Source organism: Actinomadura fibrosa (genome assembly GCF_900659615.1).
In the GTDB taxonomy this organism is placed as follows: Bacteria; Actinomycetota; Actinomycetes; order Streptosporangiales; family Streptosporangiaceae; genus Spirillospora; species Spirillospora fibrosa.
The window spans coordinates 1-45929 of sequence record NZ_CAACUY010000058.1 but is presented as its reverse complement, the minus strand read 5'-3'; the positions used below and the strand labels follow the sequence as shown (position 1 = coordinate 45929).

Here is a 45929-nt window from a genome sequence, read left to right as displayed (position 1 = left end):
CTCGGGCCGGTCGCATTCGGGCCCGCCATGCTCGGACCGGCCGCGCTGGGGGCCGTCGCCTCATGCGGCGGCGGCGCGGGCGGCGGGGGCGGCGCGGGCGACTCGGACACGGCCGCGGCGGGTGCCGCGTTCGTCATCGTGGCCGGGTCCGGCGGCGGCGTCCGGAACTCGATGTGGGACGGCGACGGTGGCGCGGACCCCAGCGAAGGCGGAGACTGCACGGGTGCCGGGGACTGCGACGGGGTCGGCAGCAGGTCCGGGTACGGGGGCAACTCGGGCGATGCCTGGTCGGCGCCGAACTGGGCCGTCCATGGGAGGTCGTCGGGTGCGACAGCGGGCGCCGTCCCGGGATCCGGTGAGGTCTGGAGTTCGGCGGCCAGGTCGGTGACGGTCGCGGGCGGGTCGTCGACCTCGGCGGGGACGTCCTGGAGCGTCGCGGGCGGGTCGTCGACCGGCACGTCCTGCCAGGTCGCCGGGGGGTCGTCGGCGGGAGCGTCCTGGAGCGTGGCGTTCGGGTCGATCGGTTCGTCGACGGCGGTCGCTCCAGGGCCCGTGGCAGCGGGACCGGCGACGCCGGGGTTCGTCGCGGCGGGGCTCGTCGCGGCGGGGCCCGGCTCCGGCCCGTCGTCGTCCGGCCGGGTGTCCTCGCCGGGCCGGCCGGGGACGCGGAACTCGGCGGTGGTCTTGTGATCCGGGGGGACGTACCCGGTCTCCTCGCCGCTCAACTCGTCACCCTCCACTGTCGTCGATCTCAGTGAGTCCGACGACGGGCGGGGCGGATCGGTTCGTACGGGGCAGGCGCCTGTACGGATATATGCGGACGAGACGGACGGCCGACGAGGCCCCCGGGCCGGACCCTCAGGCGCTGCCGGCGGGCTCCAGGCCGCGCCGCGCCGCCTGGCGCTGGTGCCGGTTGAGCATGTCGGTGATCAGCTCGATGGCGTCCGGGGTCGTGGTGTCCTGGGCGCCGCTGAGCCAGCGGGTGGCCTCGGCGAGGAGGTCCTCGGCGGACTCGTCGGCCCGGCGGGCGTCGGCCATCCGGCCCAGGACGGCGCCGAGGCGCAGGGCGGCGTCGGCGCGGTCGGACTCCGCGGCGCGCCGGTACCAGCCGGCGGCCGACTCCAGGTCGCCCGCGCGCTCGTACACCTCGCCCAGGCCGAAGGCCACGTCCGCCCAGGACCCGTCCGTGGGACGCCCAAGGTCCTCGGGGCTCCAGGGGCGGACAGACATACGATCACTCCGGCGGGTCGGGAGAACGGGAGGCGGCGCGCGGGAACGTCACACGGGCCGTGCTGCACACCATGGTGGCCTCCGCGGCGGGAATCCGCCACCGGTTTCGGTGGGTTTGGCGAAATTTCTGCGCGCCGATGCCAGTACCACCGGAAACACGCCGTTCCATCCCCCATGGGGCGCGGACGCCCGCACCGCCCCTCGCGTCCCGTGCGCCGCCGTGCCGTCCGGAGTCCCGGAGGTCGCAGCCGGTACGGTGGCCTCGTCGAGACCACAGGAGGGGCGGCGTGTCCGTAGTCAAGATCAACGTGCTGACCGTGCGGCCGGAGATGCGCGCGGAGGTCGAGCGGCGCTTCGCGGGCCGGGCCGGGCTCGTCGAGTCCGCCGAGGGCTTCGAGGGCTTCGAGCTGCTGCGCCCGGTGGAGGGCTCGGACCGCTACCTGGTCTACACCCGCTGGCGGAGCGAGGAGGACTTCCGCCGCTGGACGGAGAGCCAGGCGTTCCAGCGCGGCCACGCCGAGGCCGCCAAGGACGCCGAGGCCCGCTCCGACGGCGCGGGCCACGGGCACGGGCATGGGCACGGCGGGCCCGCCGCGAGCGGCTCCGAGCTCTGGAGCTTCGAGGTCGTCGAGAGCGCCTCCCCCGAGCCCGCCGAGAGCTGACCCGACCGGACTTCGGCGGCCGCGGGACGGGTTCGTCCCGCGGCCGTCGCCTGTCTCGGGCCCCTCAGGACGCGACGAGGTCCTTGTAGTCGGGGTGCTTCTCGATCCACTTCGCGATGAACGGGCAGCGCGGGACCACCGAGAGGCCCTTGGCGCGGACGTCGTCCAGGGCGCCCCTGGCGAGGGAGCTGCCCACGCCCTTGCCCTCGAAGGCGGAGTCCACCTCGGTGTGGGTGAAGACGAGGCGGTCCGGCTGCGCGGTGTACTCCACGAATCCGGCGAGCTCGCCGTCCAGGCGGATCTCGTAGCGGTTCTGCTCGGCGTTGTCGGTGATCTCGGTGCTCATGCCCCGGTTAATGCCCGTCAGGGGGCGGACATTCCCGTCCCGGACCGCCGGCCTGGTCAGCCCGCCTCGTAGCCGGCGTGAAGCAGGCAGTACGTGACGGCCTCCTCCAGGGCCTGCCAGGAGGCGGCGATGACGTTGTCCTCGACGCCGACCGTGCCCCACTCGCGCTCGCCGTCGCTGGACTCGACGAGGACGCGGGTGCGGGCGTCGGTGCCGTGCGCGCCTTCGAGGATGCGCACCTTGTAGTCGACGAGCTCCAGCCGGGCCAGCTCCGGGTAGAGGCGGCCGAGAGCGATGCGCAGCGCGTTGTCGAGGGCGTTGACGGGGCCGTTGCCCTCGCCGGTGGCGATGATCCGCTCGCCCTTGGCGTGCAGCTTGACGGTGGCCTCGCTGACCATGGAGCCGTCGGGGCGGCGCTCCACGATCGACCGCCACGACTCGACCTCGAAGTGCCGCTGCCGGACGCCGGTCAGCTCCTCGCGCAGCAGCAGCTCGAACGAGGCGTCGGCGGCCTCGAAGGTGTAGCCGTTCGACTCCAGCTCCTTGACCCGGTCGACGACGGTCCTGGCCTTCTCGCCGGACAGGTCGTAGCCGAGCTCGCGGCCCTTCAGCTCGACGGAGGCGCGCCCGGCCATGCTGGAGACCAGCATCCGCATGTCGTTGCCCACGGTGGCCGGGTCGATGTGCTGGTAGAGGTTGGGGTCGACCTTGACGGCGGAGGCGTGCAGCCCGGCCTTGTGCGCGAACGCCGAGAGCCCCACGTAGGGCTGCTGGGAGCTCGGCGCCACGTTGGTGACCTCCGAGACGGCGTGCGCGATCCGCGTCATCTCGGCGAGCTGGTCGTCGCTGACGAGCCTCATCCCGCGCTTGAGCTGGAGGTTCCCGATGACGGTGAACAGGTTGGCATTGCCGCTGCGCTCGCCGTAGCCGTTCGCGCAGCCCTGGACGTGGGTGGCGCCGGCCTTCACGGCGGCGAGCGAGTTGGCGACCGCGCACCCGGAGTCGTCGTGGCAGTGGATGCCGACCCGGACGCCGAGCGAGACGACCTCGTGGACGACGTCGGCGAGCTCGTCCGGCAGCATGCCGCCGTTGGTGTCGCAGAGCGCGACGACGTCCGCGCCGGCCTCGGCGGCGGTGCGGACGGCCTCCAGCGCGTAGGCGCGGTCGGCCTTGTAGCCGTCGAAGAAGTGCTCGGCGTCCAGGAAGACCCGCTGGCCCTCCGCGCGCAGGTGGGAGACCGTGTCGCGGATCATCGCGAGGTTCTCCGCCAGGGTCGTGCGGAGGGCCAGTTCGACGTGCCTGTCGTGGCTCTTGGCGACCAGGGTCACGACGGACGCGCCGGAGTCGCGCAGGGCGGCCACCTGGGGGTCGTCGGCGGCCCGCACACCGGCCCGGCGGGTCGCGCCGAACGCGGTGAGCTGCGCGTGCCTCAGGTCGAGCTCGGTCCGGGCCCGCCTGAAGAACTCGGTGTCCTTGGGGTTGGCGCCCGGCCAACCGCCCTCGATGAAGCCGACGCCCAGGTCGTCGAGGTGGCGCGCGACGGCGAGCTTGTCGGGCACGGAGAGGTTCAGGCCCTCCTGCTGCGAGCCGTCGCGGAGCGTGGTGTCGTAGACGTGGAACGCGTCGCCTTGCATGATGTGAAACCCCCAGAAGTGGGCGATCAGCGCCAGGACACAAAAAAGACCCCTCACGGACGTGAGAGGTCTGCGCGCCGGCGTTGTCCTGTCAGATGCCGACGCGCCAGCCGATAATCACGAGGCTGCGGCGCATGATGCCGCCCAGTCTGCCACACCCGTCCCGGGAATGGGACATCCGTCCCGCATGGTGAGATGCGCGAGGGTCGGGCGGCCCCGTGGAGGCGCCCCCATCCACGAAGCTCCGAACATGCGAGCTTCACCCTCGTTTCGCGCTGGAAAAAGGGGGACAAGCATCCGCCAGTCGCCCCCGGCCGCCTCCGCCGGGCGCGCGGTCCGGGACCTGGCGGGGCCCGCGGGAAATAATTCCGACCAGCGAGTTCGCCGGTCGGGGGCCCGGTGCGCGGGGCCGGCGACCGGTCCCGCCGTCGCATCGACCTCGCTCGTCCGGCGGATCCGTCATGTCGCCCGCGGGGAACCCGGGCGACCGGACCTCCGAAGGGATCGTCGACATGCGCATGCGTGAAATCGGGCCGAAGGCCCTCGTCTCCGGCGCCGCCGTGGCCCTGGCGCTCGGCACGGCCGCCGCCGCGAACGCCGTCCCGGCGGGCGCCGCGACCGCGCGGCCGGCCGCCGCGCCGCCGGCGGTGCAGAAGTTCGTCTTCAGCAAGGAGCACCCGCGATTCGACTACAAGAACTCGATCGGCCGCTTCCACGCCCATGTCGCCCTGACCGGCAGGCACGCGAAGGGGTACCCGCTGTCGTGGCGGTTCGTCGTCAACGGCAGGAAGATGCGGGCCAAGCCCGGCACGAAGGCGATGTGCGAGGCCACCGGGCAGGACGGCAGGTACCGGGCCAAGGAGACCATCCGCCTCGGCCGCACCTGGCACGGCACGGTCCGGGGCCACGAGGCGGGCAAGCCCTACAAGATCGCGGGCGCCTGCGCGTTCCGCGTGGACGCGAACGGCAAGCCCGCGACCGCGGTCGCCACGTTCGCGCTGGAGTACACGATCAACCCGGACGCCAAGGAGGGCCACGGCCACGGGCACTGACGCCGTGACGTCCTGAGCCCCGGAAACACCGGACGGCGCGCTCCCCGATGTCGGGGGCGCGCCGTCCGGACGCGCACGATCAGACGATCTTGTGGACCCAGCCGTACGGGTCGGGGCGGGTGCCGTACTGGATGCCGATCAGCTCCTCGCGCAGCCGCATGGAGACCTCGCCCGGCTCGCCGTCGCCGATCGTCCACTCCCGGTCGGCGCCCTTCACGTGCCCGACCGGGCTGATGATCGCGGCGGTGCCGCAGCCGAACACCTCGGTGATCTCGCCCGAGGCGCAGCCGGCCTGCCACTCGTCGATGTTGATCCGGCCCTCCGCGGCGGGGATGCCGAGGTCGGGGGCCAGCTTGAGCATCGAGTCGCGGGTCACCCCGGCGAGCAGCGTCCCGGTGAGCGCGGGGGTGAGCAGCCGGGCCTCGGCGCCGGAGCCGTAGACGAACATGAGGTTCATCGAGCCGACCTCCTCGACCCAGCGGTGCTCCACCGCGTCGAGCCAGACGACCTGGTCGCAGCCCTGCGCGACGGCCTCGGCCTGGCCCGCGAACGAGGCCGCGTAGTTGCCGCCGAACTTGGCCTCGCCGGTGCCGCCGGGCGCGGCCCGCGTGTAGTCCTGGGAGAGCCACACCGAGACGGGCTTGACGCCGCGCGGGTAGTACAGGCCGGACGGCGACGCGATGACCATGAACAGGAACTCGTTCGCCGGGCTGTTCACGCCGAGGGCGCGGGTGGTGGCGAACATGAACGGCCGCAGGTAGAGGCTGTGGCCCTCCGCGTCGGGCACCCAGTCCCGGTCGGTGCGGACGAGGAGTTCGACGGCGTCCACGAAGAGCTGCTCGGGGATCTCGGGCATCGCCATCCGCGCGGCGGAGCGGTTCATCCGGGCGGCGTTCATGTAGGGGCGGAAGGTGACGATCGAGCCGTCGGGCTGCCGGTAGGCCTTGAGGCCCTCGAAGAGCTCCTGGGCGTAGTGGAACACCTGGCTGGCCGGGTCCATGGGGATGGGGCCGTAGGGCTCCAGCTTCGCGTCATGCCAGCCCCGGTCAGCGGCGTACCTGATCGTGATCATGTGGTCGGTGAAGTGCCGGCCGAAGCCCGGATCGGCCAGCACGCGGGCCCGCTCGTCGGCCGTCGCGGGCCGTTCGCAGGGCGTGATCTCGAAGTCCAGGGTGTCGCTCATCGCGGATGTCCTCTCGCGGATCGCCGGTGCCGCCCCGTTGCCGCTCCGGCTTCCATAATCCTTATTGTCGTACTTCGTCTAGACCTACTCCTCGGTCGCGGCGCACACGGAAACCGGGCGCGCCGTCGGCGCGCCCGGAGTGATCCCTGTTCAGGCCAGGAGGCGCGCCCCTAGCCGGATACTCGCTTGGCGATCGCGTCGCCGATCTGCGCGGTGGACCGGGCGCCGAGGGCGGCGCGCTCGGCCAGGTCGTCGGAGACGGCGGCCTCGACGCGGCGGGCCGCGTCGGCGGCGCCGACGTGGTCGAGCAGCATCGCGACCGACAGGATCGTGGCGGTCGGGTCGGCCTTGCCCTGGCCCGCGATGTCGGGCGCGCTGCCGTGCACCGGCTCGAACATCGATGGCGCGGTGCGGTCGGGGTTGACGTTGCCGGACGCGGCGAGGCCGATGCCGCCGGCGATCGCCGCGCCGATGTCGGTGATGATGTCGCCGAACAGGTTGTCGGTGACGACCACGTCGAACCGGCCCGGCTGGTTCACGAAGAACATCGTGGCCGCGTCGACGTGGCAGTAGTCTGTCGTGACCTGCGGGTACTCCTCACCGACCCGCTTGACGACCCGCTGGTACAGGTCGCCCGCGAACGTGAGGACGTTGTCCTTGTGGACGAGCGTCAGCTTCTTGCGCGGGCGGGACGCGGCGACCTCGAACGCGTACCGGACGACCCGCTCGACGCCGAAGGCGGTGTTCACGCTCTCCTGCGTGGCGACCTCCTGCGGGGTGCCCTTGCGCACGACACCGCCGACGCCGGTGTACGGCCCCTCGGTGCCCTCGCGGACGACGACCATGTCGATGTCGCCGGGCGTCACCCCCGCGAGCGGCGTCGCGACGCCCGGGAACAGCTTGACCGGGCGCAGGTTGACGTAGTGGTCGAGCTCGAAGCGGGCCCGCAGCAGCAGCCCCCGCTCCAGCGTCCCGCTCGGCACGCTGGGGTCGCCGACGGCGCCGAGGAGGATGACGTCCTGCCCGCGCAGCTCGTCCAGGACCGAGTCGGGCAGCGTCTCCCCCGTCCGGTGCCAGCGGGCGGCGCCGAGGTCGTAGGAGGTGCGCTCGAACGCGAGGCCGCTGGACGGGGCGACGGCGTCGAGGACCTTCAGCCCCTCGGCGACCACCTCGGGGCCGATCCCGTCACCCGGGATGATCGCCAGACGAATGCTGCGGGAAGCCATGGGCGCACTCTACTGCAAACGTCTCAGTGCTTGGGCTGAGGTCTCACATGGCGGGACACCGGTCTCGTCGCCGCAGGGCACCGCCCGGGAGCGGACTTGACGCGCACACCACCCAAAGGGGACGCTCTGGGCGACAAGTTCAGATACGAGGCGACGGTGCGCAGGAACTCTGGTGCGATTCCAGGACGGTCCCGCCACTGTGACCAGGGAGTCTCCCCCGCTCGCGACCACGGCCGGACATACCGGCTGGAAGGTCGGAGGGAGGCGCGGATCTGGGAGTCAGGACACTGACCCGTCGTCCTCCCGCTACCGGGGCGAGTGAACCCCGTGAGGAGACCCGACATGGCCCAGTCCGCCGTTCCGCCCGCCGGCACGTCCCCGCAGGCCCGGCCGGCCCCCGCGCCGCTGCGCGTGCCGATCCGCGAGATCCTCCCCTGGGCGGTCTTCGCCGTGGTCCTGGGCGCGGTCCTCATCTACTTCGTCGGCGCCGAGCAGGGCGCGACGTCCCTGTTCGGCGGCACGTGGGTGCACGAGTTCACCCACGACGGCCGGCACCTGCTCGGCTTCCCCTGCCACTGAGCCGCCGCCGATGATGAGATCACTGCTGGTCCGCGGCATGCTCGTCGGGCTCGCCGCGGCCGCGCTCGCCCTGGTCGTCGCCTGGATCTACGGCGAGCCCCAGGTCGGCCACGCCATCGCCTTCGAGGAGGCCCACGCCGCCCACGAGGGGCACGAGCCCGAGGTCGTCAGCCGCACCGTCCAGAAGACCGCCGGGCTGATCACGGCCATGGCCGTGTACGGGGTGGCGCTCGGCGGCCTGTTCTCGATCGCGTTCGCGTTCGCCCACGGCAGGCTCGGACGGCTCGGCGCGCGCGCCACGGCCGCCCTGGTCGCCCTCGCCGGGTTCGTCGCGATCGAGCTCGTCCCGTTCCTGAAGTACCCGGCGACCCCGCCGGCCGTCGGCGACCCCGAGACCATCGGGAGCCGGACGGCGCTGTACTTCGGCATGGTCGCGCTCGGCGTCCTCGCCACCACCGCGGCGGTGATCGTCTGCCGCCGGCTCGTCCCGAGGCTCGGCGCCTGGAACGCGGTCATCGCGTCCACCGCCGGGTTCGCGGTGGTCATCGGGCTCGTCTACCGGCTCACGCCCAAGCCGAACGCCATCCCCGAGCACTTCCCGGCCACCGTCCTGTGGGACTTCCGGATCGCCTCCCTGGGCGTCCAGCTCGTCCTGTGGGCGACGATCGGCCTCCTCTTCGGCTATCTCACCGAAAGGGCGCTCGCCCACCATCCGGCGCGTACCGCGGTTCCAGCGGGCACGTGACGCGTGCGCCCCGCCGCCTTTCGCTAGCGGCGGGGCAGCAGGGCGCAGTCGCCGCACATCTCGCCGCCCGGCGGCACCCGGTAGTACAGGCAGCAGCTCCGCCGGACGAAGCCGCGCGGCCCGAACGCCCCCGTGCCCGCCAGCGGCTCCAGCGCGAGCAGCTCGCGGACGACGGCGGCGCGGTCCGGATCGGGCGGGCCGACGTTGAGGCTTCCCGCGAGGGCGGAGGCGGCGTTCCCCCAGAGCAGTCCGTCCGCGAGGCGGACGAACCCGAGCATCGCCTCGCGCAGGGGGCGGAGCTGCCCGTCCACCACCGCGTCGCGGACGAGCGCGGCGGCCTCGCGCGCGCTCCCGGCCCGCCTGCCGGACGGCTCGGCCAGCCACAGCGCGACCGGGGCACCGGGCGCCCACCGCCAGTGCAGACCGGACAGATGCGGGACGACGCCGCGCGCGGCGGCCGCGACCATGGGCGACCACAGCCGCGACGCGAGCCCCTGGAAGAGGATGGACGCGGCGACGCGCCGCTCGTCCGTCCCGAGGCGCCGCGCGTACTGCCCGGTCAGGCCGATGAGCCGCTCCCGATCAGTCTCCGGAAACGGCCGCCACGTCGGATCGACCGACTCGTCCGGATCCGTGACGATCTCGAAGTAGGCCCCAAGCCGAGCGACGTCCCGCAGAACCGCAACGACCTCGTCGGCGCCGACGAAACTGTCGGCGGAGACGGCGTCAGCAGGCACCGCCCCATCTTAGGACCGTGGACGGCGACCTCAGGTTTCACGCGAGCGCGTTAACGACGCGGGGAGGCGAGGCCGAAGGCGAGCCTCCCCGCGGAGATCGCGAAGCGATGCAGCGCTCGCCCAAGCACGGTCAGGGGGCGAGCCGCCAGGCGAGCCCCCTGGGCCGGGATTGAAAAATCTACCGCCCGCCGTTGTCGCGGCGGTCGAGGGCCGTTTGCAGGGCGCGGGCGGCCTCTTCCTCGGCGTTCTCGGCGGGCGCGTTGGTCGGGATGGCGTCGTTCATGTGGGTGCTCCGAATCGCTGTGCTGTGGCGGGGAGGCCGCCGGGGAACCGTGGTTCGCACGGTCCGGCGCCGCGTCGAGGGCCGGCGGGTGCCCCGCGGCGGGGTGCCGGCCTGTCGATGGTTCAGGCCCCGGTGCGGCAGCGAAGGATCACTACGAAACGCCGCATGACTCCTGTCACGGTAACCCGCCGTCCCGCCGGGTGTCCCGGTCCGTGGCTTAAAATCCCGGTATGTGAGACGGCGGACACCGCCTCCCCGCGTCCTGGAAACGCGTCGGGCGGGCGTCCGGCGCGCTGCCGGACGCCCGCCCGTGGCGGTGCTGAGTGTCAGTTCTCCAGGTCCACCCGGCGGCCCATGTCGGCGCCGACCTCGGCGGAGATGGCGTCGACGAGCTGCGGCGCGATGGCCGAGTCGACGGTCAGCGCGATCAGCGCCTTGCCGCCCTTGGCGTCCCGGCCGACCTGCATGCCCGCGATGTTGACCTGGGCGTCGCCGAGCAGCTTGCCGACCGCGCCGACGATGCCGGGCCGGTCGACGTAGGAGAAGAACGCCATGTGCGCGGTCGGGACCAGCTCCATGTTGTAGCCGTTGATCTCGATGATCCGCTCGGCGTGCTTCGGGCCGGTGAGCGTGCCGGACACCGACACGACGGCGCCGTCGGCCATGGTGCCGCGCACCTGCACGACGTTGCGCCAGTCGGGGCTGTCCTCGCTGGTGGTGAGGGTGACCTCGACGCCGCGGTCGCGGGCCAGCAGCGGCGCGTTGACGAACGTCACGGCCTCCTCGGTCACGTCCACGAAGACGCCCTTGAGCGCGGCCAGCTCCAGCACCTTGACGTCGTGCTCGGCGATCTCGCCGCGGACCACCACGTCCAGCCGGACGGGGACGCCGCCGGCGAGGGCGGTGAAGATGCGGCCGAGCTTCTCGGCGAGCGGCAGGCCGGGCTTGACGTCCTCGGCGACGGCGCCGCCCTGGACGTTGACCGCGTCCGGGACGAACTCGCCGGACAGGGCCAGCTTCACCGAGCGGGCGACCTGGGTGCCCGCCTTCTCCTGCGCCTCGTGGGTGCTGGCGCCGAGGTGCGGGGTGACCACGACGGCGTCGTGGTGGAACAGGGGGCTCTCGGTGCACGGCTCGCTGCTGAACACGTCGATGCCGGCGCCGGCGACGCGGCCGTCCTTCAGCGCGAGGTCGAGGGCCTCCTCGTCGACGATCCCGCCGCGGGCGGCGTTGACGATCCGCACGCTCGGCTTGACCTGGTGCAGCTCGCGGTCGCCGATCAGGCCGAGCGTCTCCGGGGTCTTCGGCAGGTGGACGGTGATGAAGTCGCTCTCCCGGAGCAGCTCCTCCAGCGTGACGAGCCTCACCCCGAGCTGGGCGGCGCGGGCGGCCTGGACGTACGGGTCGAACGCGATGACGTTCATGTCGAACGCGGCGAGGCGCTGGGCGACCAGCACGCCGATGCGGCCGAGGCCGAGGACGCCGACGGTCTTGCCCTGGAGCTCGACGCCGGTGTACTTGGACCGCTTCCACTCGCCCTGCTTGAGGGCGGCGTGGCCCTGTGGCACGTTCCGGGCGGTGGCGAGCAGCAGCGCGATCGCGTGCTCGGCGGCGGTGACGATGTTGGAGGTCGGCGCGTTCACGACCATGACGCCGGCCTTGGTGGCGGCCTCCACGTCCACGTTGTCGAGGCCCACGCCGGCGCGGGCGACGACCCGCAGCTTCCGGGCGTGCTGGAACACCTCGGCGGTGACCTTGGTGGCGCTGCGGACGATCAGCGCGTCGACGTCGGCGACGGCCGGCAGCAGGAGCGCCTTGTCGCTGCCGTCGACGTGACGGACCTCGAAGTCGGATTCCAGCACGGCGATGCCGGCCGGGGACAGCTCTTCTGCGACGAGGACGACGGGCTTGCTCAAGGAACAGTCCTTCGGGAAGTCGGATATGCGGCTGATGTGCAGGTGAAGTCGCGAGTCACCTCGTCGTGCCCTCGCCCCCGCGGCGAGTCTATCCCCCGGCGGCCACGGGCTCGGCGGCAGCGGAAACACCCGCCGGTAACTCCACGGGCGTCCCGAGCGGCCTCACCTCCCGGACCACCGGACCTGAGGCGGCGCGTCCGCTTCCGGACGGCCCACCCGGGCCCGCCCGGCTCGGGTGACCCTGTTCACAGCGGGGCTCGGGTCAGGCCGCGCTCGGCTCGGGGATCGCGGCCAGGACGGACGCGACCCGCTCCGCGTCCCCCACGAGGATGTGCGGGACGTCCACGAACACCCGCAGCGGCCCGGACGGGAGCCCCAGCTCCTCGGCGACCTGGAGCTGGACGCCGCGCAGCGGGATGTAGGTCAGGTAGCCGCGGTAGACGTTCTGCGACCGGAACATCGCCGTCATGATCAGCCGGTAGTCGCGGATGCGGAAGGACAGCGCCGTCAGGCACGGCATGTCCTCGGCGGACTCCCCCGGGACCGTCAGCGAGATCCACGCGCTGGTCGTCCACGGCCGGGCCCGCAGCAGGTCGACGACCCAGGCGAGCTGATCCACGCCGCCGAGCTCGCGCAGCCGCGGTCCGTAGCGGCTCCGCCCGGCCCGGCGGGCGCGCTCCTGGCCCCGGTCGCCGATCCGCGTCCGGTCGCCGTACTCGCGCAGGATCGGGTCCTCCCAGCTCAGCGAGGCGACCTCGAAGAGCGTCGGCGGGCCCTCGATGATCGGTCCCTGGTCCTCCATGCCCGCCACGCCGGCGGACCAGACGTGCCGGAGCACGGCGATCCAGGCGCGGCCGCACGTCTCGAAGCGCCGGGCGTGCCGGCCCGCTGGCGCCGCCACGTCACGACTCCCCGCCATATTCCGCCCCATGACCGCCAATGCGGTACGGAGATTTACCTGCCTCGGGCATTGCCGCGCGGGGGATAAATTCCGGCGCGCGCGGCGCGCACCGCCCTGCCCTGTCCTCGGACTGCCTCACACCACTCATGTACTCCGCCCCAACGCCGGTCCGGCAGCGGTCACAGGGGTGGTGGCACGTGCTTCGCGCACCGGCCGCGGCCGTCGCGACTCCGTTCAAGTATCAGGCAAAGCAGACGAAAAGGATAGTCAGATTTATCCGCGGGGGAACCTTCACCCGCAATTTGACCCGCGTTCCAACAGAGGGTCACCGGACAATCTGTCCAAACGATCTGCCTTTATCGCCCTGGCGACCGACCGGTCACCAGGGGTCCGGCGCCGCCCGGTGCAGGACGACGTAGCCGTCCGCGCGGTAGACCTCCCGGTATCCCTGGGCGAGCAGCGACTCCACCCTGCCCCGCTGCTCGGCCACCGTCCGGAAGGGGAACTCCAGCCGCTCGACGTCGGCGACGACCCAGGGCGCCTGGCGCGACCGCCCGTCCCACAGCAGGACGCGCGCCCGGGGGCTCAGCGCCGGGCCGATCACGTTGGCCGACTCCACCAGCGCCCCGTCCGGGACCCGGGAGGCCGCCGCCTCGGCCGCGCGGGCCCGCTCGTTCTGCCGCCACAGTGCCGGATCGGCCAGATCGGCGAAGGCGAAGAACGGCACGGCGACAACGGCGGCCCCCAGGAGCCCGGCAGCGGGCAGCAGGGCCGGAATCCGCGCGCGGACCCGCGGCCCGAGCCGTCCGCGCAGCCGCACCGCGCCGTCCACCGAGGCGAGGACGAGCACGGCGACGATGAACGCGTTGTAGTGGTAGTGCGGCTCCCACCAGTTCTCGAAGCGGCTCGCGAGCATCCGCTCCGCCAGCAGGGGCACGGCGGTGAGCGTCAGCGGCGAGGCAAGGGGCAGCAGGAGCAGCGGCAGGACGAGCAGCGCCGTCGTCCACAGCTTGTGCGGCGGGGTGCCGAGGACGGACGCGACGTCCCAGGGGTGGGTCAGCGCGTGCACGGCGGCGTGCGGGAGGTCGGGACCGAGCGATCCGTAGGCCCAGTAGTAGTCGTTGTCGCCGCCGAACGCCGCGATGATCAGCCGGGAGGAGACCCATGTGGCGACGAGGCCGGCGACGATGTACGCGGCCCCCGCCCGCCGGTCCGCGCGCCGCGGGAGCCCCTCCTCCGGGCCGGGCTCGTCGCGGCGGGTCAGCAGGTAGAGCCCGAATCCCGCCAGCAGGAGGCCCATGTCCTCCTTGACCAGCAGAAGGACAAGCGCCGCCACCGCGGCCTGGCCCCGCCGTCCCGCGTCGTACCGCTCGATCATCAGCGCGGACAGCACGGGGACGAACGCGACCTCGTGGAAGTCGAAGGCGAGCGCCTCGGCGATGGGCCACGACAGCGCGTAGGCCCCGGCGGCGCAGTACGCGGCGCCCGCGCCGAGCCGTTGTCGCGCGTACCGCCAGATGGGAACGATCGCGAGCGCGAGCAGCACGGCCTGCGCCACCAGCAGCGTCCCGGGCCCGTCGTGCACCCAGTAGAACGGCGCGAGCAGCGCGAGGATCGGCGAGAAGTGGTCGCCGAGGATCGGGAAGTGCGGGCCGAAGCCGTTGTGCACGCCCTTCACGATCGCGACGGGGGCCTCGAAGCGGCTGTAGGAGCGGATCGCCTGGTCGAAGATCACCAGGTCGTAGCTGCTGGCGCGGAAGGCGCGCAGCCGCATCAGCGAGTACGCCGCGTACAGCGCGGCGGTCACCGCCACGAGCGCGCCCAGCGCCGCCCGGTCGCGCCGGCACCGCACCCGTCCCGCGCGGCCGGCCGCGGCCCCGTCCACGGCCCCCTCCACCACAACCGCCTCAGCCACGCGCCGGACGCTACCAGCAACCCGCCCCCGGCGAGTTCCGCCCCGACCTGGAGGCACGGGTGCGGGGTGGGTCAGGGGGTGGTGGATTCGCAGTGGTCGAGCCAGCGCACTTCGGCCTCCGCTTGGAGGATCATGGATTCGAGGACGAGGCGCCAGGCGCGGTCCTCCTGGCCGGCGGGGGGCCCGGGCGCGTCGGCCTTGAGGCGGGCGAGGTCCTGGAGGGTGCGGAGGGTGGCGGCGCGCTGGGTCTGGACGACCGCGCGGACGTCGGTGCCGGGCGTGGTGACCGCCAAGGCGAGCTTGATCGCCAGCTCGTCGCGGGGCCGGTCGGCGCGGGCGACGGGGCTCGCGAACCAGCGGCGCACGTCCTCCTCGCCCGCCGGGGTGACCCGGTAGACGAACCTGCCCTCCGCGTCGGCGCCGACCCGGGTGACCAGCTCGTCGCGTTCGAGCCGGGACAGCGTCGAGTACACCTGCCCGATGTTGAGCGGCCAGGTGGCGCCGGTGGACGCCTCGAACTCGGCGCGCAGCTGGTAGCCGTAGCGGGGCCCCTGGGAGAGCAGCGCCAGCAGGCCGTGACGGATCGACATGCCCACCAAGTATGCATACCCGGTATGGTCGAAGGCAATACCCGGTATGCATCCCCGGGGACACGCTCCCGAGATTTCCCTGTGTCCGACCGGCGCGCCGCCTAACGTGACGGTGTCCCGGCCGACGCGGCCCAGCCGACCAGGAGAGACGCCTTGACCTCGGAGAGCACCATCAGCGTCCTGCGCGACGTCCTGCGCGTGTACGACCACCGCTACCTCGACCTCGACGTCGGCCAGCGCGAGCGGCTGGTCGACGGCACCCGGCGGGTCCTCGGCGAGGAGGGGCTGAGCGACGACGCGCGGGCGGCGCTGCCCGCGTCCGTCCGGCTCCGGGCGTTCTGCATCCAGCACGGCTTGCGCGACGAGCTGGAGCGGCTGATCCGGGACGAGGCGGAGGGCAGCCTCGCGGGCGCCGTCGTGGTCGGCGGCCGGATCTACGCCATGTACCCCTACCTGCGCGGCGTGTCGCGGCAGGACGCCGACATCACCACCGAGGTCGGCGTCGACCACCGGCTCGACGCGGTCGGCTGGCAGGGCGGGCGGGTCCGGATCCGCGGCTCGGCGGCCCTCCAGCGCGTCGACACGCACCGGACGGAGGTGGACGTCGTCCTCCGGGAGCGGACGACCGGCAAGGAGCACCGCTTCCCCGGCGAGCCGCGCGAGCGGGACGGCGGTTTCGAGGCCGTCGCCGACCCGGCCGTGATCGAGCCGGGGCGCTGGGACGTGCACGTGGCGGCCACGTCGCTGGGGGTCACGCGGGAGGCCCGCTTCGGTTCGGTGCGGGCGGCGCGGGTGAAGACGTCGCCGCAGCGCCGGACGGCCCGTCCGGCGAAGGACGTGACGGTCTACTTCACGCGGGGCGGGCACCTGGCGCTGTCGGTGCACGAGGCCGCCGGCCGGCTGCCGCTGCGGATGCGGCTCAGGCGCGGGTTCGCCCGCTGACGCGCGCCGCCGGGCCGGGCGCCGCCGGGCCGGACGGGGGCCGCGCGGACCGGCCCGCCGGGCGAGGAACAGTGTGCTCGCCCGGCGGCGCGTGCCGGAGGCGGGATCAGTCGTCGATCCAGCTCATCATCGGGCGCAGCTCGGCGCCCGTCTTCTCGATCGGGTGCTCGGCGAGCTGCTCGCGGTACTTGCCGAACTGGGCCTGACCGCCCTCGAACTCCTCCACCAGCTCCTTGGCGTAGGCGCCGGACTGGATCTCGCCGAGGATCTTCTTCATCGCGGCCTTGGTCTCCGGCGTGATCACGCGCGGGCCGCGGCTGTAGCCGCCGTACTCGGCGTTGTCGGACACCGACCAGTACATCTTGGAGATGCCGCCCTCGTACATGAGGTCGACGATCAGCTTGAGCTCGTGCAGCACCTCGAAGTAGGCCACCTCGGGCTGGTAGCCGGCCTCGGTCAGCACCTCGAACCCGGCCTTGACCAGCTCGGACGCGCCGCCGCACAGCACGGCCTGCTCGCCGAACAGGTCGGTCTCGGTCTCCTCCGTGAAGGTGGTCTTGATGCCGCCCGCGCGGAGGCCGCCGATGGCCTTGGCGTAGGACAGCGCCAGCGGCCACGCGTTGCCGGACGCGTCCTTCTCCACGGCCACGATCACCGGCACGCCGCGTCCCGCGACGAACTGGCGGCGGACGAGGTGCCCCGGGCCCTTCGGCGCGACCATGGCGACGTCCACGCCCGCCGGCGGCTGGACGAGGTCGTAGCGGATGCTGAAGCCGTGCCCGAAGAACAGGGCGTCGCCCTCGACGAGGGCGGGCTTGATGTCCTTCTCGAAGATCTCCCGGTGGTGGTGGTCCGGGGCCAGCAGCATGATGAGGTCGGCCTCCTCGGCCGCCTCGGCGGGGGTGACCACGCGCAGCCCCTCGGCCTCCGCCTTCTCGCGGCTCGCCGACCCCTCGCGGAGCCCGACCCGCACGTCGACCCCGGAGTCGCGCAGGGAGAGCGCGTGCGCGTGCCCCTGGCTGCCGTAGCCGATGATCGCCACGTGCCGGCCCTGGATCACGCTCAGGTCGGCGGCGTCGTCGTAGAACATCTCAGCCACAGTGCTGCTGCCTTTCAGTGTTTGACGATGGGACGGCTCTGACGAGGGGACGGTCCCCTCAGGCGCTGCGCTCGATGGCCCGCAGCGACCGGTCGGTGATGGACCGGGCGCCGCGCCCGATGGCCACCATGCCCGACTGGACCATCTCCTTGATGCCGAACGGCTCCAGGATCCGGATGAAGGCGTCCAGCTTGTCGCGGTTCCCGGTCACCTCGATGGTCACGGCGTCCGGGGCGACGTCCACCACCTTGGCACGGAACAGCTGGACCGTCTCCAGGACCTGGGAGCGCGTCTCGGCGTCGGCGCGGACCTTCACGAGCACGAGCTCGCGCTGGACGGACGCCGACGGGTCCAGCTCCACGATCTTCAGGACGTTGATCAGCTTGTTGAGCTGCTTGGTGACCTGCTCCAGCGGCAGGTCGGCGACGTTCACCACGATCGTCATCCGGGAGATCTCCGGGTGCTCGGTCGTGCCGACCGCGAGGGACTCGATGTTGAAGCCGCGCCGGGAGAACAGGGCCGCGACCCGCGCGAGGATGCCGGGCTTGTTCTCCACCAGCACCGAGAGGGTGTGCAGGCTCATCGGGGTCAGTCTCCGTTCTCCCAGTCGGGGGCCATGTCCCGGGCGATCTTGATGTCGTCGTTGCCGGTGCCGGCGGCGACCATCGGCCAGACCATGGCGTCCTGGTGGACGACGAAGTCGATCACGACGGGGGCGTCGTTGATCTCCATGGCCTTCGCGATGACCGCGTCGACGTCCTCGGCCTTGTCGCAGCGCAGCCCGACGCAACCGTACGCCTCGGCGAGCTTGACGAAGTCCGGGATGCGCTTGGCCGCGTGCAGGTTGGTGTTCGAGTACCGCTCGTTGTAGAACAGCGTCTGCCACTGCCGGACCATGCCGAGGTTACCGTTGTTGATCACGGCGATCTTGACGGGGATGCCCTCGATCGCGCAGGTGGCGAGCTCCTGGTTGGTCATCTGGAAGCAGCCGTCGCCGTCGATCGCCCAGACCTGCGTGTCCGGCGCGCCGACCTTGGCGCCCATCGCCGCCGGGACGGCGTAGCCCATCGTGCCCGCGCCGCCGGAGTTCAGGAACGCGCCGGGCCGCTCGTACTTGATGAACTGCGCGGCCCACATCTGGTGCTGGCCGACGCCCGCGACGTAGTAGGCGTCCGGGCCGGCGAGCTTCCCGATGCGCTCGATGACGTACTGCGGGGACACCGACCCGTCGGACGGGGTGTCGTAGCCGAGCGGGTAGGTGTCGCGCCAGGCGTTGAGCTGCCGCCACCAGTCCTCGTACTCGCCCTTGCGGCCCGCCTCGTGCTCGTTCTGCAGCGCGACGACCAGGTCGGCGATGACCTCGCGGGCGTCGCCGACGATCGGGACGTCCGCGTGCCGGTTCTTGGAGATCTCGGCCGGGTCGATGTCGGCGTGGACGATCTTCGCGTGCGGCGCGAACCCGTCCAGCTTGCCGGTGACCCGGTCGTCGAACCGGGCGCCGAGCGCGACGATCAGGTCGGCGCGCTGGAGGGCGCCGACCGCGCCGACCGCGCCGTGCATGCCGGGCATGCCCATGTGCAGCGGGTGGCTGTCGGGCAGCGCGCCCTTCGCCATCAGCGTGGTGACGACCGGGGCGCCGGTCAGCTCGGCGAGCACCTTCAGCTCGGCGGACGCGCCGGCCTTCAGCACGCCGCCGCCGACGTACAGCACCGGGCGCTCCGCCTCGACGATCAGCCGTGCCGCCTCGCGGACCTGCTTGGAGTGCGGCCGGGTGACGGGGCGGTACCCGGGGAGCTGGAGCTGGACGGGCCAGGTGAAGTCCACGGTGGCCTGGAGGGCGTCCTTCGCGATGTCGACGAGGACCGGCCCGGGACGGCCCGTGCCCGCGATGTGGAACGCCTCGGCGATCGTCCGGCCGATGTCCTCGGCCTTGGTGACCAGGAAGTTGTGCTTGGTGATCGGCATCGTGATGCCGGCGATGTCGGCCTCCTGGAACCCGTCGGTCCCGATGAGGGAGGTCGCGACCTGGCCGGTGATCGCGACGATCGGCACCGAGTCCATGTAGGCGTCGGAGATCGCGGTCACGAGGTTCGTCGCGCCGGGGCCGCTCGTCGCCATGCACACCCCGACCCTGCCGGTGACCATCGCGTAGCCCTGGGCGGCGTGGCCGGCGCCCTGCTCGTGACGGACGAGGATGTGCCGCAGCTTCCTGGAGTCGAACAGCGGGTCGTAGGCCGGGAGGATCGCGCCCCCCGGGATGCCGAACACCGTGTCGACGCCGACGTTCTCCAGGGCGCGGACCAGCGCCTGGGCTCCCGTCATCTGTTCGGTCGTCATGATCTGCGTTTCCTTGGGAGAGAGTCTGGCTCGCCGGGCAACAAAAAACCCCCGCCGCCGGCAGGCGGTCGAGGGGAGGCGCGCAGGTCGGAGAGCTTGGTCAGCCTGCGCGCCGACCAAGTACTACGAGGATGATGGAAGTGCTCTGCACGGCATTCACTTTCGCCGACTTCCGGCCGCTGGTCAAATCCTTGGACATATTGTCTCAGCAGTTGAGACGTGCGGATGGTCCGGCGGCCCGGTCAGCCCGCCGGGAGCGGTAGCGGGACCTCACCGGGGAGCCCCTGCGTCCGGAGGTTCGTCCGCACCAGCGACTCCACCCGCGGCGCCGCCATCGGCCGCGCCACCAGGAACCCCTGGCCGCGCGGGCAGTCCATCGCGCGGAGCAGTTCGAGCTGCTCCGGCCGCTCGATGCCCTCCGCGACGACGGTCAGCCCGAGGTCGCGTCCCAGCCGGACGATCGTGCGGGTCAGCAGCGTCAGCGTCTCGTCCGAGCCGAGCCCGGCCACGAACGACGGGTCGATCTTGATGATGTCCACCGGGAGCTGCCCGAGGTAGGCGAGCGAGGCGTAGCCGGTGCCGAAGTCGTCGATCGCCAGCCGCACGCCGAGGTCGCGCAGGGCCGACAGGCGCGCCACGTTCTGGCCCGCGTCCTCGACCAGCACCTCCTCCCGCACCTCCAGCGTCAGCGCCTGCGGCGGCAGGCCCGTCTCCTCCAGCGCCGCCGCGACCGACTCCACGAACCGCGGCGCGCCGATCTGCCGCGCGGTGAAGTTGACCGACAGGCCGATGTCCCACGCGTCCCGCCGCCAGCGGGCCACCTCGCGGCACGCCTCCCGCAGCACCCAGTCGCCGAGCGGGACCATCAGCCCCGACTCCTCCGCCGGGCCGATGAACTCCTCCGGCGGCACCGACTCGTTGCCCCGCCACCAGCGCAGCAGCGCCTCCACCCCGGTCACCCGGGACGTCTGGAGGTCCACCACCGGCTGGAACTCCACCGCGAACTGCTCCTCCGCGAGCGCCCGCTGGAGGTCGCTGCCGAGCTCCAGGCGGCGGACGACGTCCGCGTGCATGTGCGGCGCGAACACCTCCACCCGGCCGCCGCCGAGCTCCTTCGCCCGCGCCATCGCGAGGTCGCCGTTGCGGATCAGGTCGGCGGCGGACCGGCGGAGCCGGCGCCCCGCCTCCGCGCCGGTGCCGAGCGGCGCCGCGGGCTGCTCCTCGTCCCCGGAGAACGCGATGCCGATGCTCGCGGTCAGCACGATGTGCTTGCTGCCCACCTGGTACGGGTCGATCGACAGCACCCGGAGCAGCCGGCCCGCGAGCTCCACCGCGGCCCGGGTCTCCCGGTCCTCGGCGGGGAGCTGCACCAGCACGGCGAACTCGTCCCCGCCCCAGCGCGCCACCGTGTCGTCGGCCTGCACGGCCGCGCGCAGCCGCCGCGCGGCCTGGGCGAGCACCTGGTCCCCCGCCGCGTGCCCGGCCGAGTCGTTGACGGCCGTGAAGCCGTCCAGGTCGACGAACAGCACGGCGATCTTGCCGCCCGCCCGCTGCCGGGACAGCACCTCCCGCGTCCGCTCCTCGAAATAGGAGCGGTTCGGCAGGCCCGTCAGCCCGTCGTGGAACGTCAGATGGGCGACCTGCCGCTGGAGCGCCGCCTGCTCGCTCAGGTCCCGCGTGGTGACGAGCAGCCGCCCCGGCGCCTCGCCCGTCCCGGCGTAGCGCGAGATCGTCGACTCGGTCGGCAGCCAGGTGCCGTCGGCGGCGCGGACGCGGCACGACACCCGCAGCGAGTCGGCCTCGGCCCCCTCGTCGAGGAACTCGGTGAACACGTCCTGGACGCGGGGCAGGTCCTCCGGGTGGATGATCTCGTGCAGGGGGCGGCCGAGCAGCTCCTCGGACGTGTACCGGTACGACCGGAGCGCACCCGCGCTGGCATACTGGACCGTGGCGTCCAGATCGCAGATCAAAACCGCGTCGTTGATGCTCTCCGACAGCGCCCGGAAGTGCTCCTCGCCCGTGTCGACGGCCCGCCGCAGCGCGTCGTTCTCCCGCAGCAGGCCCGCCAGCCGGGCGAGCAGCACCAGCGCCGCCGAGCCCGCGACGACCGGCACCACCGGCTCCAGGCCGTTACGGCCGGTCAGCGAGTGCCCGGCGACGAACAGCGCCGCCGCCGCGGCGACCGCCGCCGGTGCGAGCCCAGGCCCGATCATCCGCCCGCATCCGTCGTCCGCGGGCGCGGCGGTCTCGGGGACCACTCCCTCGGGGATGTCGTCGGTCTCCGCAGGTGCCACCCGCGAGGCCACCGCGGGACCCGTCCACGGCACGAGCAGCAGCAGAAGCAGCCCGGCGAGCCGCAGGATGTCGGCCGGATCGTCCTTCGGCGCGCCGCCGTCCAGCCGGACGACCGTGGTGACGACGTCGGCCACCGCGAACGCCCCGAGCGCGCCGAAGCCCATCCAGGCCAGCCGCCGGTGCCCCCGCGCGGCGCCCAGCACGAACGGCAGCGCCCCGCAGACCAGCACCGTGTCGATCAGCGGGTACAGCAGCTCCAGGAGGAACTCCGACGGCGACTCCCCCGTCTGGTGGTACAGCGACCCGAACAGCGCGACCCACCCGAGGACGAACAGCGCGCACGCGCACACGTAGGTGTCGGCGGCGTACCGCAGCCACGTCCCGACGTCGCGGGACAGCCTGATCGGCACGACCAGGCCCGTCACCAGCGCGGCGACGGCGGCCAGGTAGAACAGGTCGGGCACCGACAGCGACAGCGCGCTGCGGCTCACATGGTCGGACGCGGCGGTGCCGACGGCCCCCACGAACCAGCAGGACGCCGCGATCCCGTACCAGCGCCACGAGGCCCGCCAGATCCCGCCCGGGACGCCCTCCGCGAGGGCCCGGGCCGTCCCGGCGCCCTTCGGGACGCGGGACGACAGCAGCAGCGAGACGGCGGCGGCGCCCGCGGCGCCCGCCTCCGCCCAGGCGATGAAGGCCGTGCCGCCCCAGCCCGCCAGCGACCCGGCGGCGTACAGCACGCCCACCACCGCGGCCAAGGCGACCGGCAGCGCCCGCGGCGGTATCCGCCCGGCGTACTCGCCGCTCATCGCGTCCTGTGCCTTCCTGCCCCGAGGGGAGCGCTCGGCTCCTCGCGGGCGCCGCGCCGCGCCGGAGGAGAGGTGGGTCCGACGGCCTCACCGGTCGCTCGGATAACGCCCGGAAGGTCATGGACAGTGCCCCGCGCACGGTCCGCGCGGGGCGGCGGCGGGCGCGTCGGCTGCGCCGGCCGGGAATCAGCGACGTTGCTGCACTGCGGGATCACCGTGTCGCTCAATGTACGTTCCGTAGGTCACGGAGCGATTGAGGCTGGGCGTCCTCCCGGCGACGAAGGCCCGATCCGGCGCCCAGTCCGTACGTCCGAAACCCGAACGTCCTTCATGACCCACATCACATACCGTGACCATTTTCGCCCCTCCCGTGCGCCCGACATCCCCGCCGTCCCCCTCAGGAACGTGATCCCGCCACCCCGTGCTGCCATCCTGGAACGGACGGCCCGCCGCGTCCGTAATACACACGGGAGGCGTTCACATGAGATGGCATCTGATCGTCCCGGTCGCGGCCGCGCTGCTCCTCGCGGCGTGCTCCTCGTCCACGGACTCTCCTGATCAGGGTGCCCCGAGCACGCCCGCGCCACTCACGTCCGGCACGGCCACCGCCGCGCCCGGCACGCCGCGGACCCTGGTCACCGGCCTGGAGGTCCCCTGGGCGGTCGCGTTCCTCCCCGGCGGCGACGCGCTCGTCACCGAACGGGACAGCGCCCGCCTCCTGCGCGTCACGCCCGCGGGCCGCAAAACCGTCATCGGCAAGGTCCCGGGCGTCGCCCCCGAAGGCGAGGGCGGCCTCCTCGGCGTCGCCGTCTCCCCCGCCTACACCCGCGACCGCACGATCTACCTGTACTACACCGCCGCCCGCGACAACCGCGTCGTCAAGGCCACCTACGACGGACGCCTCGGCACCCCGCGCCCGATCATCACCGGCATCCCCAAGGGCGGCATCCACAACGGCGGCCGCCTCGTCTTCGGCCCCGACGGCATGCTGTACGTCACCACCGGCGAGACCGGCCAGGGCGGCAAGGCCCAAAACCGCGGCTCGCTCGCCGGTAAGATCCTGCGCGTCACCCCCGACGGCGCCCCCGCGCCCGGCAACCCGTTCGGCACCCGCGTCTGGACCTACGGCCACCGCAACGTCCAGGGCATCGCCTGGGACGGAGCGAAGCGACTCTTCGCCACCGAATTCGGACAAGATCGTTTCGACGAGATCAACCGCATCGAGAGGGGCCGAAACTACGGCTGGCCCGCCGTCGAGGGCATCGGCCACCGATCCGGCTACACCGACCCCCTGCTGACCTGGACGACCGACGAGGCGTCCCCGTCCGGCCTCGCCTACGCGAACGGCTCCCTGTGGGCCGCCGCCCTCGGCGGACGCCGCCTCTGGCAGGTCCCCCTGGACGGCCCCAAGGCCGGCCGGCCCGTCGCCCGCTTCGAGTCGGCCTACGGCCGCCTCCGCGCCGCCGTCCGCGCCCCCGACGGCTCCCTCTGGATCACCACCAGCAACCGCGACGGCCGCGGCGACCCCTCACCCGACGACGACCGCATCCTCGTCGTCCCGCTCGGCTAGTCCCACCAGAACCCCCACCGCGGGCAGTCCACGAGCCGCTCGGCGTACTTCCCGATGTCCCCGACGCCCTGCCAGATGTTGTCCGGACAGAACGCCAGATGCTCCACCGCCACGGCCCGCGCGTGCTCCAGCGTCATCGGCGGCGCCCCCACCGACAGCTCCAGCACGTCGAACCCCACCGCCACGACCCGGGTCCCGAACCGCTCCTCCCAGGACCGCACCACGGCCGAGATCATCGCGGTCCCCGTGTGGTTGCACGGCCCGCCCCACCCGGCGAGCGACAGCGCGTCCGCGCCCCGCGCCGCCGGCACCAGCCCCAGCAGCCACCGCGACCGCTCGGCGAACGCCTCCGCCACCATCTCCGCGCACGCGTCCGGACCCTCCACCTCGACCCCGGGCGCCGCGAGACCCGTCCACAACTCCCTCTCGTGCTCCGCGAGCAACTCCTGGAGCGTCTCCCCGGCGTCCAGCGCGTCGATCTCCTCCACCGGCGTGTACCCGAGCTCCCCGGCATGCCAGGGCCGCTCCGGATCCCCGTGGAGCGTGTCCAGCAGCAGCGGATACAGCCCCGTCCGCTCCCGCTCGCCGTATAGCCGGCACCACAGCCCGCCCAGATCGGGCAGCCGCTCGTCCGACACCCACAGCACCTCCCGGTCAGCGTCCCCGCCGAACCCGGGATCGGGCACGATCAACCGCCCCGCCGGCAACCCGTCCGGCAACGAAGGAAACGACCCAGAAGCCATAAAAGCAACCTAGCCCCCACCCCCGACACCCCGTCAGTACTCCAGCTCGGCCCAGTCGATGACGATCGGGATCGGGCTGCCCACCTCAGGAAGGCCGCCCTCTTCCCTCATCAGGGTGTTGACGTGCTTGTAAAGCCGAGCCGCGCGATCGAGCTGATAGCGCTCGACCTGAGAGACACCGGTGCCGTCGAGCCGCACGATCCAGTAGCTCGGGATGGCCGCCCTGGCGTACTCAGCCAGCTTGTCGGCCGTGTCCGAGGTCTCGGATCCAGGAGACACGACCTCGACCACAAGAAAAGCCTGGTCCGCCCGTAGGCGCTGTCCTCGCTCCGGACAGCGGTAGAGGGCCACGTCAGGCCGCCGGTTGACGAGCGGCACGTCCTGAAGCCTGAGGTCGAGGTCGAAATCGACCTCGAACCAACCGTGACCGTGCTGCGCCGCCGAACGGGCATGGCGCTCGAGGAGTTCGGCGAGTCGCCGCACCGCCCTCTGGTGCTCGCGGGTGGGCGCCGCACAGAAGACGACCTGCCCGTCCACGACTTCGATCATTCTGCAGATCTCTTCGGGGAGGGCGTCGTACTCTTCCGCGGTCACAGGTTGAGGCCGTACGCCCAGCAACCAGTGATCGTCCGGCAGCGCCGCCATTCGGCATACCCCTCAAGGTCTCAGCCGTACTGGCCTGCTCAGCCTACGGCTCGGCGCCGTCCCGCAGACGGAACTGCGGGACGGCGCCGGTACGCGATCACGAGGCGGTGAGCTTTTGCAGGATGAGTTCGCGGGCGCGGCCCGCGTCGGCCTGGCCTCGGGTGGCCTTCATGACGGCACCGACCAGGGCGCCCGCGGCGGCGACCTTGCCGGCGCGGACCTTGTCGGCCACGGCGGCGTTGTCGGCGATCACCTGGTCGATGATCGACGCCAGCTCGCCCTCGTCGCTGACGACCTTGAGGCCGCGCGCGGCGACGACCTCGTCCGGGGTGCCCTCACCGGCGAGGACGCCCTCGAAGACCTGCCGGGCCAGCTTGTCGTTCAGCTCGCCCGCGGCGACCATCGCCTGGACGCGGGCCACCTGGTCCGGGGTGATCGGCAGCTCGGCCAGCTCCACGCCCTGCTCGGTGGCGCGGCGTGACAGCTCGTTCATCCACCACTTCCGGGCCGCGCCCGCGTCGGCGCCCGCGGCGATCGTGGCCTCGATGAGGTCCACGGCGCCCGCGTTGACGACGTCGCGCAGCTCCAGGTCCGACAGGCCCCACTCCGCCTGGACGCGGCGGCGCCGCGCGGCGGGGAGCTCCGGCAGCGACGCGCGGATCTCCTCCACCCACTCGCGGGACGGCGCCATCGGCACCAGGTCCGGCTCGGGGAAGTAGCGGTAGTCCTGCGCCTCCTCCTTGCTGCGCCCGCTGGTGGTGTGGCCCGTGTCCTCGTGGAAGTGCCGCGTCTCCTGGACGATCCGGCCGCCCGCGTCGAGGACGCCCGCCTGCCGCTCGATCTCCGAGCGGACGGCCCGCTCCACCGACCGCAGCGAGTTGACGTTCTTCGTCTCCGTCCGGGTGCCCCACTCGGCGGCGCCGCGCGGCATGAGCGAGACGTTGACGTCGCAGCGCATGGAGCCCTCCTCCATGCGCACGTCCGACACGCCGAGGGACCGGACGAGCTCGCGCAGCTCGGTGGCGTACGCGCGGGCCACGAGGGGCGCGCGCTCACCGGTCGCCGTGATCGGCTTCGTGACGATCTCGACGAGCGGGATGCCGGCCCGGTTGTAGTCGACGAGCGAGTACTCGGCGCCCTGGATGCGGCCGGTGGTGCCGCCGACGTGCGACGACTTGCCGGTGTCCTCCTCCATGTGGACGCGCTCGATCTCGATCCGGTACGTCTCGCCCTCGACCTCGACGTCCAGGTGGCCGTCGACGCACAGGGGCTCGTCGTACTGGGAGATCTGGTAGTCCTTCGGCATGTCCGGATAGAAGTAGTTCTTCCGGGCGAAGCGGCACCATTCGACGATCTCGCAGTTGAGCGCGAGACCGATCTTGATGATGCCCTCGATCGCCGCGCGGTTGGTCACCGGCAGCGAACCGGGCAGCCCCAGGCACACCGGGCACACCTGGGTGTTCGGGGCGGCCCCGAAGGTGGTCGGGCAGCCGCAGAACATCTTGGACGCGGTGCCCAGCTCGATGTGGGTCTCCAGGCCGAGGACGGGCTCGTACTTGCCGACCGCCTCGTCATAGTCCATCAGCGTCGGAGCGGTCACTTGGATGCCTCCGCCAGTTCCGGGGCCCGGGCCAGCAGCGGCCCGCCCCAACGGTCCTCCAGGGCGCGCTCGACGGCGGCGCCCACCCGGTAGACGCGGTCGTCCCCGAGGACGGGCGCCATGATCTGCAGGCCGACGGGCAGCCCGTCCGCGAGACCGACCGGCACCGAGATCGCGGCGTTCCCCGTGAGGTTTGCCGGGATCGTGTACAGGTCGGCCAGGTACATCGCCATCGGGTCGTCGGCGCGCTCGCCGATCGGGAACGCGGTGGTCGGCGTGGTCGGCGAGACCAGCACGTCCACCTGCTCGAAGGCGTTGTCGAAGTCGCGCGACACCAGCGTGCGGACCTGCTGCGCCTTGCCGTAGTAGGCGTCGTAGTAGCCGGACGACAGCGCGTACGTGCCGAGCATGATCCGCCGCTTGACCTCGGGCCCGAAGCCCTCCGCGCGGGTCAGCGCCATGACCTCCTCGGCGCTGCGGGTGCCGTCGTCGCCGACGCGCAGCCCGTACCGCATCGCGTCGAAGCGCGCCAGGTTGGACGACGCCTCCGACGGCGCGATCAGGTAGTACGCCGACAGCGCGTACGTGAAGTGCGGGCACGACACCTCGACGACCTTCGCGCCGAGCGACTCCAGCAGCTCGACCGCCTCGGTGAACCGCGCCGTCACGCCCGCCTGCGCGCCCTCGCCCGCGAACTCCTTGACCACACCGACCCGCAGCCCGTTCACGTCGGCGCGGCGCGCGGCCTCCACCACCGGCGGGACGGGCCGGTCGACCGACGTGGAGTCCATGGGGTCATGGCCGCTGAACGCCTCGTGCAGCAGCGCCGCGTCCAGCACGTTCCTGGCGAACGGCCCCGGCGTGTCGAGCGACGACGCGAACGCGATGATCCCGTACCGGGACGAACCTCCATACGTCGGCTTCACCCCGACGATGCCGGTCACCGCCGCGGGCTGCCGGATGGACCCGCCCGTGTCGGTCCCCGTCGACAGCGGCGCCTCATAAGCGGCCACCGCCGCCGAAGAGCCGCCGGACGAACCGCCCGGGATCAGGCTCAGATCCCACGGGTTGTGCGTCGTGCCGTACGCGCTGTTCTCCGTGGACGAGCCCATCGCGAACTCGTCCATGTTCGTCTTGCCGAGGATGACCAGCCCGGCCTCCCGCAACCGCCGCGTCACGGTCGCGTCATACGGCGGCTGCCACCCCTCAAGGATCTTCGACCCGGCCGTCGTCGGCATGTCGACGGTGGTGAACACGTCCTTGTGCGCGATGGGGACGCCGGCCAGCGGGCCGAGCTCCTCCCCCGCCGCGCGGCGCTCGTCCACCGCCCGCGCCTGCGCGAGCGTCGCCTCCTCGTCCACGTGCAGGAACGCGTTCACCTGCCCGTCGACCGCGGCGATACGGTCCAGATGAGCCCGCGCCACCTCGACGGCGGACGCCTCACCGGCGGCGATCAGCTCCCCGAGCTCCGCCGCCCCCTTCCTCACCAGCTCGCTCACGGGGTCAGGCCTCCTCGTCCAGGATCCGCGGAACCCGGAAGCGCTGCTCCTCGGCGGCCGGAGCGGCGGCCAGCGCCTGCTCCGGACGGAGCGACGGCCGGACCTCGTCGGCCCGGTACACGTTGGTCAGCGGCAGCGCGTGCGAGGTCGGCGGGATGTCCTCCGCCGCGACCTCCTGCACCCGCGCGACCGCGGTGATGATCTGGTCGAGCTGGGCGGCGAGATGGGCGAGCTCATCATCGCCGAGCGCCAGCCGGGACAGCCGGGCGAGGTGCGCGACCTCGTCACGGGTGATGGCGGACATGTTGGAAGACCGTTTCTGAGATCGGTTGGGTTCCCCGTCATCCTATTGGCCCCCTCAAGGTGTTTTCCTTGCAACGCCCTCGGCGTCGGGCCCCGGGGGCCCTCCTTCAACGGGCATTGCGGCGATCGCTCTGTTCATTGCAACGCCCTCGGCGTCAGGCGCTGGACGCCTTCCTTCAACGGGCATTGCGGCGATCGCTGGCATCGCTCCGGCTCGCCTGGCGGCTCACTGCGCGATCAAGTTCTCGCAGGCTCGAACTTGGCTTCGCACGCGATCGCAACGCTCGGGTCGGCGCGTCCTGAGGTTACCGATGGGACCGTTGTCCGGAACGCCGGAGGCGGGCGCCGTTTCAAATCGTCGTCAGGGGAACGCTGGTGTGGTCCCTCCAGGACGACGAAAGGAGACCGCCGTGACGATCGGCGGCAGCATCGCGCTCATCATCATCGGCGCGATCCTGGCTTATGCGGTCAACTACGAGTTCAGCGGCGTCGACATCCGGCTGGTCGGCGTGATCCTCATGGTGGGCGGGCTGATCGGCCTGGTGGTCGGCATCATCCGCATCGCCAGCGCCCGCCGCACGGTGGTGGAACGCCGCCCGCCTGCGGTCCGCGAGGAGTACTACGACGACGTCCCGCCCACCTACGAATCCCGCCACCGCTACTGATTCAGCTTCCTCCCCGGCTGCCCTCGGCTGCCCCTGGCTGTCCCCGCTGTCCCTGGCGTCGCCGACCCAGCGCCACCCAGCGCCACCCAGCGCCACCCAGCGACGCCAAGTGGCGCCAAGAGGCGCCAAGAGGCGCAGCACCCGGGGCTCGACCACGGGTGGCCGGGCTCCGAGCCGCACGGTTCGGAGCCCAGCCACCCGCGGGTTGTAGTCGCCTGAGTGATCACCGACCGCCACGTTGCGATCGCGTGCGAAGCCAGTGCCGAGCCTGCGAGGCACTGATCGCGCAGTGAGCCGCCAGGCGAGCCGGAGCGATGCCAGCGATCGCCGCAAAGCCCGTTGAAGGGAGGCGCGCCAGCGCCGACCGCCGAGGGTTTTGCTATGTGAAAGACGCAGAGGGCTCTACGGATTTGCTTCTGAGCCAGTCGGTGGCGGTGGCGGCGTCCATGGGGCGGCCGAAGTGCCAGCCTTGGGCCGCGTCGCAGCCCATGTCGCGGAGCATGCGGGCGGTCTGGGGGTCTTCGACGCCTTCGGCGACGGAGCGGAGGCCGAGGGTGCGGACGAGGTCGACGATGGAGCGGACGATCACCGCGTCGTCGGTGGAGGTGGTGAGGCGGCCGACGAACGAGGAGTCGATCTTGATCTCCTCGACCGGGAGGCGCTTCAGCCGGACGAGCGACGAGTAGCCGGTGCCGAAGTCGTCGAGGCTGAGCGGGATGCCGAGTTCGGCGAGGGCGCTCACGGTGTCGGAGGCGTAGGCGGGCTCGTTCATGAGGATCCGCTCGGTGATCTCCAGTTGGAGCGCGGCGGCGGGCAGGCCGCGGGCGCGGAGGCCCTCCTCGATGGTCTCGGTGAGGCCGGTGTCGAGGAGGTCGCGGCCGGAGGCGTTGACGGCGACCTGGACGGTGAGGTCCTCGCGCCACCAGGCGGCGGTCTGCGCGAGCGCGGCGTCGACGACGTGGTGGGTGATGGAGCGCATCAGGTAGGTCTGCTCGGCGACCGAGAGGAACGCCGCGGGTTCGAGGAGGCCCTTGTCGGGGTGGCGCCAGCGCAGCAGCGCCTCCATGCCGACGAGCTGCCCGTCCCGCAGGGAGATCTTCGGCTGGTAGAAGAGTTCGAGTTCGGAGCGGTCGATGGCGCGGCGCAGGTCGCCGAGCATGCTGAGGCGGGCCGGGGAGTTGCGGTCCTTGCCGGGCGAGTAGACCTCGACGCCGGTGCGGGCCTCCTTGGCGTTGTACATGGCGACGTCGGCGCGCTGGAGGAGCAGCTCGAAGTCGGGGGCGTGGTCGGGGAACAGCGCGATGCCGACGCTGGCCTCCAGGTCGAAGGACATGCCGTCCAGCCGGACGGGCTCGCCGAGGGCGGCGCGGAGCCGGGCGGCGACCTCGCGGGCCGCGGCCTCGTCGCGGACGGTCGGGAGCAGCACCGCGAACTCGTCGCCGCCGAGGCGGGCCACGAGGTCGCCGGGGCGGACGCTGTGGGTGAGCCGGTGGGCGACGAGTTGCAGCAGCCGGTCGCCGGTCGGGTGCCCGAGCGTGTCGTTGACCTCCTTGAACCGGTCGAGGTCGAGGAGGAAGAGGCCGGAGCGCCGGTCCGCGGGCTCGGCGGGCCTGCGGCGGGACGCGCCGAAGCCGCTCCACGGGTGGCCGGGGGCGCCGCGTGCGGCTCCGCGGGCCTCGGCGAGGGCCTCCTCGGTCCGGACGATCAGCAGCTTGCGGTTCGGCAGGCCGGTCAGCCCGTCGTGCAGGGCCTGGTGCTCGCGGCGGACGGAGACGGAGGCGTTGAGGTAGACCGCGATGAACGGCAGGACGATCAGCGGCACGAAGAGGGCGGACCGGTGCATCGCCACGACCATCAGCGGCGCGAGGCCGAGGAGCGCCAGGTGGACGAGGACCTGGTAGGCGAGGTCCCAGCGGAGGGCCTTCAGCAGCGGGACGCGCTCGTGCAGGGCGACGGCGGCGCCGACGAGGGTGTCGTTGCAGACGAAGTAGACGGCGCCCGCGGCCGCGATGGCGGGCAGGTCCTTGCCGTCCGGCACCCAGAGGTCGGTGGGGCGGGCCATGTCGCCGGCGAGCGCGAGGACGAATTGGGCGGCGGCGAGGCTGAGGGTGTACTGGGCGGCGTTGAAGGCGATGCGGTGCGGCGTGCGGTTGCGGAAGATCCCGCAGGTGATCACGGCGATCACCTGGAGGAAGGCGGCGATGGGCAGCCCGGCGTAGAGCAGCGCCGCGAACGCGAACGTCGTGGAGGTCGTCGCGCCGTTGTTCTCCGTGGAACCGGGCGTGATGATCGGCCGGAGCTCGCCGAACACGATGAAGCAGCCCAGGATCCAGAAGACGGGGTTGCGGGCGAGGGCGTCGAGGTCGGCGCCGCTCACCCCGGAGAACGCGATCCCGCAGGCGGTGACGCCGAGCAGGATGACGACGACGAAGTAGATCCACAACGGGGAGCCACGGCGCGGCGCCGTGTTCCGCGTGTTGTTCGGGTCCTTCATCACATCCTCGGGGGGTTCGGGGGCCGTCCCCGGCACCGGACGCCCCGGACCGCGGGGGATCTGCCCCGCGAGACGTCCGAACATTCAGGTGGGTCGTGATGACAGGGAGAGTACGGCCTTTGCTCAACTTCGCGAAACCGATTGCGTACGTTCCGTTATGCCCTTTCCGTACTTCCCTCGCACCGGTCGGTAATCATAGTGTACCGCTCAGTAACCCTCCGCTGGTGACCAGGGCGTCCACCACGGGCGGTTATCCGTCCGCGCGCAAAGTTACGTTTTTGGCCGCATCTGGCCCTTCCGCCAGCAGGACGCGGAACCCTTCCTCCTCCAAGACCGGTACGCCCAGTTTGACCGCTTTGTCGTATTTCGACCCTGGACTGTCGCCCACGACGACGAAACCCGTCTTCTTCGAGACCGATCCGGACACCTTGCCGCCGAGGTTCTGCACCGCCTCGGTCGCCGAGTCGCGGCTGAACCCCTCCAGCGAGCCGGTGATCACCACGGTCACGCCCTCCAGCGGCCGCGGGCCCGCGGCGCCCTCGTCCTCCATCCGGACGCCCGCCGCGCGCCACTTCTCGACGATCTCCCGGTGCCAGTCGACCTCGAACCACGCCCGGATCGAGGCGGCGATCGTCGGGCCGACGCCGTCGACCGCGGCGAGCTCCTCCTCCGAGGCGTTCGCGATCGCGTCCATCGAACGCATCTCGCGGGCGAGGTCCTGCGCGGCGGACGGCCCCACGTGCCGGATCGACAGGGCCACGAGCACCCGCCACAGCGGCTGCGACTTGGCCTTCTCCAGCTCCTCGAACAGCATCTCGACCGTCTTCTTCGGCTCGCCCTCCTTGTTGGCGAAGAAGCTGACGATCTTGGGCTCGCCGGTCTTGGGATCGGTCTTGGCCGTGCCGGTCCGCGCGTCCAGGACGACGCTCCTGATCGGCAGGAGCTGCTCGACCGTGAGGTGGAACAGGTCGCCCTCGTTCTTGACCGGCGGGTCACTGGGCTCCAGCGGCTGCGTGAGCGCCGTCGCCGCGACATAGCCGAGGGCCTCGATGTCCAGCGCGTTGCGGCTCGCCACGAACGCCAGCCGCTCGCGGAGCTGCGCGGGACAGGACCGCGCGTTGGGGCAGCGGATGTCGGCGTCGCCCTCCTTCTCGTACGCCAGCTCCGTGCCGCACTCGGGACAGTGCGTCGGCATCGTGAACTCGCGCTCGGTGCCGTCCCGCAGGGCCGTCACCGGCGCGACGATCTCGGGGATCACGTCGCCCGCCTTGCGGAGCACGACCGTGTCGCCGATCAGCACGCCCTTCCGCTTCACCTCGCTCGCGTTGTGCAGCGTGGCCCGCTCGACGGTGGACCCGGCGACCTTGATCGGCTCCATCGTCCCGTACGGGGTGACGCGCCCGGTGCGCCCCACGCCGACCTTGATGTCGAGGAGCTTGGTGTTGACCTCCTCCGGCGGGTACTTCCACGCGATCGCCCAGCGCGGCGCCCGGCTCGTCGACCCCAGCCGCCGCTGGAGCGCGAACTGGTTCACCTTCACGACGACCCCGTCGATCTCGTACGCGGGATCGTGCCGGTGCTCGCCGTAGTACTCGATGTACTCCCGGACGGCCTCCAGACCGTCCACGACCTTGTAGCGGTCGCTGCACGGCAGCCCCCAGCCGCGCAGGCACTCGTACACCCCGGACTGGCTGTCGGGCTGCTTCCCGCCGCGCCACGCGCCGAACCCGTGCACGAGCATGCTCAACGGGCGCTGCGCGGTGATCCGCGGATCCTTCTGCCGCAACGACCCGGCCGCCGCGTTGCGCGGATTCGCGAACGGCTCCTTGCCCGCCTCGACCTGCGCGGCGTTGACCTGCTCGAACCCCTCCACGGGGAGGAAGACCTCGCCGCGCACCTCCAGGACGTCCGGCCAGCCCTCCCCCTCCAGCCGGTTCGGGATGTCGGCGATCGTGCGGATGTTGTTGGTGACGTCCTCACCGGTGCGCCCGTCACCGCGAGTGACGCCCCGGACCAGCCGGCCCTTCTCGTACGTCACCGCGATCGCCAAGCCGTCGATCTTCAGCTCGCACAAATAGCCGGCGACCTCGCCGACCTCCCGGACGACGCGCTCGTCCCACGCGAGGAGCTCGTCCTCGCTCATCGCGTTGTCGAGGCTCTGCATGCGCTCCAGATGATCGACGGTCGCGAAGTCGGTCGTGATCGGCGCGCCGACCTTCTGCGTCGGCGAGTCGGGCGTGACCAGTTCCGGGTAGCGGTCCTCCAGCTCGCGGAGCTCCCGCATCATCCGGTCGTACTCGGCGTCCGTGAGCGTCGGCTGGTCGAGCACGTAGTAGCGGTAGTTGCCCTCGTCGATCCGCTCGCTCAGCTCCCGATGCCGCTGAGCCGCCTCCGCCGGAACACCCTCGCTCATGGTCATGCGCCCATTCTCGCGCCTACCACTGACAACACGACCCCCCGGCACGCCTTCTCACCTGCAATACCCTCGGCGTCGGGCCTTGGAGGCCCTCCTTCAACGGGCATTGCGGCGATCGCTGCATCGCTCCGGCTCGCCTAGCGGCTCACTGCGCGATCAAGTTCTCGCAGGCTCGAACTTGGCTTCGCACGCGATCGCAGCTCGGCGAGTATGCCGCCTCTACCTGATCAGCGCTGAGCCCCGGGGCTGTGTTACTCCGCCGCTTCATGGAGCATTCGGGCGGTGTCTCGGCAGCGTTTCAGGGCGTCCCTAACGTACTTCGGGGACGCGCCCGCCATGCCGCAGGCCGGGGTGACGACCACCTGGCGGGCCAGTTGGGGGGCCGGGAAGCCGAGTCGCCGCCACAGGTCCCTGACCGGCTCGGCGGTCGACCGGAGCGGTGGCAGGACGGTGTCGGACGCGGGCACCGCCCCGAGGAACAGCCCGACGCCCGCGTCGATGGTCTCCCCCACGGCGTCGTCGTCCCGCTTCGGTATGAGGCTCAGGTCGACGGAGATCGCCTTGGCCCCGGCGCCGCGCAGCAGCGCATACGGGACGTTCCGGGCGCAGCAGTGGACGATCGGGTACGCGGCGTCGTCCGCGCAGGCGGTCTCGATGACCCGGCGCAGGACGTCCTCGGCGACGGGCTCCTCGATGGCCCGCAGCCGAGAGAAGCCGCTCGCCGTGGGGACGGTGCCCGCCAGCGCCGCGGGAAGGCCCGGCTCGTCCAGTTGCAGGAGGATCCGCGCGGCCGGGAGCCGCCGCCGGACGTCCGCGACGTGCGCGGCGACGCCCTCGGCGAGCGAGGCGGCCAGGTCGCGGACGGCGCCCGGGTCCTTCAGCGCCCGGTCGCCGTTGCGCAGCTCGATCGTGGCGGCCAGCGTCCACGGCCCGCACACCTGGATCTTGAACGGTCCGTCGTGGCCGCCCGCGATCTCCTCCAGGACGTCCAGGTCGCGCGCGAGGTGGTCGTGGGCGCGGAGCGTGTCGCGTCCGGGCCGGTCGGAGAACCGCCAGCCGGACGGCTCGACCCGCACCGGCATGTCGACCAGCAGCCCCGCCGTCCGCCCGGTGAGGTCGGCGCCGGGGCCGCGCGCGGGCAGCTCGGGCAGGTGCGGCAGCTCGGGCAGCTCGCCGAGGACGACCCGCAGCGCCTCAGCCGGATCATCGCCGGGGTAGGACCCGACGCCTGTGGCCGTCCCCAGCTCCCACGGATAACTAGTCGTCACGTGGGAACTTTATTGCAACGCTCACTGCGGTAGGCACTGGGCGGCTATGCGGTCAAGGCGGTCCAGGGTCTCGCCTTCCGGTTCGGTCGGGAGGTTGAAGAGGACCTCGTTGACGCCCGCCTCGGCCAGGGCGGCGATGACGTCCGGCTTCGGCGGGACGCCGAAGATCGTGACCGGGAGCTCGCGGCCCGCACGGTCGCGCAGGTCGGCGATCTGGTCGGGGAGCGCGTCGGTGCCGCGGCCGTAGATCGGCATCCAGCCGTCGCCGAACTCCAGGACGCGGTCGAAGGTGGTCGGCCCCGAACCGCCGATCAGGACGGGCGGATGCGGGTCCTGGACGGGCTTCGGATAGCAGAACACCGGGTCGAAGTCGACGAACTCGCCGTGGAACTCGGCCTCGTCCTTCGTCCAGAGCTCCTTGACGGCGAGGACGCGCTCGCGCAGCAGCCGCATGCGGGTCGTCGGGTCGGTGCCGTGGTTGCGCATCTCCTCGCGGTTCCAGCCGGCGCCGACGCCGAGGACGGCGCGCCCGCCGGAGACCAGGTCCAGGGAGGCCGTCTCCTTCGCGAGGTGGATCGGGTCGCGCTGGATGACCAGCGCGATGCCCGTGCCGACGCGCAGCCGCTCGGTGGCGGCGGCCGCGGCGGTCAGCGCGACGAACGGATCGAGCGTCCGGTAGTACTGGCGCGGAAGGTCCGCGCCGCCGGGCCAGGGCGTCTCGCGCTTCACCGGGATGTGCGAGTGCTCGGCAAGGAACAGGGACGCGAACCCGCGCTCTTCCAGCGCCTTCCCCAGCACCGCGGGCCGGATGCCCTCATCGGTCACGAACGTCGATACGCCGAACTCCACAGCCGCCTCCAAGCAGAAGATCACCGGTCCCGACCCTAGCCCGCGCAACCCCCCGCCCGAGACGCCCGCCCCACGTCGCCACCCCCGCACGCTGCGATCGCGTGCGAAGCCAAGTTCGAGCTTGCGAGAACTTGATCGCGCAGCGAGCCGCCAGGCGAGCCGAAGCGATGCCAACGATCGCCGCAAAGCCCGCTGAGCGAGAGCGCGCCAGCGCCTGACGCCGAGGGCGGTGCACCAAGTACAGCGCGGTCAGGCGAGGACTCAAGTTGTATCGACCACCTCAACGCTGCGATCGCGTGCGAAGCCAAGTTCGAGCCTGCGAGAACTTGATCGCGCAGCGAGCCGCTAGGCGAGTCGGAGCGATGCAGCGATCGCCGCAACGCCCGTTGAAGGAAGGCGCGCTAACGCCTGACGCCAAGGGCTTTGCTGGCAAATATCGTGGAGGAGCCTACGACTCGGTCGCCTTTGTAGAGGACGGCGGTTTGGCCTGGGGCGACGCCTCGGGCGGGGGCGTCCAGGGTGATGCGCAGGGTGTCGCCGGGCTCGACGGTGCAGGGGTAGACCTCGCCGTGGGCGCGGAGTTGCACGTGGCAGGTGAACGGGTCCTCGGGGGCGGGGCCGAGCCATACGGGACGCTCGCCGGTGATCTCGTGGACGTCGAGCGCCTCGCGGGGGCCCACCGTGACCGTGTTGGTCACCGGGGAGATGTCGAGGACGTAGCGGGGGCGGCCGTCCGGGGCGGGGGTGCCGAGGCGCAGGCCCTTGCGCTGGCCGACCGTGTAGGCGTAGGCGCCGTCGTGCTCGCCGAGCTTGGTGCCGTCGGTGTCCAGGATCGGGCCGGGGGCGGTGCCGAGGCGGTCGGCCAGGAAGCCCTTGGTGTCGCCGTCGGCGATGAAGCAGATGTCGTGGCTGTCGGGCTTGTCGGCGACCTGGAGGCCGCGGCGCTCCGCCTCGCGGCGGATGTCGGCCTTGGTGGTGTCGCCGAGGGGGAACAGGGCGTGGGCGAGCTGCTCCGGCGTGCAGACGGCGAGGACGTACGACTGGTCCTTGCCGGGGTCGACCGCGCGGCGCAGGACGCCGTCCTCCAGCCGGGCGTAGTGGCCGGTGCAGACGGCGTCGAAGCCGAGGGCCATGGCGCGGTCCAGCAGCGCCGCGAACTTGATCTTCTCGTTGCAGCGCAGGCACGGGTTCGGGGTGCGGCCGGCCGCGTACTCGCTGACGAAGTCCTCGACGACGTCCCGGTGGAAGCGCTCGGCCAGGTCCCAGACGTAGAACGGGATGCCGATCACGTCGGCGGCGCGGCGGGCGTCCCGGGAGTCCTCCAGGGTGCAGCAGCCGCGCGCGCCCGTCCGGTACGAGCTCGGGTTGCTCGAAAGGGCCATGTGGACGCCGGTGACGTCGTGCCCGGCCTCGGCGGCCCGGGCGGCGGCCACGGCGGAGTCGACGCCGCCCGACATGGCGGCGAGTACGCGCAGAGTCATAGTGCTTCGAGCGTACGCGGCGGGGACGGGTCGGCCCGAATCAATTCCGCGTACGATTGGGCGCGCTATGGGAATCTTCCGCCGCCCGCGCGAGTCGTCCGCCGCCACGCCGCCCGCCATCAGCGAGTTCTGGGAATGGTGGGCGCAGGCCCGCCCGACGATCGAGGCGTCGCTGGCCGCCGCCCCGGGACCGGAGCCGGCCGAGCCGGGGACGCCGGGCGAGGGGCTGTCCGCCGAGACGATCGAGGAGCTGTCCCGCCGCGTCCACAAGATCCACGGCGGGTTGCAGTGGGAGATCGGCGGCGCCGAGGACCGCTCGCCCACGCTGACGGTGACCGGCGGCGGCGATCCCGAGCTGCGGGGGCTGACCGAGCGGTGGTTCCGGGCGGCGCCGACCGGGGCCGCGGCGGCCGGGTGGACCTTCCATCCCGCGCGCCAGCCCGACCCGGAGATGCTCTCCCAGGACCTCGTGCTCGGCGACCACGAGTTCGACCTGGAGTACGTGCGCCTCGGCATGCGCGCCGACGGCGACCGCGCCCGGGTGCACATCACCGCCTACCATCCCGACTTCCTGTTCGTCTCGGAGGAGCAGCAGCTCCAGGTCGCGCTGCACGTCCTGGACTGGGCCCTCGGCGAGGACGACGTCGCCCGCTGGATCGGCGACGTCGGGATCGCGACGGAGGCGCCGATCGACTCGCTGCCGCCGTCGATGCTGTCCGCGGTGGTCGAGCAGGTCGCCGAGCCGTTCGCCGAGCCCGCCTGGCTGACCGGCGAGGGCCGCACGCCCCGCGGGCACCCCGCCCGGCTGGGCGCCCGGTTCCCGCTGCACCGGCAGGACTACCCGCTCTGCGACCTGCACGTGGCGATCACGGTGCCGTACGCCAACAGCAACCCCGACCGGCTGCCGGTGGAGCCGTCGTCGGGGGCGCTGCGGAAGTTCGAGGAGAAGCTCGGCGAGCTCGGCGATCGGGCGGTGCTCGCCGTCCGGGAGACCGGGGACGGGCTGCGGGTGTTCCACCTCTACGCCGACCCCGACTCGGGGGTGATCGGCGAGCTGGACCAGCTCGCCGCGGGCTGGGCGGAGGGCAAGGCCAAGGTCGCCTCCACGAACGACCCCGGCTGGCGTGCCCTCGCGCCCTACCAGCCCTGAGCTATCGGACGGCCTCGACCTTGCGCCAGCGGGCCTCGCAGAACGAGTAGGCGCCGAAGGTCAGCAGCCCGATGGCGACCGCGACCAGCAGCCAGGGGCCGGCGGCCGTCCCGGCGAACTCGCGGAGCGTGCCGTCCAGGCCCTTGGCCTTGTCCGGGTCGAACTTGATCGCCGCGTGCGCCAGGAAGACGCCGACGGCGCCGAAGACGATGCCGCGGGCGCTGCGGCCGACCACGCCGAGGGTCTTGACGACGGGCTTCGTGCGCGGGCTCATCTGCCCGAGCTTGAGCTTCTCCAGGAACTTGCGGCGCACCGCGCCGACGACGTTGCCGACGCCCCAGGCGATGAAGCCGATGCCGACCGCGAGGACCAGCCAGCGGCCCCCGGTGTGCTCCATGGCGCGGGCCGTCCAGGTCTTGGACTGCTCGTTGCTGGAGTTGCTGCCCTGCCCGAGCACGAAGCTGAGCATGGTGACGAAACCGGCGGTGTAGAAGATCCCGCGGCCGAACGACGCCAGGCGCTTGGTCGCCTTCTGGCCGTCCGGCAGCGGCTGGCCGAAGGCGGCCTCGGAGAAGCGCCACAGCGCCAGCCCGAGGAACCCGAGGACCAGCAGCCAGAGCATCACGGTGCCGCCGGGCTTCTCCGCGACGGTCTGGAGAGCGCCCTTCTTGTCGGCCTCCTCGCCGCTGTCGCCGAGGCCGATCTGCACGGCCAGCCAGCCGATCAGCAGGTACAGGACGCCGCGGGCGGCGAGCCCGGCCCTGCACAGCTTGTGGAAGAGCGAATGGCCGGCCGCCTGCCGGCCGACATGTTTGGCGTTGTTGTGCGCCACGCTTGCCGTCATCCCCGCCTCCTTTGTGGACGGCGAGGCTGTGCCCGGCAGCGCGAAGGTCAAACGCGGGCAAAGTCCCTGGGGGGTCTCACCAGCGGGCTTACGGGCCCTCGTCCTGCTCGACGGCCTCCACGCGGCGCCACCGCACCTCGCAGAAGGAGTACAGGCCGAACGTCAGCAGCCCGACGGCGACCGCGATGAGGCCCCACGCGCCCGCGGGGGTCCCGGCGAACTCGCGGAGCGTGCCGTCGATTCCCTGCGTGCGCTCCGGCTCGAACCGGATGGCCGCGTAGGCGAGGAAGACGCCCACCGCGCCGCCGACGAGCCCGCGCGCGATGTTCCCGAGTACACCGAGCGGCTGGACGAGGTGATGCGCGGCCCGTCCCATGTCGTCGGTCTTCAGCTCGTCCTTGAAGGCGAGGCGAACGGCGTTGAAGAGGGTGACGGCGCTCCAGGCGAGGAACCCCGCCCCGAGCGCGAGGACCGCCCAGCGGCCGCCCGGCTCGGCCATGGCCCGCGCCGACCAGGCTCGGGACTGCTGGTCGCTGGACTCCCCCGCGTGCCCGAAGAGGAACTGGAGCGTCCCGGCGAAGCCCACGAAGTAGGTGAGCGCGCGGAAGAGGGCGGGCAGCCGCATCCGCTTCCGGTGCCCGCCGGGTAGCGGGCGCCCGTACAGCGTCTCGGAGACCTGCCACAGGGTCAGCCCGGCGAACCCGGCCGCCAGGAGGGCGAGCACCAGCAGCCCGCCCGGGTTCGCCGCCACGGTCTGGAGGGCGCCGCGCTTGTCGGCCTCGTGCGTGCCGTCGCCCAGCGCGATCCGCAGGGCCAGCCAGCCGATCAGCAGGTACAGGACGCCGCGGGCCGCGAGACCGGCCCGGGACAGGTGGTGGAACCACGGGTGCCCGGCGGTCGCCCGTCCGAACCGCCGCAGCCCGCCGCCGCCCGTCGTTTCCATCAGGTTCCCGCCTTCCCCCACGCCGAAGGACGGCAAACGCCCTAGCCGAGGCCGGCTCGCCGGGCGCGCTCGACGGCGGGGCCGATGGCGTCCGCGAGGAGCTTCACGTCCTCCTCGGTGGAGGTGTGGCCGAGGGTGAAGCGGAGCGAGCCCCGCGCGCGCTCGGCGCCCGCGCCCATCGCCAGGAGGACGTGGCTGGGCTGGGAGACGCCCGCCGAGCAGGCGGACCCGGTCGAGCAGGCGATGCCGCGCGCGTCCAGCAGCATCAGCAGGGCGTCGCCCTCGCAGCCGGGGAACGACAGGTGGGCGTTGCCGGGGAGCCGTCCGACCGGGTCGCCGTTCAGGACCACGTCCGGCACGACGGCGCGGACGGCCTCGACGAGCCGGTCGCGGAGCTCCGCCAGCCGCGCCGCCTCGGCGTCCCGGCGGGCGGCCGCGACCTGCACCGCGGCGGCGAACCCGGCGATGGCCGGGGCGTCGAGCGTCCCGGACCGGACGTCGCGCTCCTGGCCGCCGCCGTGCAGCAGCGGCACCGGGTCGAGGAACAGCGGCTCGGCGGGCTTGGCCAGCAGCAGCGCGCCGACGCCGATCGGGCCGCCGAGCTTGTGGCCGGTGAGCGCGAGGGACTGGACACCGCTCTCCGCGAAGCGGACGGGCAGGTGCCCGGCGGCCTGCACGGCGTCGGTGTGGAAGGGGACGCCGTGCTCGCGCGCCACCGCGGCCAGCTCCGCGACGGGCTGGACGGTGCCGACCTCGTTGTTCGCCCACATGACGGTGGCGAGCGCCACGTCCGCGCCGCCGCCGGGGCCGATCGCCTCGCGCAGCGCCTCGGGACGGACGCGGCCCTCCCCGTCCACGGGGATCCACTCGACGCGAGCGCCCTCGTGGTCGGCGAGCCACTGCACCGCGTCCAGGACGGCGTGGTGCTCGACGGCGCTCGCCAGCACGCGGGTGCGGGCCGGGTCGGCGCCGCGCCGCGCCCAGTAGACGCCCTTGACGGCGAGGTTGTCGGCCTCGGTGCCGCCCGAGGTGAACACCACCTCGCTCGGCCGGGCGCCGAAGGCGTCGGCGATGATCTCGCGCGACTCCTCCACCACCCGGCGGGCGCGCCGCCCGAGGGCGTGCAGGGACGACGGGTTGCCGAGCTCGCGCAGCCCCGCCGTCATCGCCTCGACGGCCTCGGGCAGCATCGGGGTCGTCGCCGCGTGATCGAGGTAGGTCACCACGCCGACAACAGTATCCGCGCCCGCGGTCCGCTCCTCCCGGAGGCCGGAGGGTCGTCCGGGTCGATCCGGGGAGGGACCGGCTGAACAGGGAATATCTCCGCCGGGCCGCCGGTTGGCAGGTATACCGTCCGGTCGGTACAGTGGAGAGGCCATGAAGAGGGAAGCCCTGCTCAACGCCGCCGAGTCCCTGCTCTCCGAGCACGGGACCCAGGCGCTGACGCTCGCCGCGGTCGCGGACCGCGCCGGCGTCAGCAAGGGCGGGCTGCTCTACCACTTCCCCACCAAGGAAGCACTGGTCAAGGCCCTCGTGGCACGGGTCATCGAGGAGTTCGACGACCTGATCGCCTCCTACGACGACGGGACGCCCGGCTCCTACGACCGGGCCTACGTCGAGGCGACGTTCGAGATCCTCACCGGCGAGGCGCGGACCCACCGACGATGGTCGGCCATCACGGCCGCCGCCACCGATCCGGAGCAGGCCGAGCCGCTGAACGAGGCAATGCGCCGCTGGCACGGCCGGGCTCCCACCGAGGATCCCGACCCGGTCGGCGCGATGGTCGTCCGGCTGGCCGCCGAGGGCCTCTGGGAAGTGGTGAGCCACGCACCCGGGCTGTACGGCGCCGATCAGCTGGAAGCGCTGAAGCAGCGGCTGCTGGCCCTACTCCAGCGGTGACGGCGGGCGCCGAGCGCGCCCCCGGCCCGGCCCTCCGGCGCCGCCCCCACCGACGCACGACCTGAGCCGCTCCGGTCCCAGTCCGGGTTGGAGCGTTCCAGCACGTCCGCCCCCTCTGTCCCTCCCGACCCGTTGACACGACCGCACCACCCCGGCCGCGCACGCCCCCGCGTGCGCGCCACGACCCTGCGACGGGGCCGCGCCCCGACCGAGCCTAGAAAGAGGTGAACCATGCTGTTCCGCGCCCGTTGGGGCACGTTCCTGACCTTCGCGCTGGCAGGCCTGCTGACCGGAGTGTGGGTGGCCCGCATGCCCGCGCTGGCGGGCAAGTTCGGCACCAGCGAGGGCGAGGTCGGCATCGTCGTCCTCATCTGGGGCCTGGGCGCGATCATCGCCATGCAGGCGCTGCGCGGCGTGATGGCCCGCGCGGGCAGCCGCGGCGTCCTGCGCGTCGCGCTGCCGCTGACCGCGCTGTCCTACGTCGGCGTCGCGCTGGCGCCCACCTACGGGCTGCTGCTCGCCTCCGTCGCCGTGTTCGGCATGACCTTCGGGATCACCGACATCGCGATGAACGCGCAGGGCAGCGTCGTCGAGCAGGCGTACCGCCGCCCGGTCCTCAGCGGCATGCACGCCGGCTGGTGCGTCGGCGCGATGGGCGGCGGGCTGTTCGGCGCCGCCACCGCCGCCGCCGGGCTCGGCTTCACCGCCACCGTGCTGACCGCCGCGCTGCTCGCGCTGCCGCTCGGCCTGCTGCTCGGCCGCACCTACCTGCCCGACCCCGCCGCCCCGGCCGGGACGGCGACCGGGCGCGCGGCCCGGCGGCTGCCCGCCGCGGTCTACCTGATCGGCGTGCTCGCGTTCATCGCGTTCATGACCGAGGGCTCGATCGCCGACTGGAGCGGGCTGCTCCTGCACGACGAGCTCGGCGCCACCCAGGCCGTCGCCGCGCTCGGCTACCCGATGTTCGAGCTGGCCATGCTGATCGGACGGCTCGCCGGCGACCGCGTCCGGATGCGGATCGGCACCCGGCGGCTGCTGACCGGCGCCGGGATCGGCACCGCGCTCGGCATGACGGTGGTCGTCCTCGCCCCCGCGGCGCCCTTCGCCATCGCCGGCTTCTTCCTGACCGGCCTGGTCGTCTGCACGATCGTCCCGACGACGATCTCGCTGGCCGGGACCGCCGCGCCGGGACGTCCCGCCGCCGCGGTCGCGCAGGTCGGCGCGATGGGCTACGGCGGCCTGCTGCTCGGCCCCGTGGTGGTCGGCTTCCTCGCGGACGCCACCTCGCTGCGGCTCGGCGTCGGCGTCGTCGTGCTGCTGGCCCTGGTGATCGCCGCCGGCGCCCGGTTCGCCCCGCTCCGCGGCCGCGCCGACGTCGCCGCGCACGGCTCCGACGCGGTCGTGGCGGCCTCGGAAGCGGTCGTGCCCGGCACCGGCACCGACGCCCGAGTCCCAGACGAACCCCGCGAGCCCGTCGCGGCCTAACCCCGGCGAACGCCCCGCGCCCCGGCCACACCAAGCCCACAAGCGCGGGGCGTTCGCGTCGCCGCTGTCCCCGGCCCGGCTGCGCGGGGCGGTCGCGTTTCGCCGTGCGCCCGGCGCCCACGTCGGGTGGTTAGCCGGTTGCTTGGTGGGGGCCGTCCTCGAACAGCGGGAGGCCTAGGCGGTGGACGGCGCCGTCGATCGCCTCGGGTGAGCGGCCGAAGCGCTCGACCAGTTCCGCCTCGCTCGCACCGGCCGCCCAGAGGCGCCGCAGCTCGTCCTCCTCGGCGGCCGTCCAGATCCGTCCCGCGTTCGGGTACGGCGTGCGCAGCTCCGGCAGCGGCTCGACCGCCGCGGGGACCTGCGCCGCCTCCTCCGGAGGGCCCACCTCCCTGACGTTGTCGGCGGGGACGTCCAGCACCACGGTCCCGCCCGCCACCAGCACGAGCCGGTCTGCGTCGACCGTCAGCTCGGGCACCCGCACGCCGTCGAAGTCCTGGGGCGTCTCGAAGACCACACGTACCGTGCCCATCGCCCGGCCTCCCGTCTCTCCATGCATCGCGCCACCGTGGTACCCGATCGAGACGCCTCCACTCGGACCGGCGGCGTCCGCGTCCGGTATAACCCCGTGGGGTAGTACTGCTGAGAGCGGAGTTCCATGGGCGGATGGCGGGTTCCCGGCTACACCGAGCTGAGCGTGCTCGGCGAGGGCGCGCAGGGCCGCGTCGTGCTGGCCCGGCACGACGCCACCGGACGGCCCGCCGCGATCAAGTACCTCGCGGAGGCGACCGCCCGCGACGCCCGGTTCCGGGAGCGGTTCCGCGGCGAGGCCGAGCTGCTGCGGCGCCTGCACAACCCGTATGTCGCCCGCCTGTACGGGCTCGTCGAGACGCCGGACGGCGCGGCGATCGTCATGGAGGCCGTGGACGGCGCGTCCCTCAAGGCGGTGCTGGCCGAGCGCGGCCCGCTGCGGCCCGAGGCGGCCCTGGCGGTGCTGAAGGGGTCGCTTCTGGGGCTGGCCGCCGCGCATGACCTCGGGATCGTCCACCGCGACTACAAGCCCGCGAACGTCATCGTGCGGGCGGACGGCCTGAGCAAGCTCATCGACTTCGGCGTCGCCGCGGACGCGGGCGAGGCCGGGCGGTCGGGGACGCCCGTGTACATGGCGCCTGAGCAGTGGCGCGACGAGCCCGCGTCGCCCGCCACCGACGTGTACGCGGCGGCGTGCGTGTTCTTCGAGTGCGTGACGGGACGGCGCCCCTACACGGCCGAGGACCAGGCCGGGCTCATGGGACGCCACCTGCACGCGCCGGTTCCGGTCGGGGACGTCCCCGAGCCGCTCAGGCCGCTGGTCGCGCGCGGGCTCGCCAAGGACCCGTGGGAGCGGCCGCTCGGCGCCGCCGCGTTCGTGGCGGAGCTGGAGTCCGCCGCGGCCGCCGCGTACGGACCGGGCTGGGAGGGGAACGGCGTGCGGGCGCTCGCGGGAGCCGCCGCGGCGCTGTCGGTGCTGTTCCCGCTCACCGCGCTGGGGCTCGGCTCGGGCGGGGCCGCCGGGGCCGCCGGAGCGGCGGGTGCGGCCGGTACGGCGGGCGCCGCT

Annotated in this window: 39 protein-coding genes, 1 pseudogene and 1 riboswitch; of the genes and pseudogenes, 11 read left to right on the top strand and 29 right to left on the bottom strand. The window is 72.7% G+C overall.

All coding sequences use genetic code 11. The features are described 5' to 3' along the window. Positions 1-725, bottom strand: a pseudogene (locus tag E1300_RS21090) (hypothetical protein); the annotation flags it as partial. Positions 726-858: 133 nt separating this feature from the next. After that, on the bottom strand, positions 859-1230 hold the full coding sequence (locus tag E1300_RS21085; protein WP_131758750.1) for a tetratricopeptide repeat protein: 372 nt from the start codon (positions 1228-1230) through the stop codon (positions 859-861). A gap of 287 nt (positions 1231-1517) precedes the next feature. Here E1300_RS21085 and E1300_RS21080 point away from each other — a divergent pair, with 287 nt between their 5' ends. Then, a complete protein-coding gene (locus tag E1300_RS21080; RefSeq protein WP_131758749.1) occupies positions 1518-1892 on the top strand; it encodes an antibiotic biosynthesis monooxygenase family protein in 375 nt (124 codons plus the stop codon). A gap of 64 nt (positions 1893-1956) precedes the next feature. Here the strand turns inward: E1300_RS21080 and E1300_RS21075 are convergent, their stop codons facing one another. Together E1300_RS21075 and cimA are read right to left on the bottom strand one after the other, a co-directional pair. Next, positions 1957-2238 carry a GNAT family N-acetyltransferase gene (locus E1300_RS21075; protein WP_131758748.1) on the bottom strand — a complete coding sequence of 94 codons (282 nt, stop codon included), beginning with the start codon at positions 2236-2238 and terminating at the stop codon, positions 1957-1959. A 56-nt stretch (positions 2239-2294) separates the two neighbouring features. Beyond that, complete coding sequence (cimA, locus tag E1300_RS21070) at positions 2295-3872, bottom strand: citramalate synthase (RefSeq protein ID WP_131758747.1); 1578 nt, start codon at positions 3870-3872, stop codon at positions 2295-2297. Between the two features lie 512 nt (positions 3873-4384). Between cimA and E1300_RS21065 the strand changes: the two genes are divergently transcribed. Then, positions 4385-4924: a hypothetical protein gene (locus E1300_RS21065; RefSeq protein ID WP_131758746.1), complete on the top strand. Its 540-nt coding sequence runs from the start codon at positions 4385-4387 to the stop codon at positions 4922-4924. 79 nt (positions 4925-5003) lie between these two features. Here the strand turns inward: E1300_RS21065 and E1300_RS21060 are convergent, their stop codons facing one another. Continuing rightward, positions 5004-6107: a branched-chain amino acid aminotransferase gene (locus E1300_RS21060; protein WP_131758745.1), complete on the bottom strand. Its 1104-nt coding sequence runs from the start codon at positions 6105-6107 to the stop codon at positions 5004-5006. Between the two features lie 170 nt (positions 6108-6277). Then, complete coding sequence (locus E1300_RS21055) at positions 6278-7333, bottom strand: 3-isopropylmalate dehydrogenase (RefSeq protein WP_131758744.1); 1056 nt, start codon at positions 7331-7333, stop codon at positions 6278-6280. 118 nt (positions 7334-7451) lie between these two features. Then, positions 7452-7643, top strand: a riboswitch (cobalamin riboswitch). Between the two features lie 32 nt (positions 7644-7675). On the opposite strand from E1300_RS21055, the gene E1300_RS21050 reads away from it, so the two are divergent. Both E1300_RS21050 and E1300_RS21045 read left to right on the top strand, forming a co-directional pair. After that, the gene (locus E1300_RS21050; RefSeq protein WP_131758743.1) at positions 7676-7912 is read left to right on the top strand and encodes a CbtB domain-containing protein; all 237 of its coding nucleotides are present in this window, start codon (positions 7676-7678) and stop codon (positions 7910-7912) included. 10 nt (positions 7913-7922) lie between these two features. Next, positions 7923-8657, top strand: a complete 735-nt coding sequence (locus E1300_RS21045) for a CbtA family protein (protein WP_131758742.1) — start codon at positions 7923-7925, stop codon at positions 8655-8657. A 23-nt stretch (positions 8658-8680) separates the two neighbouring features. Here E1300_RS21045 and E1300_RS21040 read toward each other — a convergent pair whose 3' ends face one another. The 5 genes from E1300_RS21040 to E1300_RS21020 all read right to left on the bottom strand — a co-directional run bounded on the left by E1300_RS21040 (position 8681) and on the right by E1300_RS21020 (position 14999). After that, positions 8681-9394, bottom strand: coding sequence for a (2Fe-2S)-binding protein (locus E1300_RS21040; protein ID WP_131758741.1), 714 nt, complete (start codon positions 9392-9394; stop codon positions 8681-8683). 609 nt (positions 9395-10003) lie between these two features. Beyond that, a complete protein-coding gene (gene serA, locus E1300_RS21035; protein ID WP_131758740.1) occupies positions 10004-11593 on the bottom strand; it encodes a phosphoglycerate dehydrogenase in 1590 nt (529 codons plus the stop codon). 262 nt (positions 11594-11855) lie between these two features. Further along, positions 11856-12494, bottom strand: coding sequence for a thymidylate synthase family protein (locus E1300_RS21030; protein ID WP_242619286.1), 639 nt, complete (start codon positions 12492-12494; stop codon positions 11856-11858). Positions 12495-12873: 379 nt separating this feature from the next. After that, positions 12874-14409, bottom strand: coding sequence for a DUF2079 domain-containing protein (locus tag E1300_RS21025; RefSeq protein ID WP_242619285.1), 1536 nt, complete (start codon positions 14407-14409; stop codon positions 12874-12876). Between the two features lie 71 nt (positions 14410-14480). Next, a complete protein-coding gene (locus tag E1300_RS21020) occupies positions 14481-14999 on the bottom strand; it encodes a PadR family transcriptional regulator (protein WP_131758738.1) in 519 nt (172 codons plus the stop codon). 153 nt (positions 15000-15152) lie between these two features. Between E1300_RS21020 and E1300_RS21015 the strand changes: the two genes are divergently transcribed. Continuing rightward, positions 15153-15941 carry a hypothetical protein gene (locus tag E1300_RS21015; RefSeq protein WP_131758737.1) on the top strand — a complete coding sequence of 263 codons (789 nt, stop codon included), beginning with the start codon at positions 15153-15155 and terminating at the stop codon, positions 15939-15941. Positions 15942-16047: 106 nt separating this feature from the next. On the opposite strand, the gene ilvC is transcribed toward E1300_RS21015, so the two are convergent. The 4 genes from ilvC to E1300_RS20995 all read right to left on the bottom strand — a co-directional run bounded on the left by ilvC (position 16048) and on the right by E1300_RS20995 (position 22481). After that, the gene (gene ilvC / locus E1300_RS21010) at positions 16048-17031 is read right to left on the bottom strand and encodes a ketol-acid reductoisomerase (RefSeq protein ID WP_131758736.1); all 984 of its coding nucleotides are present in this window, start codon (positions 17029-17031) and stop codon (positions 16048-16050) included. A gap of 67 nt (positions 17032-17098) precedes the next feature. Beyond that, positions 17099-17623: an acetolactate synthase small subunit gene (gene ilvN / locus E1300_RS21005; protein ID WP_131758735.1), complete on the bottom strand. Its 525-nt coding sequence runs from the start codon at positions 17621-17623 to the stop codon at positions 17099-17101. 5 nt (positions 17624-17628) lie between these two features. Continuing rightward, positions 17629-19497 carry an acetolactate synthase large subunit gene (locus E1300_RS21000; RefSeq protein ID WP_278045372.1) on the bottom strand — a complete coding sequence of 623 codons (1869 nt, stop codon included), beginning with the start codon at positions 19495-19497 and terminating at the stop codon, positions 17629-17631. Positions 19498-19619: 122 nt separating this feature from the next. Beyond that, a complete protein-coding gene (locus E1300_RS20995) occupies positions 19620-22481 on the bottom strand; it encodes a putative bifunctional diguanylate cyclase/phosphodiesterase (RefSeq protein ID WP_131758733.1) in 2862 nt (953 codons plus the stop codon). Between the two features lie 481 nt (positions 22482-22962). Between E1300_RS20995 and E1300_RS20990 the strand changes: the two genes are divergently transcribed. Further along, positions 22963-24051: a PQQ-dependent sugar dehydrogenase gene (locus tag E1300_RS20990; protein ID WP_131758732.1), complete on the top strand. Its 1089-nt coding sequence runs from the start codon at positions 22963-22965 to the stop codon at positions 24049-24051. Here E1300_RS20990 and E1300_RS20985 read toward each other — a convergent pair. The 5 genes from E1300_RS20985 to gatC all read right to left on the bottom strand — a co-directional run bounded on the left by E1300_RS20985 (position 24048) and on the right by gatC (position 28842). After that, positions 24048-24737, bottom strand: coding sequence for a DUF4253 domain-containing protein (locus tag E1300_RS20985; protein WP_207399875.1), 690 nt, complete (start codon positions 24735-24737; stop codon positions 24048-24050). The genes E1300_RS20990 and E1300_RS20985 overlap by 4 nt on opposite strands. A 90-nt stretch (positions 24738-24827) precedes the next feature. Beyond that, positions 24828-25439 (bottom strand): Uma2 family endonuclease, encoded by a 612-nt coding sequence (locus E1300_RS20980; RefSeq protein WP_131758730.1) that lies wholly within the window; start codon positions 25437-25439, stop codon positions 24828-24830. Between the two features lie 97 nt (positions 25440-25536). Continuing rightward, complete coding sequence (gene gatB / locus E1300_RS20975; protein WP_131758753.1) at positions 25537-27021, bottom strand: Asp-tRNA(Asn)/Glu-tRNA(Gln) amidotransferase subunit GatB; 1485 nt, start codon at positions 27019-27021, stop codon at positions 25537-25539. A gap of 14 nt (positions 27022-27035) precedes the next feature. Beyond that, on the bottom strand, positions 27036-28538 hold the full coding sequence (gene gatA / locus E1300_RS20970) for an Asp-tRNA(Asn)/Glu-tRNA(Gln) amidotransferase subunit GatA (protein WP_131758729.1): 1503 nt from the start codon (positions 28536-28538) through the stop codon (positions 27036-27038). Positions 28539-28542: 4 nt separating this feature from the next. Then, the gene (gene gatC, locus E1300_RS20965; protein ID WP_131758728.1) at positions 28543-28842 is read right to left on the bottom strand and encodes an Asp-tRNA(Asn)/Glu-tRNA(Gln) amidotransferase subunit GatC; all 300 of its coding nucleotides are present in this window, start codon (positions 28840-28842) and stop codon (positions 28543-28545) included. 409 nt (positions 28843-29251) lie between these two features. On the opposite strand from gatC, the gene E1300_RS20960 reads away from it, so the two are divergent. Continuing rightward, positions 29252-29506: a DUF6458 family protein gene (locus E1300_RS20960; RefSeq protein WP_131758727.1), complete on the top strand. Its 255-nt coding sequence runs from the start codon at positions 29252-29254 to the stop codon at positions 29504-29506. 379 nt (positions 29507-29885) lie between these two features. Here the strand turns inward: E1300_RS20960 and E1300_RS20955 are convergent, their stop codons facing one another. The 5 genes from E1300_RS20955 to mnmA form a co-directional block, all read right to left on the bottom strand. Then, positions 29886-32000 (bottom strand): putative bifunctional diguanylate cyclase/phosphodiesterase, encoded by a 2115-nt coding sequence (locus E1300_RS20955; protein WP_131758726.1) that lies wholly within the window; start codon positions 31998-32000, stop codon positions 29886-29888. 250 nt (positions 32001-32250) lie between these two features. After that, entirely contained in the window at positions 32251-34419 is a 2169-nt protein-coding gene (gene ligA, locus E1300_RS20950) for an NAD-dependent DNA ligase LigA (RefSeq protein ID WP_131758725.1), read from the bottom strand. A 248-nt stretch (positions 34420-34667) separates the two neighbouring features. Continuing rightward, a complete protein-coding gene (locus tag E1300_RS20945) occupies positions 34668-35684 on the bottom strand; it encodes a methionine synthase (RefSeq protein WP_131758724.1) in 1017 nt (338 codons plus the stop codon). Positions 35685-35705: 21 nt separating this feature from the next. Further along, a complete protein-coding gene (locus E1300_RS20940) occupies positions 35706-36557 on the bottom strand; it encodes an LLM class F420-dependent oxidoreductase (protein ID WP_242619284.1) in 852 nt (283 codons plus the stop codon). Between the two features lie 377 nt (positions 36558-36934). After that, positions 36935-38014, bottom strand: coding sequence for a tRNA 2-thiouridine(34) synthase MnmA (gene mnmA, locus E1300_RS20935; RefSeq protein WP_131758723.1), 1080 nt, complete (start codon positions 38012-38014; stop codon positions 36935-36937). A gap of 67 nt (positions 38015-38081) precedes the next feature. On the opposite strand from mnmA, the gene E1300_RS20930 reads away from it, so the two are divergent. Continuing rightward, a complete protein-coding gene (locus E1300_RS20930; RefSeq protein WP_131758722.1) occupies positions 38082-39164 on the top strand; it encodes a DUF695 domain-containing protein in 1083 nt (360 codons plus the stop codon). A gap of 1 nt (position 39165) precedes the next feature. Here the strand turns inward: E1300_RS20930 and E1300_RS20925 are convergent, their stop codons facing one another. From E1300_RS20925 to E1300_RS20915, 3 genes are all read right to left on the bottom strand, one after another. Next, on the bottom strand, positions 39166-40008 hold the full coding sequence (locus E1300_RS20925) for a DUF1206 domain-containing protein (RefSeq protein ID WP_131758721.1): 843 nt from the start codon (positions 40006-40008) through the stop codon (positions 39166-39168). Positions 40009-40096: 88 nt separating this feature from the next. Then, complete coding sequence (locus tag E1300_RS20920; RefSeq protein ID WP_131758720.1) at positions 40097-40951, bottom strand: DUF1206 domain-containing protein; 855 nt, start codon at positions 40949-40951, stop codon at positions 40097-40099. Between the two features lie 41 nt (positions 40952-40992). Next, on the bottom strand, positions 40993-42174 hold the full coding sequence (locus tag E1300_RS20915; protein ID WP_131758751.1) for a cysteine desulfurase family protein: 1182 nt from the start codon (positions 42172-42174) through the stop codon (positions 40993-40995). 154 nt (positions 42175-42328) lie between these two features. Here E1300_RS20915 and E1300_RS20910 point away from each other — a divergent pair, with 154 nt between their 5' ends. Beyond that, a complete protein-coding gene (locus tag E1300_RS20910; RefSeq protein ID WP_131758719.1) occupies positions 42329-42850 on the top strand; it encodes a TetR/AcrR family transcriptional regulator in 522 nt (173 codons plus the stop codon). A gap of 231 nt (positions 42851-43081) precedes the next feature. Continuing rightward, on the top strand, positions 43082-44335 hold the full coding sequence (locus E1300_RS20905) for an MFS transporter (RefSeq protein WP_131758718.1): 1254 nt from the start codon (positions 43082-43084) through the stop codon (positions 44333-44335). Positions 44336-44465: 130 nt separating this feature from the next. On the opposite strand, the gene E1300_RS20900 is transcribed toward E1300_RS20905, so the two are convergent. After that, a complete protein-coding gene (locus E1300_RS20900; RefSeq protein WP_131758717.1) occupies positions 44466-44864 on the bottom strand; it encodes a hypothetical protein in 399 nt (132 codons plus the stop codon). 126 nt (positions 44865-44990) lie between these two features. Here E1300_RS20900 and E1300_RS20895 point away from each other — a divergent pair. Next, positions 44991-45929 (top strand): serine/threonine-protein kinase (locus E1300_RS20895; protein ID WP_131758716.1); only part of this gene is annotated, 939 nt, incomplete at its 3' end.

Coding starts and splice junctions, on each gene's coding strand:
- E1300_RS21045 (WP_131758742.1), top strand. CDS start 7,923: ATGATGAGATCACTGCTGGTCCGCGGCATGCTCGTCGGGCTCGCCGCG.
- gatC (WP_131758728.1), bottom strand. CDS start 28,842: ATGTCCGCCATCACCCGTGACGAGGTCGCGCACCTCGCCCGGCTGTCC.
- E1300_RS21065 (WP_131758746.1), top strand. CDS start 4,385: ATGCGCATGCGTGAAATCGGGCCGAAGGCCCTCGTCTCCGGCGCCGCC.
- E1300_RS21020 (WP_131758738.1), bottom strand. CDS start 14,999: ATGTCGATCCGTCACGGCCTGCTGGCGCTGCTCTCCCAGGGGCCCCGC.
- E1300_RS20990 (WP_131758732.1), top strand. CDS start 22,963: ATGAGATGGCATCTGATCGTCCCGGTCGCGGCCGCGCTGCTCCTCGCG.
- ilvC (WP_131758736.1), bottom strand. CDS start 17,031: ATGTTCTACGACGACGCCGCCGACCTGAGCGTGATCCAGGGCCGGCAC.
- ligA (WP_131758725.1), bottom strand. CDS start 34,419: ATGACCATGAGCGAGGGTGTTCCGGCGGAGGCGGCTCAGCGGCATCGG.
- E1300_RS21055 (WP_131758744.1), bottom strand. CDS start 7,333: ATGGCTTCCCGCAGCATTCGTCTGGCGATCATCCCGGGTGACGGGATC.
- E1300_RS20930 (WP_131758722.1), top strand. CDS start 38,082: ATGGGAATCTTCCGCCGCCCGCGCGAGTCGTCCGCCGCCACGCCGCCC.
- E1300_RS20910 (WP_131758719.1), top strand. CDS start 42,329: ATGAAGAGGGAAGCCCTGCTCAACGCCGCCGAGTCCCTGCTCTCCGAG.
- mnmA (WP_131758723.1), bottom strand. CDS start 38,014: ATGACTCTGCGCGTACTCGCCGCCATGTCGGGCGGCGTCGACTCCGCC.
- E1300_RS20995 (WP_131758733.1), bottom strand. CDS start 22,481: ATGAGCGGCGAGTACGCCGGGCGGATACCGCCGCGGGCGCTGCCGGTC.
- gatB (WP_131758753.1), bottom strand. CDS start 27,021: ATGGACTATGACGAGGCGGTCGGCAAGTACGAGCCCGTCCTCGGCCTG.
- E1300_RS20980 (WP_131758730.1), bottom strand. CDS start 25,439: ATGGCGGCGCTGCCGGACGATCACTGGTTGCTGGGCGTACGGCCTCAA.
- E1300_RS21060 (WP_131758745.1), bottom strand. CDS start 6,107: ATGAGCGACACCCTGGACTTCGAGATCACGCCCTGCGAACGGCCCGCG.
- E1300_RS21050 (WP_131758743.1), top strand. CDS start 7,676: ATGGCCCAGTCCGCCGTTCCGCCCGCCGGCACGTCCCCGCAGGCCCGG.
- ilvN (WP_131758735.1), bottom strand. CDS start 17,623: ATGAGCCTGCACACCCTCTCGGTGCTGGTGGAGAACAAGCCCGGCATC.
- E1300_RS21075 (WP_131758748.1), bottom strand. CDS start 2,238: ATGAGCACCGAGATCACCGACAACGCCGAGCAGAACCGCTACGAGATC.
- E1300_RS21085 (WP_131758750.1), bottom strand. CDS start 1,230: ATGTCTGTCCGCCCCTGGAGCCCCGAGGACCTTGGGCGTCCCACGGAC.
- cimA (WP_131758747.1), bottom strand. CDS start 3,872: ATGCAAGGCGACGCGTTCCACGTCTACGACACCACGCTCCGCGACGGC.
- E1300_RS20900 (WP_131758717.1), bottom strand. CDS start 44,864: ATGGGCACGGTACGTGTGGTCTTCGAGACGCCCCAGGACTTCGACGGC.
- E1300_RS20925 (WP_131758721.1), bottom strand. CDS start 40,008: ATGACGGCAAGCGTGGCGCACAACAACGCCAAACATGTCGGCCGGCAG.
- E1300_RS20905 (WP_131758718.1), top strand. CDS start 43,082: ATGCTGTTCCGCGCCCGTTGGGGCACGTTCCTGACCTTCGCGCTGGCA.
- E1300_RS20920 (WP_131758720.1), bottom strand. CDS start 40,951: ATGGAAACGACGGGCGGCGGCGGGCTGCGGCGGTTCGGACGGGCGACC.
- E1300_RS20955 (WP_131758726.1), bottom strand. CDS start 32,000: ATGAAGGACCCGAACAACACGCGGAACACGGCGCCGCGCCGTGGCTCC.